The 55565-nt window shown below is 70.9% G+C and carries 48 protein-coding genes and 7 pseudogenes (1 of these 55 running past the window's edge); 18 read left to right on the top strand and 37 right to left on the bottom strand.

Translation table 11 applies throughout. From position 1 onward, the window contains the following. Window positions 1-704, top strand: partial view of a TetR/AcrR family transcriptional regulator gene (locus ACZ4SW_RS34065; protein ID WP_468252945.1) — the 3' portion only. It extends 25 nt beyond the left edge of the window; 704 of the gene's 729 nt are visible here — the last part of the coding sequence; the start codon falls outside the window, past its left edge; its stop codon occupies window positions 702-704. 516 nt (window positions 705-1220) lie between these two features. Further along, window positions 1221-1658 carry a cupin domain-containing protein gene (locus ACZ4SW_RS34060; RefSeq protein ID WP_468252944.1) on the top strand — a complete coding sequence of 146 codons (438 nt, stop codon included), beginning with the start codon at window positions 1221-1223 and terminating at the stop codon, window positions 1656-1658. A gap of 123 nt (window positions 1659-1781) precedes the next feature. On the opposite strand, the gene ACZ4SW_RS34055 is transcribed toward ACZ4SW_RS34060, so the two are convergent. Next, window positions 1782-2021 (bottom strand): hypothetical protein, encoded by a 240-nt coding sequence (locus ACZ4SW_RS34055; RefSeq protein ID WP_468252943.1) that lies wholly within the window; start codon window positions 2019-2021, stop codon window positions 1782-1784. 142 nt (window positions 2022-2163) lie between these two features. On the opposite strand from ACZ4SW_RS34055, the gene ACZ4SW_RS34050 reads away from it, so the two are divergent. Next, complete coding sequence (locus ACZ4SW_RS34050; protein ID WP_468252942.1) at window positions 2164-2811, top strand: HPP family protein; 648 nt, start codon at window positions 2164-2166, stop codon at window positions 2809-2811. A 295-nt stretch (window positions 2812-3106) separates the two neighbouring features. After that, entirely contained in the window at window positions 3107-3844 is a 738-nt protein-coding gene (locus ACZ4SW_RS34045) for a hypothetical protein (RefSeq protein WP_468252940.1), read from the top strand. A gap of 303 nt (window positions 3845-4147) precedes the next feature. Here the strand turns inward: ACZ4SW_RS34045 and ACZ4SW_RS34040 are convergent. The 3 genes and pseudogenes from ACZ4SW_RS34040 to ACZ4SW_RS34030 form a co-directional block, all read right to left on the bottom strand. Beyond that, a pseudogene (locus ACZ4SW_RS34040) lies at window positions 4148-4345 on the bottom strand (allene oxide cyclase barrel-like domain-containing protein); the annotation flags it as partial. Between the two features lie 58 nt (window positions 4346-4403). After that, window positions 4404-4568, bottom strand: a pseudogene (locus ACZ4SW_RS34035) (nitronate monooxygenase); the annotation flags it as partial. 28 nt (window positions 4569-4596) lie between these two features. Beyond that, on the bottom strand, window positions 4597-5784 hold the full coding sequence (locus ACZ4SW_RS34030; protein ID WP_468252939.1) for a YbfB/YjiJ family MFS transporter: 1188 nt from the start codon (window positions 5782-5784) through the stop codon (window positions 4597-4599). A 132-nt stretch (window positions 5785-5916) separates the two neighbouring features. Here ACZ4SW_RS34030 and ACZ4SW_RS34025 point away from each other — a divergent pair, with 132 nt between their 5' ends. From ACZ4SW_RS34025 to ACZ4SW_RS34010, 4 genes are all read left to right on the top strand, one after another. Next, the gene (locus tag ACZ4SW_RS34025; RefSeq protein WP_468252938.1) at window positions 5917-6771 is read left to right on the top strand and encodes a LysR family transcriptional regulator; all 855 of its coding nucleotides are present in this window, start codon (window positions 5917-5919) and stop codon (window positions 6769-6771) included. Window positions 6772-6869: 98 nt separating this feature from the next. Beyond that, window positions 6870-7685 carry an MBL fold metallo-hydrolase gene (locus ACZ4SW_RS34020; protein WP_468252937.1) on the top strand — a complete coding sequence of 272 codons (816 nt, stop codon included), beginning with the start codon at window positions 6870-6872 and terminating at the stop codon, window positions 7683-7685. Window positions 7686-7738: 53 nt separating this feature from the next. Further along, window positions 7739-8143 (top strand): tautomerase family protein, encoded by a 405-nt coding sequence (locus ACZ4SW_RS34015; RefSeq protein WP_468252935.1) that lies wholly within the window; start codon window positions 7739-7741, stop codon window positions 8141-8143. A gap of 29 nt (window positions 8144-8172) precedes the next feature. After that, window positions 8173-8568, top strand: coding sequence for a LysR substrate-binding domain-containing protein (locus ACZ4SW_RS34010; protein ID WP_468252934.1), 396 nt, complete (start codon window positions 8173-8175; stop codon window positions 8566-8568). On the opposite strand, the gene ACZ4SW_RS34005 is transcribed toward ACZ4SW_RS34010, so the two are convergent. After that, the gene (locus ACZ4SW_RS34005; protein ID WP_468252933.1) at window positions 8497-8808 is read right to left on the bottom strand and encodes a cold-shock protein; all 312 of its coding nucleotides are present in this window, start codon (window positions 8806-8808) and stop codon (window positions 8497-8499) included. The genes ACZ4SW_RS34010 and ACZ4SW_RS34005 overlap by 72 nt on opposite strands. Before the next feature lie 223 nt (window positions 8809-9031). Then, complete coding sequence (locus ACZ4SW_RS34000) at window positions 9032-9724, bottom strand: TetR/AcrR family transcriptional regulator (RefSeq protein ID WP_468252932.1); 693 nt, start codon at window positions 9722-9724, stop codon at window positions 9032-9034. A 53-nt stretch (window positions 9725-9777) separates the two neighbouring features. Between ACZ4SW_RS34000 and ACZ4SW_RS33995 the strand changes: the two genes are divergently transcribed. Together ACZ4SW_RS33995 and ACZ4SW_RS33990 are read left to right on the top strand one after the other, a co-directional pair. After that, entirely contained in the window at window positions 9778-10896 is a 1119-nt protein-coding gene (locus ACZ4SW_RS33995) for an FAD-dependent oxidoreductase (RefSeq protein WP_468252931.1), read from the top strand. 69 nt (window positions 10897-10965) lie between these two features. Continuing rightward, a pseudogene (locus ACZ4SW_RS33990) lies at window positions 10966-11133 on the top strand (GNAT family N-acetyltransferase); the annotation flags it as partial. Window positions 11134-11379: 246 nt separating this feature from the next. Here the strand turns inward: ACZ4SW_RS33990 and ACZ4SW_RS33985 are convergent. The 10 genes and pseudogenes from ACZ4SW_RS33985 to ACZ4SW_RS33940 form a co-directional block, all read right to left on the bottom strand. Continuing rightward, window positions 11380-12126: a class I SAM-dependent DNA methyltransferase gene (locus ACZ4SW_RS33985; RefSeq protein WP_468252929.1), complete on the bottom strand. Its 747-nt coding sequence runs from the start codon at window positions 12124-12126 to the stop codon at window positions 11380-11382. Window positions 12127-12212: 86 nt separating this feature from the next. Next, a pseudogene (locus tag ACZ4SW_RS33980) lies at window positions 12213-12563 on the bottom strand (ATP-binding protein); the annotation flags it as partial. Between the two features lie 45 nt (window positions 12564-12608). Beyond that, window positions 12609-13160 (bottom strand): YciI family protein, encoded by a 552-nt coding sequence (locus ACZ4SW_RS33975; protein ID WP_468252928.1) that lies wholly within the window; start codon window positions 13158-13160, stop codon window positions 12609-12611. 223 nt (window positions 13161-13383) lie between these two features. Next, window positions 13384-14151, bottom strand: a complete 768-nt coding sequence (locus ACZ4SW_RS33970; RefSeq protein ID WP_468252926.1) for a class I SAM-dependent methyltransferase — start codon at window positions 14149-14151, stop codon at window positions 13384-13386. Between the two features lie 231 nt (window positions 14152-14382). Continuing rightward, on the bottom strand, window positions 14383-15120 hold the full coding sequence (locus tag ACZ4SW_RS33965) for a YoaK family protein (protein WP_468252925.1): 738 nt from the start codon (window positions 15118-15120) through the stop codon (window positions 14383-14385). Then, on the bottom strand, window positions 15101-15625 hold the full coding sequence (locus ACZ4SW_RS33960; RefSeq protein ID WP_468252924.1) for a DoxX family protein: 525 nt from the start codon (window positions 15623-15625) through the stop codon (window positions 15101-15103). The genes ACZ4SW_RS33965 and ACZ4SW_RS33960 overlap by 20 nt, the downstream gene beginning before the upstream one ends. Before the next feature lie 70 nt (window positions 15626-15695). After that, the gene (locus ACZ4SW_RS33955) at window positions 15696-16358 is read right to left on the bottom strand and encodes a hydrolase (RefSeq protein WP_468252922.1); all 663 of its coding nucleotides are present in this window, start codon (window positions 16356-16358) and stop codon (window positions 15696-15698) included. Between the two features lie 131 nt (window positions 16359-16489). After that, the gene (locus ACZ4SW_RS33950) at window positions 16490-18367 is read right to left on the bottom strand and encodes an amidohydrolase (protein WP_468252921.1); all 1878 of its coding nucleotides are present in this window, start codon (window positions 18365-18367) and stop codon (window positions 16490-16492) included. A gap of 396 nt (window positions 18368-18763) precedes the next feature. Then, window positions 18764-19891 (bottom strand): low temperature requirement protein A, encoded by a 1128-nt coding sequence (locus ACZ4SW_RS33945; protein WP_468252919.1) that lies wholly within the window; start codon window positions 19889-19891, stop codon window positions 18764-18766. A 50-nt stretch (window positions 19892-19941) separates the two neighbouring features. Then, window positions 19942-21309 (bottom strand): dihydrolipoyl dehydrogenase family protein, encoded by a 1368-nt coding sequence (locus tag ACZ4SW_RS33940; RefSeq protein ID WP_468252917.1) that lies wholly within the window; start codon window positions 21307-21309, stop codon window positions 19942-19944. Window positions 21310-21545: 236 nt separating this feature from the next. Between ACZ4SW_RS33940 and ACZ4SW_RS33935 the strand changes: the two genes are divergently transcribed. After that, window positions 21546-22124 carry a Dps family protein gene (locus tag ACZ4SW_RS33935; protein WP_468252915.1) on the top strand — a complete coding sequence of 193 codons (579 nt, stop codon included), beginning with the start codon at window positions 21546-21548 and terminating at the stop codon, window positions 22122-22124. Between the two features lie 326 nt (window positions 22125-22450). Here the strand turns inward: ACZ4SW_RS33935 and ACZ4SW_RS33930 are convergent, their stop codons facing one another. Then, window positions 22451-23050, bottom strand: a complete 600-nt coding sequence (locus ACZ4SW_RS33930) for a TetR/AcrR family transcriptional regulator (RefSeq protein WP_468252914.1) — start codon at window positions 23048-23050, stop codon at window positions 22451-22453. Between the two features lie 286 nt (window positions 23051-23336). Here ACZ4SW_RS33930 and ACZ4SW_RS33925 point away from each other — a divergent pair, with 286 nt between their 5' ends. Next, on the top strand, window positions 23337-23987 hold the full coding sequence (locus tag ACZ4SW_RS33925) for a peroxiredoxin-like family protein (RefSeq protein WP_468252913.1): 651 nt from the start codon (window positions 23337-23339) through the stop codon (window positions 23985-23987). Between the two features lie 103 nt (window positions 23988-24090). On the opposite strand, the gene ACZ4SW_RS33920 is transcribed toward ACZ4SW_RS33925, so the two are convergent. After that, window positions 24091-24480 (bottom strand): hypothetical protein, encoded by a 390-nt coding sequence (locus ACZ4SW_RS33920; RefSeq protein ID WP_468252911.1) that lies wholly within the window; start codon window positions 24478-24480, stop codon window positions 24091-24093. Window positions 24481-24647: 167 nt separating this feature from the next. Between ACZ4SW_RS33920 and ACZ4SW_RS33915 the strand changes: the two genes are divergently transcribed. Further along, window positions 24648-24917, top strand: a complete 270-nt coding sequence (locus ACZ4SW_RS33915; RefSeq protein ID WP_468252910.1) for an RICIN domain-containing protein — start codon at window positions 24648-24650, stop codon at window positions 24915-24917. Between the two features lie 6 nt (window positions 24918-24923). Here the strand turns inward: ACZ4SW_RS33915 and ACZ4SW_RS33910 are convergent, their stop codons facing one another. The 4 genes from ACZ4SW_RS33910 to ACZ4SW_RS33895 all read right to left on the bottom strand — a co-directional run bounded on the left by ACZ4SW_RS33910 (window position 24924) and on the right by ACZ4SW_RS33895 (window position 30516). Next, complete coding sequence (locus ACZ4SW_RS33910) at window positions 24924-28655, bottom strand: CHAT domain-containing protein (protein ID WP_468252909.1); 3732 nt, start codon at window positions 28653-28655, stop codon at window positions 24924-24926. Window positions 28656-28667: 12 nt separating this feature from the next. Further along, entirely contained in the window at window positions 28668-29588 is a 921-nt protein-coding gene (locus tag ACZ4SW_RS33905; RefSeq protein WP_468252907.1) for a hypothetical protein, read from the bottom strand. After that, window positions 29585-29998 (bottom strand): hypothetical protein, encoded by a 414-nt coding sequence (locus tag ACZ4SW_RS33900; RefSeq protein WP_468252906.1) that lies wholly within the window; start codon window positions 29996-29998, stop codon window positions 29585-29587. The genes ACZ4SW_RS33905 and ACZ4SW_RS33900 overlap by 4 nt, the downstream gene beginning before the upstream one ends. 218 nt (window positions 29999-30216) lie before the next feature. Then, window positions 30217-30516, bottom strand: a complete 300-nt coding sequence (locus ACZ4SW_RS33895; RefSeq protein WP_468252904.1) for an SHOCT domain-containing protein — start codon at window positions 30514-30516, stop codon at window positions 30217-30219. A gap of 531 nt (window positions 30517-31047) precedes the next feature. Here ACZ4SW_RS33895 and ACZ4SW_RS33890 point away from each other — a divergent pair. After that, entirely contained in the window at window positions 31048-32742 is a 1695-nt protein-coding gene (locus tag ACZ4SW_RS33890; protein ID WP_468252902.1) for a sensor histidine kinase, read from the top strand. A gap of 100 nt (window positions 32743-32842) precedes the next feature. On the opposite strand, the gene ACZ4SW_RS33885 is transcribed toward ACZ4SW_RS33890, so the two are convergent. From ACZ4SW_RS33885 to ACZ4SW_RS33845, 9 genes and pseudogenes are all read right to left on the bottom strand, one after another. Further along, on the bottom strand, window positions 32843-35227 hold the full coding sequence (locus ACZ4SW_RS33885) for a phosphoketolase family protein (RefSeq protein WP_468252901.1): 2385 nt from the start codon (window positions 35225-35227) through the stop codon (window positions 32843-32845). A 380-nt stretch (window positions 35228-35607) separates the two neighbouring features. Continuing rightward, window positions 35608-35742: pseudogene (locus ACZ4SW_RS33880) on the bottom strand (hemin transporter); the annotation flags it as partial. Between the two features lie 432 nt (window positions 35743-36174). Continuing rightward, the gene (locus tag ACZ4SW_RS33875) at window positions 36175-37077 is read right to left on the bottom strand and encodes a universal stress protein (protein WP_468252900.1); all 903 of its coding nucleotides are present in this window, start codon (window positions 37075-37077) and stop codon (window positions 36175-36177) included. 266 nt (window positions 37078-37343) lie between these two features. Then, complete coding sequence (locus tag ACZ4SW_RS33870; protein WP_468252898.1) at window positions 37344-40037, bottom strand: bifunctional acetate--CoA ligase family protein/GNAT family N-acetyltransferase; 2694 nt, start codon at window positions 40035-40037, stop codon at window positions 37344-37346. 537 nt (window positions 40038-40574) lie between these two features. Next, window positions 40575-41447, bottom strand: a complete 873-nt coding sequence (locus ACZ4SW_RS33865) for a universal stress protein (RefSeq protein WP_468252897.1) — start codon at window positions 41445-41447, stop codon at window positions 40575-40577. 5 nt (window positions 41448-41452) lie between these two features. Beyond that, window positions 41453-42475 carry a zinc-dependent alcohol dehydrogenase gene (locus ACZ4SW_RS33860; RefSeq protein WP_468252895.1) on the bottom strand — a complete coding sequence of 341 codons (1023 nt, stop codon included), beginning with the start codon at window positions 42473-42475 and terminating at the stop codon, window positions 41453-41455. Window positions 42476-42504: 29 nt separating this feature from the next. Beyond that, entirely contained in the window at window positions 42505-43434 is a 930-nt protein-coding gene (locus tag ACZ4SW_RS33855) for a universal stress protein (RefSeq protein ID WP_468252894.1), read from the bottom strand. A gap of 162 nt (window positions 43435-43596) precedes the next feature. Continuing rightward, the gene (locus ACZ4SW_RS33850) at window positions 43597-44229 is read right to left on the bottom strand and encodes a hypothetical protein (protein WP_468252955.1); all 633 of its coding nucleotides are present in this window, start codon (window positions 44227-44229) and stop codon (window positions 43597-43599) included. Between the two features lie 225 nt (window positions 44230-44454). Next, window positions 44455-44667: pseudogene (locus tag ACZ4SW_RS33845) on the bottom strand (hypothetical protein); the annotation flags it as partial. A 342-nt stretch (window positions 44668-45009) separates the two neighbouring features. Between ACZ4SW_RS33845 and ACZ4SW_RS33840 the strand changes: the two are divergent. Beyond that, on the top strand, window positions 45010-45465 hold the full coding sequence (locus ACZ4SW_RS33840; RefSeq protein WP_468252893.1) for a cyclic nucleotide-binding domain-containing protein: 456 nt from the start codon (window positions 45010-45012) through the stop codon (window positions 45463-45465). Between the two features lie 47 nt (window positions 45466-45512). On the opposite strand, the pseudogene ACZ4SW_RS33835 reads toward ACZ4SW_RS33840, so the two are convergent. Continuing rightward, window positions 45513-45763: pseudogene (locus ACZ4SW_RS33835) on the bottom strand (GAF domain-containing protein); the annotation flags it as partial. A gap of 24 nt (window positions 45764-45787) precedes the next feature. Then, window positions 45788-46480: a response regulator gene (locus ACZ4SW_RS33830; protein WP_468252891.1), complete on the bottom strand. Its 693-nt coding sequence runs from the start codon at window positions 46478-46480 to the stop codon at window positions 45788-45790. Window positions 46481-47037: 557 nt separating this feature from the next. Between ACZ4SW_RS33830 and ACZ4SW_RS33825 the strand changes: the two genes are divergently transcribed. Next, window positions 47038-47502: a pyridoxamine 5'-phosphate oxidase family protein gene (locus ACZ4SW_RS33825; RefSeq protein ID WP_468252890.1), complete on the top strand. Its 465-nt coding sequence runs from the start codon at window positions 47038-47040 to the stop codon at window positions 47500-47502. A 187-nt stretch (window positions 47503-47689) separates the two neighbouring features. Here the strand turns inward: ACZ4SW_RS33825 and ACZ4SW_RS33820 are convergent, their stop codons facing one another. The 4 genes from ACZ4SW_RS33820 to ACZ4SW_RS33805 form a co-directional block, all read right to left on the bottom strand. Continuing rightward, window positions 47690-48262: a dihydrofolate reductase family protein gene (locus ACZ4SW_RS33820; RefSeq protein ID WP_468252889.1), complete on the bottom strand. Its 573-nt coding sequence runs from the start codon at window positions 48260-48262 to the stop codon at window positions 47690-47692. 142 nt (window positions 48263-48404) lie between these two features. After that, the gene (locus tag ACZ4SW_RS33815; protein WP_468252887.1) at window positions 48405-49367 is read right to left on the bottom strand and encodes an alpha/beta hydrolase; all 963 of its coding nucleotides are present in this window, start codon (window positions 49365-49367) and stop codon (window positions 48405-48407) included. Between the two features lie 194 nt (window positions 49368-49561). Next, window positions 49562-50893, bottom strand: a complete 1332-nt coding sequence (locus ACZ4SW_RS33810) for a chymotrypsin family serine protease (protein WP_468252886.1) — start codon at window positions 50891-50893, stop codon at window positions 49562-49564. Between the two features lie 340 nt (window positions 50894-51233). After that, window positions 51234-52319 carry a DUF5937 family protein gene (locus tag ACZ4SW_RS33805; protein ID WP_468252885.1) on the bottom strand — a complete coding sequence of 362 codons (1086 nt, stop codon included), beginning with the start codon at window positions 52317-52319 and terminating at the stop codon, window positions 51234-51236. 101 nt (window positions 52320-52420) lie between these two features. On the opposite strand from ACZ4SW_RS33805, the gene ACZ4SW_RS33800 reads away from it, so the two are divergent. Both ACZ4SW_RS33800 and ACZ4SW_RS33795 read left to right on the top strand, forming a co-directional pair. Continuing rightward, window positions 52421-53662 (top strand): MFS transporter, encoded by a 1242-nt coding sequence (locus ACZ4SW_RS33800; protein ID WP_468252883.1) that lies wholly within the window; start codon window positions 52421-52423, stop codon window positions 53660-53662. 181 nt (window positions 53663-53843) lie between these two features. Further along, on the top strand, window positions 53844-54665 hold the full coding sequence (locus tag ACZ4SW_RS33795) for a hypothetical protein (RefSeq protein ID WP_468252881.1): 822 nt from the start codon (window positions 53844-53846) through the stop codon (window positions 54663-54665). The last annotated feature ends 900 nt before the right edge of the window (window positions 54666-55565 follow it).

Here is a 55565-nt window from a genome sequence, read left to right as displayed (position 1 = left end):
GCTCTCGCCGTCGCATCGTCGAGGCGGCCGTCGAGCTTCTGGAGAGCGGCGGGCCGGACGCGCTGAGCACCCGCGCGGTCGCCGCTGCGGCCGGGATGCAGCCGCCGGCGATCTACCGCCACTTCGGCGACAAGGAGGGGCTGCTGGAGGCGGTCGCAGAGCACGGCTATGCGCAGTTCATGGAGAGCAAGCGCGCGCAGCTCGACCCGGCGCCGGAGGACCCGGTGGAGGAACTGCGCCGCGGCTGGGACATGGTGGTGGAATTCGGCGTCTCGCGTCCCGAGCTGTTCGCGCTCATGAACAGGGCCACCGGCCGGGCGTCGGACGTGGCACACCGCGCGGGCCTGGAGATCCTCCGCGGTCGGGTGCGCCGACTGGCAGCCGGGGGATGGCTGCGGGTCGACGAGGAGCTGGCCGCCCAGATCATCCAGGCCACCGGCCAAGGAGCGGTCACCACCTGGCACTCCACCCCCGCAGAACGCCGCAACCCGGCACTGCTGACCATCCTCCGCGAGTCCATGATCGCCGCCGTCACCCGTGCCGAACCCATGGTCTCCGCCACGGACTCCGGCCCCGCCCCGGCCGCCCGCGCACTGCGCGCCGCCCTCCCCGACCACGCCGATGTCCTGAGCGACGCCGAGCAGCGCCTGCTGCGCGAATGGCTCACCCGCCTGGCAGCGGACGACGGCGCGCCGCACACCTGACCCCGCGCCGGTCACCCCCCCCTGCCGTCCAGGATGGCCGACTGCGCCGACCCGAGCGCCTGTACCAAGCCCGTACCCCCGTGGTCGGCCGCATCACCGTGCCGTCGGCCTCGTTGCTCCCACGGGGAATTTCCGCCCGGCCTTGGGCGGTCGACAGCCGGGGCCGGGCCCGTCCACGCCCCGATCAGCCTCGGACACGCTGCCCACGATGCGGTAGGCGATGCCGAACAGCCGTGGACGCAGCATGGTGCGATGCCGTCTCGATGCCGCCGGCTCCCGGATTGTGGCGGCCGCTGACGGGAGGCAGGGTGGTGTCGAGACCGCTTGGGCGAGGCAGAAGGCACACGGCCTGTCACGGATGCGAGCCGTGGCTTGTCGTCATCGCGAAGCGAGTTGTGTGAGCCGGGAACCGGCGAACATGGTCACCGCCGAACGAGTGGGTCGGTGCACCGGTCCGAAAATGCGGAGGCCGACGCAAGATCGTCCATTCCGGGCAGGCTTACGGAGGTGTGGCACATGTCCGCGAAGAACCCAGAGCACGGAAGCGTCCAAGAGGTCTCCCTGCCGCCCGAAGTCAAGTTGCTGCAGGAAGTCACTCCGCCCTTCTTTCCCGAAGGCGGTTCCGGAATGACCATCCTCGTCGAGTGGCCTCCCGGTCACCCCGGGCTCCCTCCGCATCGCCACTCGGGCCCGTCGTTCGGCTACGTGATGGAGGGCGCGATCCGGTTCGAGCTCGAGGGTGAGCCGGAGCGTGTGGTCGAGGCCGGTGGGACGTTCTGGGAGCCGGGCGGTGACGTGATCCACTACCAGGACGGCAACGCCCTGTCGGACGCACCCACCAAGTTCGTGGTGACCATGGTGTGCGCGCCGGGGCAGCCGATGCTCACGCTGGTCAACGAGGAGGAGCTGAAGAAACGGGCGCACCTTCGCGCCCCACGTCCCTCCGATTCCTGATGCTGCGTGTCAAGCCGCGAGGGCGGCGTCGTCTCCCGCCCCGGCCTTGTAAACGGTGGCGGCTCACCGTTCGCTGGAGTGGATGCCGGGCATCGTCGGTGCGCACCCGCGGCATCGATGCGCTCAGTGGCCGGCCTCCCGGCCTCGGTGCGGTCCGGGCTCCTGCGGGTGGTGCGCCCGCTGGTCGTCCTGGCGCACCGGATGCACTGGGTCGGCATCGTCCGGTTCGGCGTAGCGGTCAGCGCGGGCGCGGGAGTCGGCGGCCGCCTTGGTGAACGCGTCCTGGAGGTGGCGCAGCCGCTCGACCGTCAGATCGAGGACTTCCACGTCCGTGCGGGACTCCCTCGAAACCCGCAGCGCCATGGGCCCCGACCACCTCGCCGAAACCCACCACCGTCCCCCGCACCCGAGGCCGCGTGTCTCGGCGACCGCCCATCCGTTTCCAGGACTGCCCATGACCACACCGGCTGACAACAACGGTCATGCTTGCCCACGCCACCCGAACGTGAGTGCACCATCCTGCACGAACGCCCAGCAGAAGCGGGCCCCCGCTCCGCGCCCGCCGTTGTTCACGACACGGCTGCACGCGGGCAGTCGGCTGCTGTTCCTTTCCGCGGCACTGCTCGCGGCCACCGGCTTCATCGGTCACGCGATCGGCTGGATCCTGCTGACGACAACCCTGGGGCCGACTGCGTACCTCCTGCTGGCGCACCCGGAGAGAGCAAGCGCCCGGGTGAGGGACGCCGTACTGGGGCACGCGTCAGCGACTGCCTGCGGGCTTGCCTGTCTCGCCGCCTTCGGGCTGTGGAACCAGCCCTCGGGGCTGGAACAGCACCACGACACCCTGCGGCAGGTCGGGGCACAGGCACTCGCGGTCGGGATGACGCTGTTCATCCTCACGCTGCTCTGTGCCCACCACCCCCCGGCCGCTGCCACGGGCCTCCTCATCACCTCCGGGATCACCCGCCCAGGGCCTCTTCTGTACGGCATGCTCACCGGACTCGCCATCGTGATCTGCGGCTCGGCGCTCCTGGCAAAGACCCGATGGCACCGCCGGCGCATCCGCCCCGGCCTTTCCGCCTCGCCAACCGACACTGCCGACGGTGCCGACAGCCAGCCGAGCACGGAGGCCACCGGCAGGAGCAGTAGCTGACACAGGTTCCCAAAGGAGCGCACCCGATCCCAGCAGCGCCGGCATAAGCCAGAATCCGGAACGCGGGTGCTCTCCGTAAATCCGCCGCGGCCTGCGTCACGTTCAGCTCCACCCCACCGGCGTGCCGACGTCTCCCCGAATGCCCTGCCCCACCGCCCGGCCGGAGGTAGGGTCCGGATGTGCGTTGATCTCCCGCGCGGCGGCCCTGTGCAGCCGCAGACGGTGCAGGGCGCTTCTCGAACAAGGGGCCGCCCCAGCAGGCATACCCGTCATCACCCCAGCGGAGATCCACACCATGACTGCTCAGCAGCCTCTCACCTACGACGCACTCGTCGAACTCGCCGCCGCCGACCCAGCCGTCGTCGGCCTCGTCCTCAAAGGCTCCCAAGCCCACGACGGCATGATCACCCGACACTCCGACCACGATCTGTACGTGGTCCTCGCCGACGACGCCACGACCGATCTCACCCGGTTCGCCGGCCACCGCACCGCCGATCTGGACCTCGTCGTCATCTCCCTCACCGAGTTCCGGGCAGCCGGAATGCCCGGCTTTGAACGCTACGCCCTTGCCCGAGCCCACGTCGTGCTCGACCGGCTCGATGGAGGTATCGCCCGGAACCTCGCCGACAAGGCGCGCCTGGATGCAGATGAGGCATTCCAAAGTGCCAGTGGCTGGCTCGACGCCTACGCCAACTCGCTCTACCGCTCCATCAAGAACCACCGGGACGGCCAGGCCCTGGCCGCTCGCCTAGACGCCGCCGACAGCATCCGGTTCCTGCTCGAGCTGCTCTTCGCCATCGACCGCCGCCCCCGCCCCTACAACAAGTACCTGGAATGGGAGCTTGCCCGACATCCGCTACCGGGCTGGGATGCCGACGTGTTGCTCCATGCCGTGGACCACATCTCGGCAACAGGCGACCCATCCCTGCAGCGGCACCTGTTCGCCCTTGTCGAGGCGGCAGCCCGAGAGGCCGGACACAGCGAGGTACTGGATGCATGGGGCGAGGACCTGGACCTCATGAGACCGCAATAAGAGACGGAGAGATTCCCTGCGGCCGTGGCCTACAGCCGCAGGCGATGCCGGGACTTTCGCAACGGGCCCCAGGCCTGGATCCACATCGGCACCGGCAGCCACCGGCACCTGCTCATCGACGCAACCGGTCCACCGGCGAACCCGCCTTCTGTCTGTGCTGGTCGCCCACCGAAGTGCCCGTGTCGGAACCGGTCCGCTTCGCCGGTGTCCGCTGGACGGTCAGTGACAGTCGGGTCTTCCTCTCATCCTGCTTTCGGCCAGGTGATTGAGAACGCGGCAGCTTCGGATCAGGACGTCCTCAGCTCAGCCGATGAGGTGAACGGTGAGCTGTTTTTCGGTGTTACTGGTGTTGACGGCGTGGATGTAGCCGTGGGCTGTGCGGTAGCGCCCAGTGCCTCCGGTAATGGCCAGGGTGATGTCACCGGGGCCGACACTGGTAATGGCGAACACCCCCTGCACGGTGATCTGGCCCTCGGGCAGCGAAAGAGTGACCTGACACTGGCCGGGGAGCGTCGCCTCCCGCAGCCGCGGGGCGCGGGCGCTTCCAGGTGTGGGCAGCCAGGTGCCCGGCCAGTGCCTGCGCGGTCTTGTACCCGCCGGCCAGGAAGCCCAGGCCGCCCGCACGGGCTGCGGCGGTGACCAGTTCGGGCGTGCTCGGCCCCCGGGCCATCGGCGCCGCGATGAGGGGAAGGTCTGCTCCGAGGTCGGACAGCAGTGTGCTCACGGCAACTCCTTCTGAAAGGTGTTGGGCGTCAGGCCGCCGAGGTCACGGGGCCGAGGTGGTGCGGGAAGCGGACGCAGACGGCGGCGGCCGCGACCGCGGCGGCGACGACCAACGCGCTGCCCAGCAGGAGCGCCTGGTGGTAGCCGTGGCTCAGCAGCGGGGCGGCCAGGAGCGGGCCGAGGATCTGGCCGGCGCTGTATCCGGCCGTCAACAGCGCCACGGCGCGGGGTACTTGGAGGTGGGCGCCGATGGACAGGGCGATCGTGCTGACGCCCATGAAGGTGGCGCCGAACAGGACGGCGGATACGAGCGCGGGCGTGGCACCGTCCAGCAGCGCCGGCAGGGCGATGCCGACGGCCTGGATGGTCAGGGAGGTGAGCAGCAGGGTCGGCCGGGACCAGCGGCGGGCCAGCCGGGTCCACAGGACGCAGGAGGGCAGGGCGGCGAGGCCGACCACGATCCAGGCTCCGGAGCCGAGCCAGCCCGTGACGCCTTGCTGGATCGCGGCGACCAGGAAGGTGCCGGCGATGATGTAGCCGATGCCTTCGAAGGTGTAGCTGGCGAGCAGCGCGAGGAACCAGCGGTGGGTGCGGGGCAGTTCGGTCTTCGCGGCAGCCTCGGAACCTCCGGGTTCAGGCTGTGGGGCCAGGGGCCAGGCGACCGCGGCGAGCAGGGCGGCCAGGGCGGCGCAGGTCCACCAGGCCGCCCGCCAGGTGGACGTGGCCTGCACGGCGACGACCAGCAGGCCGGACAGGGCTATTCCGGCCCCGACTCCGCCGAAGGCCCAGCCGACCAGGTGGTGGGCGTGCTCCCGGAGGCCGGAGAGCATGGCGCTGACGGCGATGACGAAGATCAGAGCGCTGGTGGCGCCGGCCAGGAGGCGCAGCAGGAACCAGGCGGTGCCGTCGTGGGTGACCGGCATGAGCGCCAGCGTCGCCACCAGCACGACGAAGGAGCAGCGCAGAGCCACGGGCGACCGTACGACGGCGGGTACGGCGATGCCGGCCAGGGCGCCTGCGAGGTAGCCGATGAAGTTCGCCGTCGCCAGGTTGGCTCCTTGTGCCGAGGAGAGTCCGGCCTGGGTGTGCATGAGGGGAAGGATGGGGGTGTAGACGAACCTGCCGATCCCCTGTCCCGCGGCGAGGGCTGCCGCCGCCTGGGTGACGATCGTCCAAGGGGATCGCGTTCGGGGGCGTGGCGGGGCTGATGACTGCACGGTCCTGGGCACCTTCCTGGTGGCTGTCTGTGGCCGTCTTTCACGCTAGGCAGCACGTGTGGGGCTGTGAAATGCCGGTTAAGCTGCCGCTATGCATCGCAGGCATGGATGCCGGGAAGGGGCGCCAGGGGTATGGATGTCGAACTGCGGCACCTGCGGGCTTTCGCGTCCGTGGCCCGCCATCGCTCGTTCTCCCGTGCTGCCGAGGAACTGCTGATCACGCAGCCGGCGCTGAGCCGTACGATCGCGCAACTGGAGGGCAAGCTGAGCGTCCGCCTGCTCGACCGGTCCTCACGGCATGTCGAACTCACCGACACCGGCGCGGAGTTCCTCGTACACGTCGAGCGGGTTCTCGCGACACTCGACCAGGCGCTCGCCGTCGTGAGCCACCGTGTCACCCTGCGGCTCGGCTTCAGTTGGCTGCTGCCCGACCCCTGGGCCCAGCAGACCGTCAGCCGCTTCGAGGAGAGCACCGGGGCGACGGTCGCCCTGACCCGGACGGACGATCCCCTCCAGGCGCTGCGCCAGCGCACGCTCGACATCGCAGTGATACGTGGCGACTTCGACGCGCCACGAGGAGCGCACACGGTGCACCTGTTCGACGAGGAGCGCATCGCAGTATGCTCCGAGCACTCCGATCTGACCCGTTTCGACCATTTGGACTGGGCGGACGTCCAGCACTGGACCCTGGTCGTCAACACGGTCAGCGGGACGACCGGCCCCTGGTCGTGGCCGGTGGACGAGCGCCCGACCCAGATCATCGAAACGGCCAACTACGACGAATGGCTGGAGACGGTGGCCGCCAACCGCGGCATCGGCATCGTCCCCGAGGTCGCTCTGCGCCGTACACAGCATCCCGCCGTGCGCTTCGTTCCTCTCACCAGCGCACCGCCGAGCCCGGTCAGCCTCGTCCACTTCCCCGACGCTCAGCGGACGCTGATCCGCCGGTTCGTGGACGCCGCCGTACCGGCCGCCGTACCGGAGTGATCGCAGCGGCCCCGGCGAGCGGAATCCATGCCTGCCGAGCATAGGTCGGTCACCACAGGCATTTCTGCCAAGAGCCGGGGGTCATTAGCGTCGAGGGCATGAGCGAAGCACCGAGCACAGGTTTGTCCCGGCAGGAATCCGCGATCACCGTCCTGGGTGGCCCGACGGCTGTGATCGACCTCGGCGGACTGCGCATCGTCAGTGATCCGACCTTCGACGACGCCGGCCCCCACGGGTACCTCACCAAGACGGCCGATCCTGCCGTCGACGAGAACGGTGTGGGGCGGGTCGACCTCGTTCTGGTCAGCCACGACACGCATCCGGACAACCTCGACGAGCGTGGCCGCGCGTTCGCGAAGGCCGCCCCGTTGGTGCTCACCGGCCCGCTGGCCGCCGGACGGCTCGGATCTCCGGCCGTCGGCCTGGCACCGTGGACCAGTCACTTGGTGCCCCGCGCGGACGGCGGCGGCGACCTGACCGTGCTGGCGGTCCCCGCTGTCCACGGCCCCGAGGACGGCGAGCGCGACGCCGACGGGAACGTCAACTGTGAGGTCACCGGTTTCGTGCTGTCCGGGCAAGGGCTTCCCACCGTGTACGTGAGCGGCGACAACGCCTCGATCCGCACGGTCGCGGAGATCTCCCGCCGGGTGCCGGACATCGACGCGGCCGTCCTGCACGCGGGAGCGGCACGCGTCCCGGCGAAGTTCGACGGCCGTCCCCTCTCCCTGGACAGCCGCGCCGCCGCTGCCGCAGCAGCCGTCCTGGGCGCGGGCACCGTCGTCCCGGCCCACTACGACGCCTGGGCCCACTTCTCCGAGGGACTGCCGGAGATCGAGCTCGCCTTCCACGAGGCCGGCCTGTCCTCCGTGCTGCGGGCCGTGCCCCACGGAACGTGGGTGCAGCTGACCCGCTGATCCGCCCTCACCGACACAAACATCGGCAACCGGACGCGTAAGGAACAACACACATGCCATTCGTACGGATCGATCTCATTCGCGGACGTCGTCCCGAGGAGGTGCGGGCGATCGCCGATGCGACGCACCGGGCGCTCGTGGACGTGCTGGGCATCCCCGAGCGGGACAGGTTCCAGGTCGTCACCGAGCACGACGCGGATCACGTCATCGCCCTCGACGCCGGCCTCGGCTTCGAGCGAGGCGACCGGTTGGTGATGATCCAGATCTTCACCCAGTCGGGGCGCAGCACGGAGGTCAAGCAACGCGTCTATCGGACGGTGGCCGAGCGTCTGGAACCCCTGGGAATCAGCGGTGAGGACGTCTTCATCGGCATCGTCGAGAACGGTCCGCAGGACTGGTCGTTCGGCTTCGGGCGTGCCCAGTACGTCGAAGGCGCCCTGCCCGTTCCCGGCCGCTGACACCGTTCGCCTGGTCACCGGCCGCAGGCATGCTCCGGCCAACGGGCCCATGTGGAGGTCGACGTGGAACTCTCCGACCTGCGGATCTTCCTGGCTGTCGCGCGCACGCGCGGATCGGGTCCATGGAGACCACGGCGGGCCTGCGGCTTCCCACCGTGCTGGCGGCCTTCGCCGATGGCTGTCCCCGCGTCGACTTCTCGCTGATCACCGGGCCCACCGAACAGCTGGTCCGGAACGTCCTGGACTATCGGCTGGACGGCGCGCCGGTCAACGGCCCGGTACGGCAGCCCTCGCTGTGGGGTTCCGCTGAACTGCACGCGCTCACTGAGGAGTTGGCCAAGCATCTACTGCGATCAGGAATCAAAGGTGATGTTCAGGTGGGAGTTGTAGCCCGGACCGTCTTCCCTTTGCGGCCGGTGGCGTGATATACCGTCCGGCCAGATGTGCACCGCGCGCCGGGAATACTCGTCCTGTTGAGCCTCTTCGGCCGTAAAGGTGATGTGCTGGCCAGCCGTCAGCTCACGGTAGCCATCGGCTTCGATGGCTGAGAAGTGTGCCCACACCGGAGCCGAGAGGGCATCAGTTACGAGGACTCCCCAGCCCTCCTCGCTGTGCCACTCACGGACACGGCCGGCCAGAACTTCTCCGGGCGCGGTACCCGACATCTCTTCGTTCCCCCTGTCATCGTCACCAGGCTTGCACTGTGGTCAGCAGCGCTCGACCAGATGATCGTGACATTACCAAGTCCCTGAAGCCGGGCATGCGGTATTGCTTTTGCCTCCTGCGCGGGCCCGGTCAAGCAGGTGGTCCCCCTCGATCGCGGGCACGCAGTTCGAGAACGGCCACCGGCACCATGCCCGCGACTGGCGCACGGGCAAGAGCAAAGCGTCACGTCGGCGGCCGGGTGAGTTTGGCGGCCACGGCGTCGAGGACCCAGTCCAGGCCGGTGGCGAAGGATGCCTCGGCGTCGACGTCCGTGCCGTCGTACACCGCCTTGGCCAGAGCCGGGAAGCGGCCCGTGGCCAACATCCTCGTGACATGCGGGCCGTGGGCGCGCTGCCAGTCGCGCTTGGACAGGCCGGTGGCGCGCTCGGCCCGCAGGTTCGCGATCTCGCGCCTGATCGCGCCGGTGAAGTAGGCGCTGACAGTCTCCACAGCGCGCATGACGGTGTCGACGTCGGCGAGGCCGTCGAGGGCGGCCAGCGTGGCCTCGGTCACGGCGAGGCCGTTCGGGCCCAGAGTCGGGCGGCCGCCGAGCAGGTCGGCCAGCCATTCATGGCGGAGAGCGGCCTGCCTGGTGCGGTGGGCGAGGACACGCAGCGCCTCCCGCCAGTCACCGGGCTGCTCCTCGGGGAGGATCTCGGCCTGGACCTCGTCCACCATGAGGTCGAACAACTCCTCCTTGGTGGAGATGTATCCGTACAGCCGCATCGGGCCGGCGTTCAGCCGGGCGGCGACCTTGCGCAACGACACCGCCTCCAGCCCGCCCTCGTCGGCCAGCGCGATGGCGGCGGCGACGATCCGCTCCCGGTCGAGCGGCACGGGGCGAGCCGGCGGCTCCGGCCGGTCCCACACAGTCATGGTCACACTGTACCGTTGCGATACAGCGTCATGAATCAATACAGTGTATCAACATGAGACAACGCATCGCAGTGGTCGGCGGCGGTCCGGCCGGCCTTACCTTCGCCCGTGTCCTGCACCGCCATGGCTACCCCGTCGCCGTCCTCGAACGCGATCCCGCCCCCGACGCCCGCCCCCCGGGCGGCACGTTGGACCTTCACGAAGGGCTGGGCCAGCGCGCGCTGGACAAGGCGGGGCTGCTGGCGGAGTTCCAGGCGCTGTCTCGTCCCGAGGGGCAGGCCATGCGCATCCTGGACGCGGACGGGACCGTCCTGCGCGACTGGCGCCCCCGTCCCGATGACCGGGCCAACCCCGAGATCGACCGCGGGCAGCTTCGTGACCTGCTGCTGGGCCCTCTCGACGTCCAGTGGGGCCGGAGCGTGACACAGGTGGTGCCGGGGACCCGGGATGGCGTACTGGTCCATTTCGCGGACGGGAGACACGAGACGTTCGACCTCGTGATCGGCGCGGACGGCGCCTGGTCCCGGGTCCGGCCGGCAGTGTCGTCGGTGACGCCGCGCTACACCGGTGTCACCTCGGTCGAGACCTCCCTCGACGACGTCGACACCCGCCACCCTGACCTCGCCCGGTTGATCGGCGACGGCTCCTTGGCCGTGTACGGCGTGAACCGCTCCCTCGTCGCCCAGCGCAACAGCGGCGGCCACGTCAAGGTGTTCGCCAAGTTCCGCGCGCCGCTGGACTGGCATACGAACCTGGATCTGACCGACCTGGGGGCCGTGCGATCGAGCCTGCTGGCTCTGTTCGACGGCTGGGCCGCTCCCGTCCTCGACCTCCTCCGGCACGGCACCGCCTTCGTCCCCCGCCCCTTCTACACCCTGCCCGTGTCCCACACCTGGCCCCACGTCCCCGGGGTGACGCTACTGGGCGACGCCGCCCATCTGATGCCCCCATTGGGAGCGGGCGCGAACCTCGCGATGCTGGAAGGCGCCGAACTCGCCGAGTCCATCGCCATCGGCTCCGGAGATCCGGACGAAGCCGTCCGGGCCTTCGAAGAACAGATGTGGGCACGGGCCGGCAAGTGGGCGAAGATCACGACGGCCGGTCTGGAACGCCTCGTGAGCCCGGACCCCGCCGAAGCCCTCGCCCACTTCGACCAGGTCCAGCCCTCCTGACTGCCAAGCGCGAGAGTACCGGCACCAACAGCTCGCCACGGCTCGTAGGAGAGTTCACTCGCGGGGTATGCCACGGCCAGGGTGCTGGAGCGCGAGGGAAGTCCACAGGTCAAAAGGCATTCGGTCGTGGTGCTGCAGCAGTTGGCCGTGGATCCCGACGCCTCACGTGGTGGGGTCGGGACCGCACTCCTTGAGGCAGTGCGCGAGATCGGCCGTGAAGCCGCTGCCGACGACTGATCACAAACGTGTGGTGCTTCAACACACCAGCCCGGTCGTTCTACGAGGCATCCGGGCTGGTGCCGATGACGCAGCAGCTTGAGCAGAAGCTGTGAGTGCCGCCCTGTCCGCTGAGCTCGGGCAGAGACCGGCCTGTAGTCGTCAACCTGTGATGGCCGGCGCTGCGGTCCGAGCACTGGTGCTGGCGAGCCGTTAGGAATCGGTGCGCCATGTGCGCAGCTGGGGTTGGTTGGGTGTGCGATCCCATCATCTGCGCCCTGGCTTGCGCCACACGGAGATGTGCTTCACGGAGTCCTGGGTGAACGGCGTCCCGTCCCAGTCCGCGACCCGCCGTTCCAGCTCGAGCCCCGCGATCCGTGCCATCAGGTCGAGCTCCGCCGGCCACGCGTACCGGTGCCGGGAGTCGCTGCGGCGGTAGCGGCCGTCTTCGCCGTCGCGGGTGAGATGGTGTGAGACGAGAATCTGCTCGACGAGGTCGAAGGTGTCGAAGCCGAGATGCCGCTCGGAGACGTCGAACGGCACCGCGACCTGACCGGGCGGCAGGAACCGCAGTGGCGGCACGCCCAGCTCGATGACGAATCGGCCGCCAGGCGTCAGATGACGTGCGGCGTTGCGGAAGCACTCGACCTGCTCGTCCTGCGTGAGCAGGTTCGTGATCGTGTTGTAGACGAGATAAACCAGGGTGAACTCGCCGGGGACGACGGTCGTTGCCATGTCTCCGATGACGACCGGGAGCATGTCCTCGTCGATCTTGCGCCGCAGGACCGCTGCCATGTGCTCGGACAGTTCGATGCCCACAACGGGTACGCCGCTTTCCCGCAGCGGGACGCCCACTCGTCCGGTTCCGACGGCGAACTCCAGTGCCCGGCCGTCTCCGGCGAGTTCAGCGAGGAAGGCCACAGTCGGTCCGAGAACAGCGGACGAGGACATCTCGCTCGCCTCGGCGTCGTAGCGGTCGGCGGTCTCACGCGTCCATAGCTCACTGCTCGTCACGGCGGCCACTTTGCCGGGGGCTGCCGGGAGCTGTCCACGTATTTAAGGTGCCGGCCGAGCTCGCGGCCCACAGTCAGGGTGCGAGATCAGGCGCCCTTGCGCAGCAGTTCGGTGATCTGCTGCCCGAGCAAGGGATGCATCTGGCCGACCGACGGGAACCCCAGGTCGCCGGCCAGTTTCACCGCGTGCAGGTCCACCGTCGCCTCGACCAGATCGGCCAGGTCACCGGCCGAGGCGCGGGCGCGGCGCCAGGCGACGAACCCGACCGTCACGGCGACGCACGCCACCGGCGCGCGATGCACCTCAAAGCTCCGGCAGACCGCCATGACGATCTCCAGCCCGTGCTGACCCACCCGGTCAGGGTCGGCGGCTCGGGCGATCGGCAGGCGCGGCTCGCTGTCCCACACAGTTACCTCGACGGCGCCGTCCCTGACCTCGGTCCGACGGATTTCCGCGGTGACGTCGGCCTGGACGTCCTACCGTTATGAGGGCCGCCCGCCGAACTGCCAGTTGTGCACCTCGATGTCGGCGTACCGGTCCGGGGTCAGGATGGCGCGTGCCGCCTCCGGGTTCGGCGCCCGGAGCAACGCCGCCGTGCCCAGCCAGGTGGTGCCGTCGTCGGACAGCAGCGGCCCGTAGGCGATCAGCTCGTCGCGGTCGGACGGCACCGCGAGGTCGGCGGCCTGCCCTGTGCCGAGGCCGAGCACCAGATACCGGTTGCCGCCGGTCCGGCCGCCGGGGAAGTCCCACATGGTGCGCCCCAGCGTGTTGCGCCACCGTCGCAGCAGCACGTCCCGGTAGGCGCCGGCCTGGTAGTTCGGCTCGTCGAAGGCGAAGGCGCGGGCAGCGGCGGGATCGGGCAGGTCGACGATGTGCACGCTTCCGGTGGGTGTGTCGCCGTCGTCGGCGAGGGTCGGGCCCCGGGCGATTATCTCTTTCGCGTACCGGTCCATGTAGGACCAATGATCTTCCAGCAGCTCGTCGCGCAGCGGCAGGGAGCCGGGTCGGTCGCGGTGGTAGCAGAGGAACTCCATGCCCATAGGGTCTCTTCAAGGAGGTGACCAGGGCGAGCGGGTTTCACCGCGATGACTGCTCTGCAACCTCACCCGGAAGCACGCGTGCCGACTTCGCCTAGCGGATGGCCGTCTTCTCGTCGATGCCGAAGACGAGGGACAGGACGAAGTCGACGCCGCCGCAACGGTCGTCGCGGCCCTGCTCGCGGAGAACACGGCGGGCTGGCATGGCGAGGTGTCGTGATCAATCCTCGTGGCGTCGGCGGGCGAGATGGACGGTGATGTCGGCGGCCATCTCGACTCTGTCCGGCAGTACCTGCATGATCTGGCCGAATGCCTGCTCTCGCTCCGCCGCCGGCAAGACGAGATAAGCCGAGATGGTGGAGAGATGACCGACGTAGTCGCGAGCGCTCATCGTCAGGCGCCGTTCGATCACGGACTGCTGAACGCCGGTGAACCACTCGGACCGTTGCAGCTCCGTACCCGGCCACTGCATCTCATGATCCGGAGGCGTCCCGTCAGGCGACGGAATCTCGTCACTCTCCAAGAATGGTGCTCGCGCCGCGCGGACGGCTTCCGCGACAGCCGGGTCGGCCAGTTGAAATGGCCCGCCCCATGAGGCGAATACGCCACCCGGTTCCAGCAGCGCGGCCATGCGCGACCACCGACCCTCCGGGTTCGTCCAATGCAGCGCTGCTGCCGCATAGACCAGCCCGTACCGTTCGCCCGGTCGCAAGTCCTCGAACGCGGCTTGCACCGTCCTGACGTTCGTCGGCACATGCTTGCGCAGCTCGGCGAGCATGGAGCCGTCAGGCTCGGTAGCGGTCACCATGACGCCCCGCTGAGCGAACAGGCGGGTTGCCTTGCCTGTGCCGGCGCCGATCTCGAGGGCGGTCCGAACCGGACGGCCCGCGTATGCCGTCACCATGTCGAACAGCTCCACGGGATACCCGGGCCGGAACCGTTCGTATGCTTCCGCCACCACTCCGAAACTCAGCGCGCGACCAGACATGCCCAGCATCCTCACATGAGTCGCGCCTACGGTGCTCGATCTTCGGCGGCATGCGGCGGCGAAGGTCGGCGCAGCAAGCCCGGCACCGGGCGCCACCACGAGCTGCCCGCACACCGGCTAAGGCCCCACAGCCACCGCGGCAAGCGGAAACACGGACACGTCTGAGCCCCCTGTGACCAGGGGGCTCAGACGTATCCGGTCGGCATCCCGCGGGGCAGGCGGTCCCTGCTCTCAGGACGGTGGCCTCGTCCAGGCCGGGTCGCGGGACGAGAGGCGGTGAGTGGTCACCGAGGCGACCGCTACGAGCAGCACGGCCAGGCTCAGGGTCAGCACGAGGTGGCCGTGCAGGACCAGCCGGGCTCCGACGAAGGCGCCGAGGAACATCGCCAGCACGGACAGAATCCGGCGGCCGGACCGCGGCGCCGTGCCGCCGGCCGGAGTGGAGTCCGCGGCCAGCCCCGTCAGGGTCAAGGTCAGTACGGTCGTGGTCAGATCCGGGACTCCAAGGCGCCGGGCCGCCGCGTTCTGCAGGCCCATGCCGAGCCCGAGGAGCACGATCAGCGTGTACTGGACCCCGGTGGTGATCCGGCCGTCGGTGACCGCGGCGGCAGCCACGGTGGCGGCGACCAGGACCGTCTGCACCGCGGTGGCCGTCTTCAGCAGGTTTCCGCGGTGCGTGGCGAACCGGGTGGCGAGCCTGCCCCCGGCGAGCGCGCCGATGAGGAACGCCGCCAGTGCGACCACCGAGGCGAGCGCCGACAGGTTCGCGGCGCCCGCCAGAGCGAACCCCAGGAACACCACGTTGCCCGTCATGTTGGCGACGAAGACGTGCCCGAGCGCGAGATAGCTCACCGCGTCGACCAGACCGGTGACCACCGTCAGCGTCAGCATCAGGGGAGGCAGCGGTCCGTGGCGGTCCTCGCCGCGAGGTGCGAGCGTGCGTACCGCGTCATTCAGCAGCCTGCGCATACCGCTTCCTTTCCGTTACGGCGGGCGGGCGGTGCAGTACGAGGCGGGTGAGCAGCCCGCTCACCGGGCCGGCCACGATCGCGGGGAGGACGACCCACAGCGGCCAGGGCGTGACGCCCAGCGCCTGGTCCAGTGACCACCGGCCGGGTCCGGTGAGGGCCAGCGCCGCGGAGACGACGACGAGGACCATCGGGTATTCGTAGCCGTCGTTCTGCACCCACAGGCCCTTGGGCCGTTTGACGGTGCCCGCGACCGTCATCACGCCCATGGCCGCCATCGCGGCCAGGGGCGTGAGCAGTCCGGCGGTCAGGAACAGGCCGGCACCGATCTGACTGGCTCCCGCGACGATCGCGGTCAGCCGACCACCGCGGAACCCGTCGTGACGGAACTCCTCGGTCCCGCCCGCCAAGCCGTGGCCTCCGAGCCGGAAGCTCACCTTCTGAACCCCGTGGCCGGTGATGAGAAGTCCCGCCACCAGCCGGAGGACCAGCAGTCCAGTGTTCATGTTCTCCTGCCTGTTCCTGACGTTCTGTTCCTGACGGGCTGTCCTTGACTGCGCCGCGAGGGAGCGGGGATCAGCCGGCGGCGTGGGCTCCGATGACGGCCTGTGCGTAGACCACGCCGAGTCCGTAGGTGCCGGCGTGCTCCTTCACCACGTCCATGACCGACATGTAGGTCTCACTGCGGGCCCAGTCGCGCTGGAGCTCCAGCAGCACCTGGACCCAGGTGACCGGGACCGCGCCGCCCTGGACCATGCGCTGGATGGCGTGTTCGTGGGCCTGCGGGGTGACGCCACCAGACGCGTCGGTGACCACGTAGACCTCGTAGCCCTGGGCGAGCGCGGACAGGACGGGCAGGACGATGCACACCTCGGTCCACAGACCGGCGAAGACGAGCTTCTTGCGGCCGGTCGCCTTGACGGCCTCGACGAAGTTGACGTCCTCCCAGACGTTCATCGTGGTCCGGTCGATGATCTTCTGGTCGGGGAAGACGCCGGGCAGCTGCGGCATGATCGGGCCGGAGAAGGACTCGGCGGCCACGGTGGACAGCAGGACCGGCACGTCGAACGCCTTGGCGGCCTTCGCCAGGCCGACGGTCGAGTTGATGATCGCGGTGCGGTCACCGCTGCCGGTGCCGAAGAACATCTGCGGCTGGTGGTCGATGAACAGCACCGCGCAGTTGTCCGGGGTGAGCAGGTCGGGGCTGGGGGCCGCGGTGACCTCGGAGATGTTGACCATGACAGTGGCCTTTCCCTGTGTTCGATCGCGGACGGGTGTCCGCCGTTGAGAGCAACCGCGCGGTGGGCGGCGCGAGTAGGGGTTGGTGTCCCGGGAGGGACGGCTCGTGACCGGGCCCCTCCCCCGGGAGATCAGAGGGAGAAGCAGGGATCGAAGAACGTGCCCGCTGTCTCCGAGGCCAGGCCGCGGCGGACGCGCCACTGACGGTGCTGCTCCGACTCGGCGACGGCCTGGCCGAGCAACTCGGCCTGACGGGCGCCCGTCAGGCCGGTGCCGGGCGTGGCCTGGTAGCCGCCGAAGTGCGCCACCGGGCTCCACTCGGGGATGATGGGCGGCAGTTCCTCGTCCAGGCCTTCGTACTCGGCGGCGGCGTAGACGATCCGGCCGCCGACGACCGTCAGCAGGGACTCGATGTGCGCGATGTCCGGCTCGGGCACGGTGAAGTAGTCCTCGGACAGGACGGCCAGGTCACCGAGGAAGCCCGGACGCAGGACCCCCTTGACGCCCTCCTCGCCGGTGAGTGCGGCCCCCGCCTCGGTGAACATCGCCAGCGCCGTGCGCCGGTCGACCCGGTTGTGCGGCGGGCGGATGACGAGGTCACCCACGGTGCGGCCGGTGATGAGCCAGTTCAGGGCGACCCACGGGTTGTAGGTGGAGACCCGGGTCGCGTCAGTGCCGGCACCGACCGTCAGGCCACGCTCCAGCATGGCGCGGATCGGAGGGGCGTCCGCGGCGGCGCCAGGACCGTAGCGGCGTACGAACGCCTCGCCCTGGAAGGAGAGCCGGTTCTGCACGGACATGGCGCCGCCGAGGGCGGCGATGCGGTCGAGGCTGTCCGCGGAGACGGTCTCCGCATGGTCGAACAGCCACCGGTTGCCGGCCGGGAAGAGCCCTTCCGCGGCGAGCTTCTCGAAGACCGCCAGGTTCCGGCGGATGGTCTCGTCATAGGTGGCGTGCAGCCGAAAACCCCAGCCGTGCTCCATGAGCAGGCGTACGGCCTTCTCGAACTCGGCCTCATAGTCGGCCAGTTCCGGGCGCGGCTGCGCGAAGTTCTCGAAATCCGCGGCCGCCCAGGTGAGGTTCTCGCCGGCGCCGTTGAGGCGCAGCCATTCGTCCCCGTCCTCAGGGCGGGCCATCTCTATCCAGCGGGTGAGGTCGTCGATCTCCTGACCGGCGGTCTGCGGGAAGAGATGGTAGGCGATGCGCAGCGAAAGCTGACCGGCCTTCGCCAGTTCGACGACCGTGCTGTAGTTGTCGGGAAAGTTCTGGAAGCCTCCGGCTGCGTCGATCGCCGACGTGAGACCGAACCTGTTCAGTTCCCGCAGGAAGTGACGCGTAGAGGTCTTCTTGTCCTCCCCCTGAAGCACCGGGGCCTTGGCCAGGGTCGAGTAGAGGATCAGGGCGCTGGGGGCGGCCAGCAGCATGCCCGTGGGCTCACCGTCCCGCCCCCGCACGATCTGCCCGGCTCTGGGGTCGGGGGTGTCCCGGGTGAGTCCTGCGGCCTTGAGTGCCGCCCGGTTGAGCACCGCCGACTGGTACAGGTGCAGGACGAACACCGGGGTATCGGGCGCGGCGGCGTTGAGTTCGGCGACGGTCGGCAACCGCCGCTCGGCGAACTGCTCGGCCGACCATCCGCCCACCACCCGTACCCACTGGCCCTTGGGGGTGCGGGCGGCCTGCTCGCGGAGCATGGCAAGGGCCTGGCGCAGGGTGGGGACACCGTCCCAGCGCAGCTCCAGTACGTAGTTGAGCCCGCCCCGGATGACATGCAGATGCGCGTCGTTGAGGCCGGGGACCATCCGGCGGCCGAGGGCGTCGACCACCTTCGTGGCCGGGCCGACATGGGGTGCGATGTCGTTGTCGTCGCCGACGACCGTGATGACACCGTCGCGGATGGCGATCGCCTCGGCGTGCGGGCGGACCGGGTCCGCGGTGTGGATCTTCGCGTTGCGGACGACCAGGTCCGCGGCGTTGTCGGTGGCGCGGGCGACCAGCCCTCCGACCGGCATCGTGGACACCTTGCGACAACCTCCTGCGGATTGAACGGCGTCGAATGCATCTGCACCGACTTCCATGTGCGTCGACAGCCGTGGGTGGGAAGCAACCAGGGATGCGCGATTACTGCGCCCAAGCTGAACCGATCCGCATTCCATACGAGCTTTCCGCGCGATGCGCAGGCCCTGAGCCGGTGCCCCTCGACTGCTGCGCCGCCAGGCTATTTCGAACCAAAGCGCCCGTGTGTCCTCGCAGTGCACTCGATGCGTTCCGACAGCGCACCGCCTGTCCGTGTACCGCGGCGCCCACTCCCGTGCCTCCAGAGGGCCGCACGGACGGACGCCGTACGGAGTTCGCCCGCGCGGCCATTCGCCTCGGCCCGGGACGGGATCCCTTCGTGGGGGTTTCGGTCACCGACGCGGCACCGTAACCACCGCTACCAGGCCGGCCATCAGCACACCGGCGAGAAGCGCGGGCGCCGGGGACCAGGCGGCCGCCAGGACGCCGACCGCTGCGACGGGGAACGGCATCCGCTCGGCCAGGCTCCTTTGGTGTGGCCGCAGGTGCACCACCCAGACCGTGATCAGGAAGACGGCCGCCGGAACAGTGACCGCGGCGCCGGCTGCGGTCGGCGAGGTGTGGGTGTGGCGCGTGACGTGATCGGCATACGCGGCCAGGCCGGCACCCTCGGCGGTCGCCGAGGCGAAGATCAGGTAGTGGCCGTAGGCCCAGGGGAATCTCCTGCGGTGGGCCTGGTGCGTCGTGGCGAGCAGGGTGTGCGCAGGCCGGGCGAAGTACAGCCACCACATGGCGTAGGCCATGAGCAGGCCGCCGGCCGCCAGCGCGGACAGCGAACCGGTGCCGTGGTGCCGGTCGAAGGCGCTGCGGACGGCGACGGTGGCGGCCGCGACGGACTCGCCGAGGACGATGAGGGTGAACAGTTCGTAGCGCTCGGCGATGTGGTGCGGATGCCAGGGCGTCATCCCGGCGGCCTGCGCCCACACGGGAACGCACATCTCGGCCACGATCATCACCGCGATGCCCGGAAGCCGCACCGGCACGGGAACGAAGAGCAGCCCCACCCAGCCGAGCTGGCATATCGTCACTCCTGCGGCGAAGCGCAGTGTGGTCCTTCGCCGGGCGGGATCGGACAGCGCGGCGCGCAGCCACAGTGCGGCCAACGCCGTCCGCAGCACGACGTACCCGAGCGTGATGACGTACAGATCCCCGTCCTCGAACGCGCGGCGCACTCCTGCGGCGAGGACGAGCGAGCCCGTGATCTGCACCAGCACCGTCAGCCGGTACGGGACATCGTCCGGGTCGTAGGCGGAGGCGAACCAGGTGAAGTTCATCCACGCCCACCAGATGGTGAAGAAGACCAGCGCGAAGCGCAGCGCACCACCCGCGAAGTTCCCTGCCGTCAGCGCCCCGTGCAGGCTCGTGGACGCCTGCGCCACCGCGACGACGAAACACAGGTCGAAGAAGAGTTCCAGCGAGGTGGCGGACCGGTGCGGCTCGCCGGGGTTGCGGCCCACCATGGTGCGCCACCGCCTGGCGCCCGGGTCTGTCTGCAGAGTCGGGGTGCGGTTCAGCGGAGGGCTCCCAGGGCCGCCTCGATGGTCCGGTGGAAGGTGGGATAGGTGTAGATCATGTGCTGGAGCCGCTCGACGGGTACCTCGGCGTGGACGGCCACGTTCAGCCCGTACAGCACCTCCCCGCCCGCCGGCCCCGCCGAGGTCGCGCCGATCAGCACGCCCCGGTCGGCGTCCTCGACGAGCTTGATGAACCCCTCGTTGCCCGGCCCGTGGATCCAGCCGCGTGTGGAGGAGGCGACGGTCACCACGCTGGTGCGCACGCGCAGTCCCCGTTCCCGCGCCTGGCGCTCCGTGAGCCCTACGGCCCCGATCTCCGGATCGGTGAACGTGACGCGGGACAGCGCCCGGTAGTCGGCGTCGGGTCCGGGCTGCCCGAGGATGTCTCGGACGGCGATCTCCGCCTGGTACAGCGACACATGCGTGAAGGCGCCCCGGCCGGTGACGTCGCCGACGGCCCACAGCCCCTCCGCCGCCCGCATCCGCCCGTCCGTGGGCACGGCTCCCGCTGACGGATCGAGCCCCACCGTGTCGATGGCCAGCGGGGTCAGGTCGGCGCGGCGTCCGGTGGCGACCAGGAGCCGTTCCGCAGTCAGCGGCTGCTCATCGCCTTCGAGGCGGACGGTGAACTCGACGCCGTCATGGCTGACCTGTCGCGCTCGGGTGCCTGTGCGAACGGTGACACCGTCCGCGCGCAGCGCCTGCGCGGCCAACTCCCCTGCTTCCGGCTCCTCCTGCGACAGCAGCCGCTCCTGCCCCTCGACCACGGTGACCGCACACCTGAAGCGGGCGAAGACCTGGGCGAGTTCGACGCCGATGGCGCCCCCGCCGAGCACCACCATGGTCGCCGGCAGTTCCTTGGCGGTCATGGCGTCCCGGTTGGTCCAGTAGGGCGTTCCTGCCAGACCCGGCACCGGAGGGATACGGGGCCGGGTACCGGTGGCCAGCACGACAGCGCGCCGGGCCTCGAACGTGCGGTCGCCGACCGTCACACGGCGCGGTCCGGCGAGGCGGCCTGCCCCTCGCACGAGCCGCCCGCCCTTGGCCGCGAAGCGGTCCGCGGCCACCCGGTCGTTCCAGTCATCCGTGGCCTCGTCGCGGATCCGTCCGGCGACCCTGGCCCAGTCCGGCGTCACCACCGCCTCACCGGCAAGGGCGGAAACACGGCCCGCCTCGGCGAGCAGGTTCCCGGCCCGGATCATCATCTTGCTGGGCACACAGGCCCAGTACGGACACTCGCCTCCGACGAGTTCTGCTTCGATGCCCACCACGTCCAGTCCCGCTTCGGCCAGCGTGCCGGCGACGTACTCGCCGCCCGGACCCAGCCCGACCACCACCACATCCGCCTGCTCGTTCGCACTCATGCCTCTCCTCGTTCCCCCGGCTCCGCGGGCATGGACTGTCCCGCTGACGCTAGAGCGGCGGCAGGACGACCCGAGTCCGCCAGTGCACGGAGGCTTGCCCGAGAGCGAACGGCCGGCACGAGCAGCGGGCTCAGTGCACTGGCGGACTCCACCACATGCACTGCCGGTCAAGCCGCCTCCCGGCCGAGCACCTAGCGTCACCGGGGTACGCACAACAGCACCGCAGGAGGCGGACCATGACCACCCACCCCACATCCGCCCACGGCAGTCAGCCCTGGCTGCACCAGAAGGGCGAGGTGATCCAGGAGTTCGGGACCGTCAAGCAGTTCCCGGTCGCCCTGTCCTACGAGGCGCGGATGTACTCCTGCCAGCGCCTGAACAAGGTCCTCGCGGACACGCAGATCCTCTACGGCCTCTACAAGAAGCACCACTGGCTGATGCGCGGCGCGACCTTCTACCAACTGCACCTGGTCCTGGACAAGCACGCCGGGGAACAGCTCGAAATCATCGACACCATCGCCGAGCGCGTCCAGTCGCTGGGCGGTGTCGCGGTGGGAGATCCCCGGCACGTCGCCGAGATCACGTCGATCCAGCGGCCCCCGGACGGGGTGGAGGAGGTGCCGGCCATGCTGTCCCGGCTGCTGGAAGCCCACGAGACCATCCTCATCGAGGCCCACGACGCCGCCGCCCGGACCGCCGAGTGCGGTGACGACGGCACCATCGACCTGCTGGTCTCCCAGGTGATCCGGACCGGCGAACGGCAGGCCTGGTTCCTGGCCGAGCACCTGGTCGACACACCCCTGGTGCGCGCCTGAGGAATCCCGCGGTCACGGTCCGCCGACCCGACGCATGTGACCGAGCACCTGGAGGGGCACGAGCCGGCGCACCCGCATGACGCACCGCCGTCCGCATCCGATGCAGCGCAGGTCGAAGACCGTCGCCTTCGCGCCAGACGGAGCCACGTCAAGGGCTGCTTGACCGGAAGCGGATGACGGATCTGCGGCAGGTGGAGGCCGTCGATGTCGTACGGGGGCAACTGCGCGGGCGGGTCACGGTCGGCACGATGCAGGGGCCATCGTCGCGGCAGCCGATTCGGCCCGAGGCGACCTGGGCGTCCGCTGGGAGACCGGTCCGCGCGCGGCTATGCCGCCGCCCTGCCGGCGATCGAGTCCAGGGCGGCGGTCACCGTCTTTCGCAACGACGCGGCGTCGGCACCGGCACGCGAGCGCAGGTTGACGCCATAGGCGAGCAGCGCCAGCACATCCGCGCAACCGCCGGGATCGGCGCCGGGCATGAGCTGCCCCTGGCGTTCGGCGGTCACAAGGGCCGCGTACAGCGCCTCGCGCAGCTCTTGGTGGTGCTGGTCCAGGAGGGCTCGCACGTCCGGATCACTGTTCTCGGCCCCGGCGTAGGCGTTGGAGACCATGCAGCCCCATTGGGCGTACTCGCCCGAGCAGCGCGCGTCGATCAGGCCGGCGAAGAACTCGGAGACGGCCGGCAGACCGCGCGCGTCCTCGGCCAGGCGCCGGAACATCGGCTGGGACCGCTGCTCGAGGTAGCGGCGCAGCGCGGCGAGGTAGAGCTCCTGCTTGCCGCCGAACGTGGCATACAGGCTGGAGCGGTTCAGCCCGGTCGCGGTCACCACGTCCTGGATCCCGGTCGAGGCCACGCCCTGCCGCCAGAACAGCCGCACCACGGTCTCCAGGGCGGCGTCCGGGTCGAAGTGCTTGATGTCCGGCATGCTTCACCCCGCCATCCTGAAATGAGAATTCCAAGATACTCCCCGTTCACCACGCCGGAAAGGCGCTGCCGGGTGCAGCGCGGGACAGGCCGTCCACCTGCGCGAAGGCATCCGGATGCGTCCACGATCCACCCTTGGCGGCGCCGATCGACACAGTCACGCCCCCACCAGTCTCTGACCCTCGACACCTCCGCACGGCTGGCGCGGGGCCACGCGAGCCCTTATCTTGGAACGACCATTTCAGGTTCTGCCCCGCTCCAGCCGTCAGCCAGGAGGACCGAGCGTCATGACCACCCTGAACGCGGAACTGCGCACCTTCTACGAAGCACGTCAGCAGCAGATCCCGGCCGAAATCCGGGACATCATGCGCCGGGCCGCCCAGGAACTAGCCGACTCCGGCCAGGCCGACCGCGCCCTGACCGTCGGCGCGCAGGCCCCACGCTTCAACCTCCCCACCGCGACCGGGCAGACCCTGGCCCTGGACGACCTGCTCACCGACGGCCCGGTCGTGTTGACCTTCTATCGCGGTGCCTGGTGCCCGTACTGCAACATCGCCCTGCGCTCCCTCCAGCAGCATCACGAGGCCATCACCGCGCGTGGCGCCCGCCTGGTGGCCGTCTCCCCGCAGATCCCCGACGAGTCCCTCACCCTCAAGGAGAAGCACGACCTCGCGTTCGACGTCCTCAGCGACATCGGCTCCGACACCGCCAAGCAGTACGGCCTCGCCTTCGACCTCCCCGACGACCTCGCCGCCGTCTACGACAAGCTCGGCTTCGACCTCCAGCGCGTCAACGACGGCCACCCGCGCACCCTCCCGCTGCCCGCCACCTACGTCATCGACCGCGACGGCGTCATCCGCTGGGCCTACGTCACCACCGACTACACCACCCGCGCCGAACCGGCCGACATCCTGGCCGCTCTCGACCGGCTGACCTGAGCGGCAGCAGCCGGCCGATGCGGTGCGCACTCGGAGGCACGCCGCCGCATCGGCCCGGCCGACCTGAGGAGCAGCAGGCGGCTGGTGGATCCGCCCGGTCAGCTCACCACCAGCCGCCGCAGCCACTGGAGTCGCAGGCACGCATGTAGACGCCGTAGGCCCCCTTGTATGTGTACTGCTTCCCGAACTTCATCTTCTTCTGCTCGCGCCGGCCGGACTCCCACTTGATGAGCATCTGGGCCCACACGCCGTCGTCGCTCTTCCACCAGCGGAACTTGCCGTTGTAGCCGCCGTGCCCGTCGCACTTCCAGTTCTTCTCCACGCCGATGTTCCGGCCCTTGGGCGACCACAGTTCCCCCACGCCGTGGCCGGACTTGCACGCCGCCGCCGTGGTGTCGACGGTCGCCGCGTGGGCCACCGGGCCGGCGAGCACACCGAGAGTGAGGGTGGCGATGCCGGTGAGGACGCCGAAGCGCGTGCCGATCGTCCGCATGTCAGTACTCCGATCCTGAGTGAGGCGGTTCACGTCCGCCGACGGCCGTGCCACCGAACGGACACCACGAGGGTGCGCGGTGGGCGCGGCCACCGGCGAGGGTGCGCCCCGCAGTTGACGACACGACGGGACGGGACATCCTCCGACCAGCGGAGACGGCGCTCGGGATGACGCGTTCGAGGGAAGCTTCGCCGCTCCCGGCGAGGTACCTCGCGCGTCCGGTTCCCAACGGCTTCGCCTCACATCACTGCCTCGGCGGTCTTCCGGGGCTTACGGCACGGCCACCAGGCCCCCGGTCCAGCGGATCAAACCGCTCCCCGGTCGATCCGCAGTCCGGCAAGTGCCTCGACGCGAGGCCCAGTTCGGCCAACGGCACCCGCCTGCAGCTCTGGTCGTGCACCGGAGCGGCCAACCAGAGCTGGACCCTGCCCTCCTGAACGCTTTCAGGCACCGGTGTGCATGTAGGCCGCCCACAGGGACGGAGCGGCGCGGTAGGCGTCGCGGGCGGCGCGGAGCGAACGGTGCAGCGCGAGCGCCGCGTGGGAGGGATACGCCGCACCGTCGCCCGCCGGTTCGGCCGAGCCGTAGAAGCCGGCCGCGAGATGCGCCGCGAAGGCGTCGTTGACCGGCCACAGGGTCCCGATCACCTCCGGGAAGCCGGCCAGCTGGAAGGCGCTGGTGATGTGGATCGCCTCGTCGGCCAGCCGTACGGCGTTCCGTGCGGTGTCGCACGCCGACAGGAAGGCCAGACGTGAGCCGCTCAGGTCCATCCGGGAGATGTCCTGAACGGTCAGCGGATTGTCCGCGTGGTCGTGGAGCAGCAGCCTGCTGAGCGACGGGTCGGCCGCTTCGCTGACGGCGTGGCAGGCGAAGTGCACGCTGCGGTGCCGGGCCATCGCCGCCCGCACGGCCGCCGAGGTCGCCTCCGCTCCGCTGAGCACGGTCGGCCGCTGGGCGCGCAGGCACTCGACTTCGCGGTGCGCACCCGGCAACGGGCGCGCACCGGGCGTACGGGGCATGGCGACGACGAGAAGCCCGTCCTCGGCAGGCGGGGCCCCGGTCCGGCCGCGGGCATGGATCAGCGCACGGATGGTGGGCGTGTAGGAGGACGCCACCCGGTCGAGGGCGGTACGGGGACGGCCGCCGTCGTCGCCGGCGGCGTCGTGGTGCCCGGCAGCGTGCAGCGGGAGGAACGTGAGCTGTCCGGTCGGCGACCACCAGACCCTGGGCGGCGCGCCGCCGTCCGGGCCGCCCGTTCCCGGGTCGAGGAGCCCGAGGTCTTCGAGCCGGTCCAGCACCGGTTCGGTGACGGTTTCCCAGAGCCAGCCCAGGACGTTGTGGACGGTCCGCTGGGCGGCTCGCTCGTCCGTTCCCGGGGCGGTCCCGTCGGCTACTGCCTGATCGAGCCGTTTCACCTGCTCGTCGACCGCCCGCGGGGTGAGGCGGGGCAGGGGGAGCGTATCGACGCCGTTCGGGGTGACGAGCAACGCGTCGGAGCGGTACGCGCTGACGTTGACGACCACGATCGGTCCCTCGGTGGCGGCCTGGAGCAGCGCCCCGGCGTCCGGTGAGCCGAGGAAGTTCCCGAAGCCGGGCAGCGTGCGGATGCGGCCGAGCAGGTCTTCCCAGGCACCCGTCGCCTCCCGGGACGCCGACGCGGCTGCGGTCGCTCCGCCCGGACGCGCGGTGGTGTCCTCGGAGGCGTCGCTGTCCTGCAGTTCCGCGGTCAGCCGGGCGAACTGCGCGGCGAGGTCCGGGTGCTGCTCGCGCAGTGCCGCCAGATCGCCGCTGCCGTCGATCGTCTGGGCGAACAGCACCCCGCGTCCCTGTTCGAGGATGCGCAACGCCCCCAGCGGATCGCCCGTCGTCAGAGCGCACGCCGCCGCGTCGGCGGCCAGGCCCATGTGCCGGGACAGCCCGTACTCCTGGTCCTGCCGGGCCAGAGAACGCGGGGCGACCATCGGAAGCAGACCCACGGCGAGCGCGAAGGCGTTGTGGGCCTCGGCCCACCGGCCGTCGGCGGCCAGCAACGCCCCCCAGTGCCGGGCGTCCTCGACCCGCTCCAGGGGCGGCGAGGCAACGGTCAGCGCGGCCTCCCGGTACGCCTCCCGGGCTTCCTCCCGAGCCGCGTCGTCTCCGTGGGCATCGGCCTTCCTGCGCAGCGCGAACGCCAGGTTGCTCAGCCGTGAGGCCCGCGCCCGCCGGCCCTCCGGTACCTCGGCCGCCGCCTGCCGCAGGAGGGCCACCGCCTCGTCGAAGTCCGCCGGGTTCCCCGTCAGTTCCGAGCGCAGCCGCAGGGCCACGGCCAGGTTGTTGCGGTAACTGCCCAGGTAGGCGTCATGAGTGTGACCGGTGTCCCGGACCAGGGCGACGGCCTGCCGGTAGAGGCCGATCGACTCGTCGAGGACGGCGGCGTCGCCCGTGCGCTGGAAGAGCATGCGCAGCGCGCCCGCCAGGCTCTCGAGTGTGCTGGCCCGTTCCGCGTGCCGTTCGGGGGTGATGTCGACGGCCTGGCGGTACAGGCCGACCGCCTCGACGAGTGGCTCCGTCGTGTCGGCGCGCTGGGCGATGTCCGCGAGGATCCCGGCGAGCATCGTCATGCGGTGTGCCCGGTCGTCGTGGCCGGGCGGGGTGAGGTCCAGTGCCTCGCGGGTGACGTTCATGGCCTCGATCAGCGCCCCCGAGTCGCCCGTGCTCTCGTAGCGGGCCGCGAGCGCGTAGCCGAACTGCATCAACGCGCTGGTGCGTTTGGGGCTGTCCGGCGGGAGCGCGGCGAGGACCTCCCGGTGCAGCGCCAGTGACTCCTGGAGGACTTCCGGCCGGCGGGTGTAGCGGAACCAGGCGCGCAGGATGTGCGCGAGGGCACCCTGGGTGGCCACCCAGGCCGGGGTTCCCCGCTCCAGGAGACCGGCGGCCTCGCGGGCCAGGCCGACGGCTTCCTCCACCAGCTCCGGTGCGGGGCCCCGGTAGTGGTCCTGGGCCAGCAGGTCGACGGCGAGATTGGTCCGCACGAGCGCATGGATCTCCTGACCGGGCGGCGCGCTCGCCACCGCCTGCCGGCGCAGGGTGATCACCTCCTCGAGGAGCGCCGGGTCGGCGTGGCGCTCGAATTGGGTCTTGAGCGCTGCCGCGAGGTTGGTGAGCAGCCCGATCCGCTCGGCGGAGTTTCCGGGTGCTTCGCGCAGCGCCCGGCGCAGCACCGCGACGGCCTCGTCCAGGTCTGCCTGGCGTCCGGTGTTCTCGGCGAGGTGGAACAGGGCCAGGCTCAGCGTGCCGAGCGCGGCACAGCGGCGCGCGCCGTCGTCGGGTGCGGCCTCTACAGCGGCGCGCCCGGCCTCCACCGCCCGCCGCAGGGCCGCAACCTCTCCATTGATCTCGTACCGCAGGTGGCAGGCTTTGCTCAGACCCGACAGCGCGGCCCAGCGGTTGGGGTCCGAGGCGGAGACGGTGGCGACGGCCTCGTCGAAGAGTTCGACGGCCTCGTCGAGGACGGCGAGGTCATGGGTCCGTTCGGCGGTGTCCGTCAGCGCGTCGGCCGTGATGGCCAGTACGGTCGCGCGCAGCGGTTCGTCGCGGGGGGTGAGGGCCACCGCCTTGCGGCCCGTCACGACCAGCAGACGCAGGTCTTCCGGACCGGGCGAGAGCCGGTAACGGGTGTGGAGCGCCATCAGAAGATTGCGCCGGTACTCTTCCTCGTCGGGCATCCCGCTCCGCTCGACGGCGGTGAAGAGCAGGTTGTCGATGGCGCAGTCCAGGTAGACGGGATCGCCGGTCTCGAAGTACTTCTCCAGCAGTTCGACGGCGAAGGCGTTCCACTCGGCCGCGCTCGCGCCGACTTGTTCGACGTGTTCGCGTACGACGTCGGGCACGACGCCCGGGTGGGTCACCGTGAGCGGCAGCAGATGCAGGGCGGCGATGCGCAGCTCCCGCATGGCGTCGACGCCGAACGGCAGATGGGCGAAGCGCCAGAAACTCAGCATGCCGATCCAGTACGCGGCCTCCGGATCCTGACGCCCGTGCAGGAGCCAGACCAGGCGGTCCACTTCCTCGGATGCCTCCGGATCCAGGACCGCGGCCGGGTCACGGTCGGCCTGGCACCGCCGCACCCGCTCACGGACCTGGGCGACGAGGCGATCGCGCCGCCCAGTCCAGTCGGTCTGGTCACCGTCCGTCATGGTTGCTCCCCCTCAGGTGTCCTTCCGCAGCGACTTCGTGACCTGTTCGCCGACCGCGCGGGTCAGCCGCTGCGGGCACTCGAAGCCCAGGGCCCGCGCCAGTTCGGCTCCGTGGACGTCCACCACGGACTCGACCAGCAGGGCGAGCACCTCCGCGGCCGCCCTGCCGCGCCACCATCCCGCCACGCCGACCGCACCCGCGAGCAGCGACGCGGGCCACCACCACACGGCCAGTACGGCGTAACCGGCAGCCCACGCGATCAGCTGGGCCGCGGCGGAGAAGGCGACCCGCGCCCGGTGGAGGTCCAAGCGGACACCGTCCGGCAGGACCAGCCACAGGCGGGGCCAGGCCGACACGAGGTCGAGGTCGTACGTCTCATGGACGCGGGCTTCGGCGGCAGCCAGCCGGTCGCCGATCCAGGTCGGATGGCACGGCTCGCGCAGAGAGATCCGGTTGCGCGCGGCATACGCACGTTCCGCCTGGCGGATCAGCGTCCGCCGCCCGTCCGTTTCCGATCGTGCGGCTCGCGCCGCCGCCAGATGTGCGTCGTCGGCCGCTCGCGCCGCCGATCGGTACTTCGCCCGCCGGTGTCGGGTGAGCCGGGCGACCGGCCCGGTCGCGTCGGGGTCGCCCTCCATCAGCCACAGGCGTTCCACCAGGCCCCCGAGCCCGCGCGCCGTGACCGCCGCGCCCGCGGCGCAGGCCAGCACCATGAAGACCGTCAGCGTAACCACCGCGGGGCCGTGTCCGCCGATGCCCGCCGCCGTCGCCGCGAGCCGTCGGCGCGCCTCCGGGAGGTGGTACCAGGGGCGCTGTCCCAGTGCGGAGGCGAGAACGGCGACCGCCACGTACAGCAGACCCGGCAGCGCCAGTGTCGCGGCCCAGCGCTCGGCGAGTTTCCCGCCGAGCGACCCGAGCACGCCGGTGATCACGCGATCCGGTCGCGTCGCAGGGCCCGCCCCCACACCGCGCACACGGGAGGATCCTCCCGCTCGCCGCGGGGCAGTTCCACGCGCGGGCACCGGTCGGCGGGGCACACCAGGGCCTCCAGCACCGGATGCCCGCCCGCGGAGGCTCCCGGCAGCACGGAGAACACCGGGCCCCCGTCGGTGCGGTAGGCTCCCAGCCCGCCGACGTAACCGGCGCGCAGCAGCAGATCGTCGAGTAGGTCCAGCTCAGCCGCCGCGTCCCGGCCGCAGCGCACCATGTCGAGCACTCGCCCGGACACGGCGGCGAGCTGCGGATCGGTGGCCAGTGGTCCCGCGCCGTGCGCCAGCCGCGCGCACAGCTGCGCCAGACGCGCGTCGGACCCCTCGTCCCCGGACCGACCGTCACCGGTCACCGGCATACCCCCTGTCAGCCGTACCGGCGGGCGCCGGACGCGACCGCCAACACACGCCAATCTATCGCGATGGGCAACCCGGCGATCTCGCCGTCGCGCCGGGTGGTGCCCTTCGTCGGAACTTTCGACGACGAGTGTCCCGCCCTCGGTGGCCGAGCGGGCCGGTCCCGGGACCGCGTCCGCAAGGACGGGGGTTCCGGCCACGGCGGGTGGATCGGCTACGGGGTCGAGCGCTTGGTCGCGTCCGTAGGCGATCCGCGGAGGGTGGCCAGACGGCGGTGGTACTCCTCGTCGTCGATCTCGCCACGCGCGTACCGCTCGGCGAGGATCTGCTCGGGGCCGCTTCCCGGAGGCGTCTTCTGCCAGGAGCCGTGGCCTCCGCCGGGAGGGGTGGGGCGGGCCAGGGCCCGGAAGAGCAGGACACCGACTGTGATGATCAGCGCCCAGAACAGGAGCGTGCCGAGCGACATCACGAACCAGCCCCAGCCGTTCATGCCGTGGCCATACCAGAACATCATTTTCCGCCTCACCTTCCCAGGTAGTCCGGGTACGAGGCCCGTGGCGGCACATCTCTCCGCATCCATCGTCGCTCGCCGCCGGGCGTCGGCGCGACGGGCCGGACGGCCCTTCTCCAAGGGCCACCGAGCCCTGCTCGGCACGAGTCGGGCCGGCGGGCAAGACCCCTCCGGCGAAGGGCGATGACCACGACCGGCGCACCCCGCCCCTCCAGCGCCGTCCGTGGGCGGGCAGCCGACGAGATGCGCCCGCCGGTCGGACGCCTCCCGGATGTTGCCCGACTCCCCCTGTACGGCGGCGCCCGAGAGGGCCGGAATCGGAGCTCCCACCCATGTCACGCCCGATGTCACCGGGCTGTCCGTGGGACGGCCCGCCGACGGCAGACCGTTCGTGAGCCGCGCCCACGCCACCCGCCGGATGCGGTCCAACGGATTCGGCTCGTCGGGCATTCTTGGGGAGTATGCCGCGAGACGGTGAGGGGAACTGTGGTGGACGAAAGCGCGCGGGGTCCGCGTGAGGTGGGGACGTCCGGGATGTCTCCCCAGCTGCGGCTGGACGCACTGCTGGACGACCTGCAGCAGCAGGTCGCGCAGGTCCGGGCGGCCCGGGACCGGGTCCACACGCTGCTCGACGCGGTGCTGGCGGTCGGCTCCGACCTGGACCTGGAGGTGGTGCTGCACCGCATCGTGGAATCGGCGGTCACCCTGGTCGACGCCCGGTACGGGGCGCTCGGCGTGCTGGGCGAGGAAGGCACGATCAAGCAGTTCGTCACGGTCGGCATGGACGAGGAGGCCATCGCCCGGATCGGCCACTACCCGCGCGGCGAGGGCATCCTCGGGCTGCTCATCCGGCACCCGGAGCCGCTGCGCCTGGCGAACCTGGCGGAGCACCCGGCGTCCGCCGGCTTCCCGGCCGGGCACCCGCCGATGAGCAGTTTCCTCGGCGCCCCCGTCCGCGTGCGCGACCAGGTCTTCGGCAACCTGTACCTGACCAACAAGAAGAGCGGCGCACAGTTCGACGGCGACGACGAGGCGGTGCTGCGCACCCTCGCCGCGGCGGCAGGCGTGGCGATCGACAACGCCCGGCTGTACGACGACGCCCACCGCCGTCAGCGGTGGCTGGCGGCCAGCAACGAGCTGACCCGCAGCCTGCTGTCCGGCGCGGAGCCCGCCACCGTCCTGGAGTCCTTCACCGCCACCGTGCGGGAGATGGCCGGCGCGGACCTGGTCACCCTGGCGGTGCCGGTCGGCGACAAGGGCGAGTTGGTCATCGAGGCCGCCTCCGGCGCGCCGGCCGAAGAGGTGCGCGGGCTGTTGCTGCCCGCCACGGCACTGGCCGCGAAGGTCTACACGTCCGGGGAGACGATCACCAGCGAGGCCGTGAGCGCCGACCCGCGCGCCGAGGGCGGCAGCGCCTCGGTCGTGGAGCTCGGGCCGGCGTTCTTCGTACCGCTGGGCACCCGGGAGCACGTCCGCGGAGTGCTGCAGGTCGCGAACCTACCCGGCGGCGCCCCCTTCACGGACGCCGTCGTCGACATGGTCACCGGGTTCGGCAACCAGGCCGCCCTGGCACTCGACGTGGCTGAGCACCGACGGGACACCGAGCGCATGGTCGTCCTCAACGACCGCGACAGGATCGCCCGGGACCTGCACGACCTGGTCATCCAGCGGTTGTTCGCGGGCGCACTGTCCCTGCAGTCCACGCTGGGCCGGGTCTCCGACCGGCCGCAGGTGAGCGAACGGATCCAGCGGGTCGTGGACGACCTGGACGACACCATCAAGATCATCCGCTCCACCGTCTACGCCCTGCGCGAGCACGATCAGTCGCGTCGTGGCAGCGGGCTGCGCGCTCAGCTTGTCGCGGCCACCGAACGGGCCGCCGAGGCGCTCGGCTTCGCCCCCGCGCTGCGTATGACCGGGCTGCTGGACACGGCCGTGTCCGCCGGCCAGGCCGAGCAACTGCTGGCCGTGCTCGGCGAGGCCCTGTCGAACGCCGCCCGGCACGCGCACGCCGGCACCGTCGACGTCACCGTGGAGGTCACCGACACCGAGCTGAAGCTGCGGGTGGCCGACGACGGCCGCGGAATCGACCCGGCGGCCGGCCGCCGCAGCGGCTTGGCCAACCTGCGCAAGCGCGCGGAGGAGTTGGGCGGCAGCTTCAGCGTCTCCGCGAACCGACCGAGCGGCACCGTCGTCGCGTGGGTCGTCCCGCTGTCCTCAACAGACTGACGCCTGTCCGGGCGTGCCTCTCGCGCAGGAATCGTGCGCACCGCATGCCCCGGCCTCCCTGTCGGGGGGCGGCCGGCGCGTCTGAGACGGAAGACGGCTGTCAGCCGTCCCACGTCCAGTCGGCGACCTCGGGCAGGTCCATGCCGTGCTCCCGGATCCAGACGTGGTGGCGCTGCCGGGCGTCCTCCATGCGCTGACGTACGGCCGCCGCGCGGACCGCCAGGCCGGGGACACGGTCGATGACGTCCATGACCAGGCGGTAACGGTCGAGGTCGTTGCGGACCACCATGTCGAACGGCGTGGTCGTGGTACCGATCTCCTTGTAGCCGCGCACGTGCAGGTTGCGATGTCCGGTACGGCGGTAGGCCAGGCGGTGGATCAGCCACGGGTAGCCGTGATAGGCGAAGATCACCGGCTTGTCGGCGGTGAACAGGCCGTCGTACTCGAAGTCGTTCATCCCGTGCGGGTGTTCCTCGCCCGGCAGCAGCCGGGCGATGTCGACGACGTTGACCACCCGCACGGCCAGATCGGGCAGGTGCCGGCGCAGCAACTGCGCGGCGGCCAGCACCTCCTGGGTCGGCACGTCGCCCGCGCAGGCCAGCACCACGTCCGGTGCGCGGGAACCGTCCTCCGTGCCCGCCCACTCCCAGATGCCGGCGCCTCGCGCGCAGTGGACCCTGGCGTCCTCCATCGACAGCCAGTCGAAGCAGGGCTGCTTGCCCGCCACGATCACGTTGACGTAGTCCTTGCTGCGCAGAGCATGATCGGCCACGGACAGCAGCGTGTTGGCGTCCGGCGGCAGGTAGACCCGTACCGCTTCGGGGCTCTTGTTGAGGATGTGGTCGACGAAGCCGGGGTCCTGGTGGGAGAAGCCGTTGTGGTCCTGGCGCCACACGTGCGAGGTCAGCAGGTAGTTGAGGGAGGCGATCGGGGCGCGCCAGGGCAGGCGGCGGGTGGTGCGCAGCCATTTGACGTGCTGGTTGACCATCGAGTCGACGATGTGGACGAACGCCTCGTAGCAGGAGAACAGGCCGTGCCGGCCGGTGAGGAGATAACCCTCCAGCCAGCCCTGGCAGGTGTGTTCGGACAGGATCTCCATCACCCGGCCGTGCCGGTCGAGGTGCTCGTCCACCTCGAGCATCTGTGCCTGCCAGGCCTTGCCGCTGGCCGCGTAGACCGCCTGGAGCCGGTTGGACGCGGTCTCGTCGGGGCCGACGAGGCGGAAGTCGCGCCGCTCGCTCGTGGCGTGCATGACGTCCTGGAGCATGTCGCCGAGGACGCGGGTGGGTTCGTGCATCGTCGCACCGGGCTTGTCGACCTCGACGGCGTACCTCTCCAAGGGCGGCAGGGGCAGCTCGCGCAGCAGCAGACCGCCGTTGGCATGGGGGGTGGCGCCCAGTCGGCGCGTGCCCTCGGGGATGCAGGCGAGCACGTCGGGGCGCGGGGCGCCGTGCTCGTCGAACAGCTCCTCCGGCCGGTAGGAGCGCATCCACTGCTCCAGTTGCCGCAGGTGCTCGGGGTTGTCTCGTACGGCGGCCAGCGGGACCTGGTGGGAGCGCCAGGTGCCCTCCACGGGCAGGCCGTCGACCTCGGCCGGGCCGGTCCAGCCCTTGGGGGTGCGCAGCACGATCATCGGCCAGTGCGGCCGGTCCGCGACGCGATCCTCACGGGCACTGCTCTGGATGAACGCGATGCGCTCCAGTGCGTCGTCCATCGCGGCGGCCATCGCCCGGTGAACGGCCATCGGGTCGTCGCCGGTGACGTGAAGGGGGGCGTGTCCGTAGCCGCGCAGCAGTTCGTCGAGTTCCTGCTCGGGCAGGCGGGACAGCACGGTCGGGTTGGCGATCTTGTAGCCGTTGAGGTGCAGGATCGGCAGGACCGCGCCGTCGTGCACCGGGTCGAGGAACTTGTTGGAGTGCCAGGAGGCGGCCAGCGGCCCGGTCTCCGCCTCGCCGTCACCGATCACGCAGGCGACCAGCAGGTCCGGGTTGTCGAGGGCGGCACCGTAGGCGTGGGAGAGCGAGTAGCCGAGTTCGCCGCCCTCGTGGAGCGAGCCCGGCGTCTCCGGCGCGACGTGGCTCGGCACCCCGCCGGGGAAGGAGAACTGCCTGAACAGCCGGGCCATGCCGGCCGCGTCCCGCGTGATGTCCGGGTAGGTCTCGGTGTACGAGCCCTCCAGCCAGGAGTTGGCCAGCACCGCCGGACCGCCGTGACCGGGCCCCCAGATGCACAGGGCGTCCAGGCCGCGCGCCTTGATGACGCGGTTGAGGTGGGTGTGCACCAGGTTCAGGCCGGGCGACGTACCCCAGTGGCCCAGCAGGCGCGGTTTGACGTGCTCGGGGCGCAGCGGCTCGGTCAGCAGAGGGTTGGCCATCAGGTAGATCTGGCCGACGGACAGATAGTTCGCGGCGCGCCAGTGGGCGTCCAGTGACCTCAGCTCGTCCTGCTCCAGGTGAGCGGGCGTCTGCTGCGTGTCGACGGGCATCGGGGATCCTTTCCGAGTCGGGGCAGGGGTCCGGGTGCCATACGTGCCGGTATGTACGCCCCACCCTCTGCCGCCGCGCCGGGTACCCGACAGGGCCGTTCGGGCCACACCTGCCGCAGAGAACCGAATGGAGCACCTTCGGCAGGGGCCGGAGCCTTCGTCCGAGCAGGTCGGGCTCGCCGGGATCGGGCAGCAGCAGGAGCCGCAGTGGTGGGTGGTCCCCGTATGCCCTCCACCTTCGGTCGTCGCAGGACGCATGACGAGGGCCGTCCGTCCCCCACCGCGGACCGGACGACCCGGGCCCGGGGCCGCGCCTCGGATGCCGGTCGGCCCGCCCTCCCACGCGGGCGGCGAGTCGCGGCGTACGGCCGCGCGCAGAAGTTGAACAGGCCGTCCAGCAGTTCGGGTTGCTCGGCGAACATGGTGCCGTAGAAACGTGTGGTGATTTCGTCCAGGGCGCCGCCGACGGCGGGCAGGGTGGCGCGAACGACAGCGGCCGACTCGGGCGAAAGCATGGGACTCCCTTGAGATGCGGATGGGCAGAGAGACGGCGTCCACCGTCACGGCCGGGATCCGTCGTGCCGGTCCGACCGGCACATCGATCATCCGGTGCAGCCGTCACCCGTGATAGGGCCGAACCGCCCTGTGCGACCGGGCCCGTCGGTCCGGTCCCTGTGCGAGGCGTGAGCCAGTCACAGGCGAACGGGCCCGGTGTGCCCCTTGGAGGGCGGCCGGGCCCGGCGTTTCGAAGCTTTCGAACGGGTCACCCCCGACGGGAGGAGCAGACCCGGACCGCCGACGCGTTCTCGACTGCGGTCGGGCCGAGTGGCCCCGAAGCTGCCGCCGGCCGCAGCTCGCGGATCCGGGCGAGCCGGGCGGGTTCGGCAGGCTTCCGGCGCAGGAGCTCGCGGTGGACGTTCAGGTCGGTGTCGGTTCCGCCGGCTCTCTCACTCATGGGGCACGACGGCCAGCGGGCAGCCGACGTGGTGGACGGCGGCATGGGTGACGGGGCCGATGCGGGCAACCGTCGGCCGCTCGGCCAGGCGGCGGCCGACGACGAGAAGGCTCGCCGCGGAGGCGGCCCGGACCAGAGCGGTGGAAGCCTTGCCCTCCACAACGGTCTCCAGGACCTCGGTCCCGGGGTACTTGTCACGCCACACCGTCAGCACGGCGGACAGGAACCCCTGCCACTCCTCGGCCCGCGCGGGATCGTTGACCAGACCGATGTCTCCGGGGCCGAGGCCGATCGCGGAGGGCGGCTGCCAGGCGTACACGACGCGCAGCCGGGCCTGCCGCGACCGGGCTTCCGCGAACGCGAACTCGATCACCTCGTCGCAGGCATCGGTGAGGTCGATGCCGAGCACCACGTCGCGGTATCCGGTGCGGGTGGACGGGCTGCCGTCGTCCGCCGGGAAGTGCTCGTCCCCGGCCTCCTCCCCTGTCCGTACGAGGATCACGGGACGGGTGGCCCCCGCGACCACTCCTCGGGCGACGGAGCCGACGAGCAGTCCGGTGAAGCCGCTCAGGCCGCGCGAACCCAGGACCAGCAGTTCGGCCCGTTCGGCGGCCTTCAGCAAGGCCGCGGTCGCCGGGCCTTCGACCTGCTCGTCTGTGACGTGCACGCCGGGTACGGCGCTGCGGACGCGCTGCTTGGCCTGTTCTAGAACGCGGCGCGCCAGATGCCGCTGTGCGGGGTTCGCGGGCTCGCCGTCCGTCTGGCCGGGATGCCAGTTCCAGGCGTGCACCAGCAGCAGCGGTCGGTCATGACGCACGGCCTCGCGGGCGGCCCACTCGGCGGCGGCGAGGCTCTCGGCCGATCCGTCCACTCCGGCGATGACGGGCGACACCATGATGCGCACCTCCTGCGTTCGGTCTGCTCGGTACTGCCAGCGTCTTCCTGCGAGGACCCGGCCGCATATGGGCCGCAAGGGCTCGCGCAGGCCCTTTGGGCCCCTGCGCCGGTCCCGTCCGCGCGGTCGCGACGATGGTGTCGTCGGCGCGGGTTTCGGCCTGGTGGGCCATCGAGTCGGTCTCGGAGGTGACGCCGGTGTCCTTCTCGTCCTCGTCGGCCACCGTCAGTCCGCTGCTCCTGTGGTGAGCGAGCAGCCGTGCCATCTCAGCGGAGTCGGCGCAGGTAGGGGTCCTGGGGCCGACGCGGCACCAGCCGCACCCGCGCGTCGAGCACGGAGACGTCGGCCGTGGTCGCGAGCACGGGGTTGAAGTCGACCTCGGCGAGTTGCGGCAGGTCGGCCGCCATGCGGGACAGGCGCGACAGCAGCTCTTCCAGGCCCTCGAGGTCGGCCGGTCCGCTGCCGCGGGCTCCGAACAGCAGCGGGGCGCAGCGCGGTGCTGTGATCAGGTCGTGCACGTCGTGGTCGGTGAGCGGGGCCAGTCGGGCGGCGTGGTCGCCGAGGACCTCGGTGGCGGTGCCGCCGAGCCCGAACAGCACGAGCGGGCCGAAGACCTCGTCCTGGACGACACCCGCGAACAGTTCGGTGCCGCGCGCGGCGAGCGGCTGCACGACGACACCGGTGAGCAGCCCCGCGAACCGGGTGTCGAAGTCCCGGAAGGCGGCCCGGACCTGGGCGTCGCCCTGAAGGTCGAGGTGCACGGCACGCTGCTCGCTCTTGTGCACCAGTCCGGGCCAGTGGGCCTTCATGACCACCCGGCCGTCCGGGCCGCGCAGCCGCCGGGCCGCGAGGACCGCCTCGTCCTCGGTCTCCGCCCACGCCCACGGGAGCTGTGGGATGCCGTAGCAGCCCAGCAGGTCGGCGCAGGTGCGCGGGTCGAGCCAGCCGCCGTCCGGGTGCGCCGCCAGGTAGGTCTCGGCGATCTGCTGGGCGCGGGCGGTGTCGATGCCGTCGAGCTCCGGCACTGTGCCTACCGGCCGGGCGAGCCAGGCCGCGCGGCGTGCGGTGTGGGCCAGCGCCCGTGCCGCCGCCTCGGGTTCGGCGTAGGAGGGGATCGTGCCGCCGTCGGTGGCGGGCAGCAGCTTGACCGGCAGGTCCTGTTCGAGGCGTACCGCGGCGATCGGCTTGGCCCGGTGCGCGGGGGCGTCGGTGAGTGCCCGGACGAGGTCGTCGCCGGTCGCGGCGGCGACCGCCGTGGGCACGAGAGCCACCAGCACGGCGTCGACGCCGGGGTGGCGCATCAGCCGGCCCAGGCATTCCGCGAGCTGGTTCTCGGTGACGGCGGCGGTGGCGTCGACGGGGTTGCCGACCGCGGCGCCCCGCGGGAGCACGGAGAGCAGGTCGTCGACCACGTCCGGGGGGAGCTGCGGCAGGGCGAGTCCCGCCTCTGTGCAGGCGTCCGCGGCAAGTACGCCGGCACCGCCCGCGTTGGTGACGATCGCGACACGCGTTCCTGCGGGGAGCGGCTGGGAGTGCATCAGGGCGGCGGTTTCGAGGAGTTCGCCGACCGAGCGGGTGGCGGTGATGCCGGCCTGGGTGAACAGCGCCTGCCGGGTCATGGTGCGGGTGGCGGCCGCCGCCGTGTGCGAGGCGGCGGCACGCCGGCCCGCCTCGGTACGGCCCGCGTCCACGGTCAGGACCGGCATACGGCGGGTGACGCGACGCGCGGTGCGGGAGAACGCGCGCGGACTGCCGAAGGACTCCAGGTGCAGCAGCGCCAGTTCGGTGCGGCCGTCGCTCTCCCACCACTGGAGCATGTCGTTGCCGCTGACGTCGTACTTGTCGCCGAGGGAGGCGAACGACGACACCCCGATGCCGAGCCGGGACAGCCCGTCGAGCAGCGCGATGCCGACCCCGCCGGACTGCACGGCGACGCCTGCGGTCCCGGGGAGCGGGTGGTCGGCGGCGAAGGTGGCGTCCAGACGCAGGTCGGGGTCGGTGTTGGAGATGCCGAGGCAGTTGGGTCCCACCAGGCGCATGCCGTGGGTGCGGCACGTGGCCAGCAGCGTGTGCGCCTGGTCGGCGTCGAGGCCGGCGGTGACGACGAGCAGCGCCCGGACGCCGGCCTTGCCGCATTCCTCGGCGGTGGCCGGGACGGCGGCTGCGGGGACGGCCACGACCACCAGGTCGGGGGTCTTGGGCAGCGCGCTCACGGACGGGTACGACGGCACGCCGAGGATGTGGTGCACGCTGGGGTTCACTGCGAACAGGCGGTGGGTGTAGCCGCCCGCCTTCAGGTGGTGCAGGATCGCCCGTCCGACCGAGCCGGGTTTGCGTCCGGCGCCGAGGACGGCGACCGCGTTCGGGCGCAGCAGCGGCTCGAGGCTGGCCACGTCGGCGGCCCGGCCCCGGGCCTCCACGGCCGACAGATAGGTGTCGTCAGCGTCGAGCCGTATGGTGCAGCGCACCTCGGGCCCGTCGAATCGGCGGGCCGTGCGCAGGCCGAGGTCGGCGAAGAGCCGGAGTATCCGGCGGTTCTCGCTGAGCGCGTCGGCGGTGAAGGTGGTGATGCCCTCCGCCCGGGCTGTGGAGACCAGGTGCTCGACGAGCAGGGTGCCCACTCCGCGGTGGTGCAGACCGTCGCAGACGGCGATGGAGATCTCGGCGTCGTCCTCCTCCCCCGCCGTGTCGTACTCGGCGATCCCGATCACCTGACCGTGCGTCTCGGCCAGCAGGGCCCGGTAGCCGGGGTGTGCGGGGGCGCAGGCCCGGTCGGCGGCCAGGGCGGCGGACCGGGGGCTCAGCGAGAAGAACCGCAGACGGAGATTCTCGGGGGACATCTCCTCGTAGAGCGCCTGCACCCGGTCGTGGTCGGCCGGGGTCACGGGGCGGATGCACACGGTGGTGCCGTCCGCGAGCAGGGCGTGAACGGGCGGTCGGTTGAGCACGGCGTCCGACATCAGGGATCTCCTCCAGGCCTCTCGATGGTTCGAGCATCCAGCGGATCGAAGGGCGTCCCCATGGGCTGTCCGGGGACCGGCTTGGGGCCGGTCGGCCCTGACCTGCGGTGTCCAAGCGGAGTTCGGCCGGCAAGAGGAGCAACCGCTTTCCGATCTGCTGCTTCTGCTGATGGCGCAGGCACTCGGCGTCCTGACCGAGACGGCCTGCACGTGCCATGGCCTATGCCCGGAACGGCCGGGCGTGGTCGTCCTCCGCTCCGGCCATTGTTGATCAGGTGACTACTCGGACCGCGACGGCCGGCGGTCAGTCGGCGCACTCGACGTACTGGAGTACGGCACCATCAAGCGGGTCGCCGAGCGCCTGAACCCGCGGACGGTGCGGATCGCGGGGCTGTCCGAGCCGACCGGTCGTGACGACAAGCGCAGGGCCCGGCTGAACGTGATCGCCGCCGTCGACCGGCTACCAGCGCCCGCCGCGTGATCTGCAGGCCCGCGTCCCGGATCACGCGGCGATCCTGTGAGCCGGTCCCACGGACTTCAGGTCTTCCGCGGTACGACGGCGACGGGGCAGACGGCGTGGTGAAGCACCGTGTGGGCGACGCGGCCGAGTTGGAGGCCGTAGTGGCCCTCGCGGCGCCGAGCCCCTACGACGAGCAGGTCGGCGCCGGCCGAGGAGTCGAGCAGGACCTGGCGGGCGTGTCCCTCGACGGTGCGCGGGCGCACCTCGAGGTCGGCCGGGATGCGCCGCAGGGCCGCTTCCAGCACCTCCGCCGCCTGTTCCTCGCGCAGCCGGGCCGGTTCTCCCGCCGGCAGGGGGCGGTCGGTCGCCTCGTGCGCGGGGCGGCGCCAGGCCCGGACGGCCTCCAGCGGCACGCCGCGGCGACGTGCCTCCTCGACGGCGAAGCGCACCGCCTCCGCGTCCCCCTGCTTCTCGCCGACGCCCACGACGATGCGGCCGTGCCTGCCGGGTACGCCCCGGTTGTCGTGGCTGCCGCGCAGCACGATCACCGGGCAGTGCGCGTGGCCGGCCACCGTCACGCTGACGGATCCGAGCAGCGCATCGGCCAGGCTGCTTCGGCCCCGTGAGCCCAGGGCCACGGCAGCGGCGCTGCGGCTTTCCCGTACCAATGCGTACTCGGGTTCCTCCGGCAGCACGTCGGTGGTGACCTTCACGTCAGGTCGGCGGGTGCGGACCCGGCGTGCGGCGGTCTCGACGATGTCCTCGGCCATCACCTGGTCCGAGGGCGTGCCGAGATCCCGCGCAAGCGCGGTTCCTTCGTACCGTTCCCACAGCGAGGCGTACACCAGCCTGAGCGGCAGTCCCCGCAGGGCGGCTTCGTCGGCCGCCCAGTCGACCGCGCGCAGGCTCGGCTCGGACCCGTCGACGCCGACGACCAGGGGCAGTTCCATCGTCCTCACCATCCGGCGTCCAGGTCGAAGACGATCCGGGCCTTGATCTCGCCGCGCAGCACAGCATCGATGGACTCGTTCACGGAGGCGAGCGGCCGGGTCTCGTGGATGACCTTCGTGCGGCCGGCCGCGTGGAGCTGGAAGACCTCGGCGAGGTCCTGCCGTGTGCCCACGATGGAGCCGATCACGGACGTGCCGTTGAGGACGGTGTCGAAGATGGGGACCTGGATCGTGCCGTGCGCGGGCAGCGCCACCATGACGAGCTTTCCGCCGCGCCGCAGACCGGAGTTGACCGCCTCGAACGCGGCAGGGCTCACCGCGAGCGCGATCGCCGCGTGGGCGCCACCGTGCTTCCTCAGTTCCCTTCCGACGTCCTGCTTGCGGGCGTCGATGACGAGGTCGGCGCCGAGTTCCGCGGCGAGTTCGAGCTTGTCGTCGGTGACGTCGACGGCCGCGACGGTCGCCCCGGCGATCTTGGCGTACTGCAGGGCGAGGTGGCCGAGGCCGCCGACGCCGGAGATCGCGAGGAGTTGGGTGGGCCGGACGTCGGCGACTTTGAGGGCCTTGTAGGTGGTCACGCCCGCACAGGTCAGCGGGGCCGCCTCGAACGGGGTGACGCCCTCGGGCACGGGCTGGGCGAAGTCGGCCCAGGCCGCCATCTTCTCGGCGTAACCGCCGTCGCAGCCGTATCCGGTGTTGACCTGCCGCTCGCACAGCGTCTCCCAGCCGGACAGGCAGTGCTCGCACCGCCCGCACGCCCTGCCGAGCCACGGCACCGCGACGCGCTGCCCGAGGGACAGGTGGGTGACGCCCTCGCCGAGCTTCTCGACGACGCCGACTCCTTCGTGCCCGGGGACGAAGGGTGGGGTGGGCTTGACGGGCCAGTCGCCGTGGGCGGCGTGGATGTCGGTGTGGCACAGCCCGGAGGCCTCGACACGGATGCGGACCTGGCCGGGGCCGGGCTCGGGGTCGGGGCGTTCCTCGACGACCAGGGGCTCGCCGAAGGCTCGTACGACCGCTGCCTTCATGGTCTGTCCTCTCCTCTGGCGGGAGTGCGTCAGTCGTGGGCGACGACGGCGACAGGTGCGGTGGAGTGGTGCAGGACGGCGTGGGTGACGGTGCCGATGTGGGCGCCGACGGAGGAGCGGCGGATGCGGCGGCCGACGACGACCAGGGAAGCCTCCCGGGAGGCGTCGATCAGGAGGAGCGAGGGGCTGCCGTAGTGCGACTGCTCGACGACCTCGATGTCGGGGTACTTCTGCCGCCAGGGGCGCAGCACCTCGCTGAGGACTACGGCGTCCGCCTTCGCCATCTCCCGCTCGACCGCGGGTTCCACAGCCATGCCGTAGGCGTAGTAGGGAGGCGGGTTCCAGCCGTGCACGACGTGCAGCGGCACGTTCCGGCGGGCGGCGGCTTCGAAGGCGAAGCCGACCAGCGTCTCGTCGGGGCCGGCGACGTCTAGCCCGAGGACGACGGGACGGGAGGCCGTGGCCGCGGCGGGAACACCTGCCTCGTCCATCTCCTGCTCGTCGCCGCGGATCAGGACGACGGGACGCTCGGTGTGCGCCACGACCGCGAGGCCGACCGAGCCGACCAGGAAGCCGCCCAGGCCGCCCAGGCCGCGCGAACCGAGGACGAGCATGTCGGCGTCCTCGGCCACGTCGACCAGGACTTCGGCGGGACGTCCGGTGATCTGCTCGGTGGTCACCTCGACGCCCGGATGGCGCAGCCGCAGGCCCTCGGCGGCCTCGCGGGGGATCCTCCCCCAGCCTTCGGCCGGGGGTACCCCCATCTCGCTTCGCCCGGTCCGGTGCTGATGCGTCTCGGCGCCCGGAAGCGGGGCTTGGGCCATGGGCTCCGGGGCCGGCTCCCAGACCTGGACGAGCTTCACCGGCAGTCCGCGCAGTGTCGCCTCGCGGGCCGCCCATTCCGCCGCGGCGCGGCTCTCGGGCGAGCCGTCGAGACCCACGGTGATGGTGCGGGGCATTGTTCTCCACCTCCTGAATCGGGTCCCCGTGGGTCCCGATTCGAGCGTCGTGTTCATGGGGTTTTCAGGGCAGGGTGCGCTGTTCCTCAGGGGGCACGATGGGCCTCGTGCGCGGGTCGGCCGGGACGGGCCCGGGCGAGGGCCGTCACCGCCGCGCGCGGGTCAGTGCAGCCAGGTGTGGTCGCGAACGACCGGCAGCCGCGCCCACAGCCGGCCCAGGCCCCAGGTGGCGCCCGCGCCCGCTGCCGCCACGGCGATCAGCGCGGCAGCGTAGATGAGGTGGTAGTCGGCGAACGGATTCGTCGACATGCTCGGTGATCCGTCCGACAGGTGCCGGGCCGGCGGCCACTCGGCGATCCACATCAGCGCCATCATCGCCGTGCCCGCCACCGCGGCGGGCCGCAGCGCCACGCCGGAGATGACGGCCAGACCGATGCCGAGCAGGCCCAACATGAACAGCCAGTCCGCCCAGGTGTCGCCGGCCCAGGAGTGGAACGTCGACTCCATCGGCCCGGCGGCGACGGAACTGAGGAAGCCCTTCGTCGGCGATCCACCGTCGATCCAGCCCTTGCCGGACGCGGTCGCGTAACCGAGCCCGAAGGTCTTGTCCAGGAACGCCCACAGGAAGACGAACCCGGTCAGGATGCGCAGGGACGCCAGGGCGCAAGCCTGCGCGAAGTGCGCGTCGAGACGTGCCGAAACGGCGGATTGGGAGCCGGAGCCGGTCGGGTGCCGGCGGAAGGCGCCCGACAGCTGGAACCCCGTATTCCGGTGAGGGTGCTCGTGCACGGCCATGGTGGTGATCCCTTCGGAATGATGAATCCTCGTCTCCTGGACGTGTCTCACTTTCGTCCGATGCCTGACGTCACGCCGGATGCCGAAGGTCTCCATCCGTTGGGCTGAACGTCCCTGCGTCCAAGGTCCGTTCGGCTGACGGGTGGCGAGACGGGCAGGTGGAACAGCGGGCGGCTGTCGCGGTTCGCCACGGCGCCAGGGATGCCGAGCCTCGATGCGGCAGCTCATGCAGCCGGGGCCGTCCCGGCCACGGCCGAGTTCGGCACCGGCGATCGTGACGATCTCGGTGCCCTGCTTGCGCGGGCAGGTCACGACCCACGCGCCGCCCCGATGGTTCCGCTGCCGTAGGTCTGACAGCCCCGGCACGTCCCGTTTCCCGGTGCTTCTGGTCACAGGACAAGGCTCATTCGGTCCACGGCACGGTCCGCAATGCCCCATCGTCGGCACGGTGTCGAGCTCGACAATCGAGAGGGTGGGAGCTGCGGCCGGGCTCGCGACGCGGTGCGGACCGGTCGGCGGTGTCATGTCCTTGCGGCTCGTTCGAGACGGGGTGGTACTGCCGCACGCCCCGACAGCCGCGAGGACTTCCGCGTGAAGATCGTGTCGGGGAGGCACGATCTCGCGCCTCGGCCGCCGCCCTCACGGGGGCGGCGGCCGTCTTCGCTGCCTCTGCCTCGGGGCCGGACGGCCCTGCTCCGGACCCAATGGCCCCTCGTCCGGCCCGAGTCGGCGCCGCACGCTGGAGGTATCCGTTCGTACGCCCCGACCCGGAGGCCGGCCATGAACACCCCGAGCATGCCGCGCGCGCTGCCCACCCAGCACCGGCAACGGCTCATGCGTCTCGCCCGGGAGGTGTCCTTCCCGCAGGGGACGCGCATCTTCGACGAAGGCGCACGCGCGGACCGGTTCTGGATCATCCGCACCGGCTCCATCGAGCTCGACACACACGTACCCGGCCGGCGCCGCGCCGTCATCGAGATCCTCGGCCACAACGAACTCGTCGGACTGTCCTGGCTGTTCACGCCGCACGTGTGGCATCTGGGCGCCACAGCGGCGACACCGGTACGAGCCTACGAGTTCGACGCCTCGACCGTCCGCTCCCTCTGCCAGGACGACCCATCACTCGGCCAGGCCGTCACCCGGTGGGCCGGCGACGTACTGGCCCACCGCCTCCGCACCACCAGGACCCGGCTGCTGGACCTCTACGCGCCCTACGGCGCCGGAAGCGCCGTGTGAGCGGGCCGAACCGACGAAGGAGTCATCGTGTACAGGACCCCCTGGCCGCGCACCCGGATCGGGACGCCGAGGAAGGTGTTCATCGGCGGGTGGTTAGGGGGAAGCCGTACGATGCGGAGTGCTCGGAGAGCTTGGCCAGGCGCAGGGGCTCCGGGTGCCGGATCAGCTCTCCGAGGATGCCGTGGCCCTCCGGGTAGGGGCCGATCTGCGCGAGCTGCTCCTCGCCGACGCCGACCGTGGGGAACTCCGACAGTCTCTTGCCGTCGGGGCCGATCACGCCCAGCGCCGCGTACCCGGCCTGGAGGCTTCGGGCCCCGCCGTCTCAGTGCCCTTCCTGCCGCTGCCGGTCCTGGACCTGAGTGGCGATCACCGCGGCCTGGATACGGCGCTCGACGCCGAGCTTGGCCAGCAGGCGGGAGATGTGGTTCTTCACCGTCTTCTCGGCCAGGTACAGCCGCTGGCCGATCTGGCGGTTGGTCAGTCCCTCGCCGATCAGAGCCAGGATGTCCCGCTCCCGCTCGGTCAGGCCCTGCAGTTCGTCCGGCTGCTGTTCCTCCTGCCCGCCGCCGCGAAGCCGGGCCATCAGCTTGGTGGTGGCACTGGCATCGAGCAGGGACTGCCCGCCGGCCACGGTGCGCACGGCGGACACCAGGTCCGAGCCCTGGATCTGCTTCAGGACGTATCCGGACGCGCCCGCCATGATCGAGTCGAGCAGTGCCTCCTCGTCGTCGAAGGAGGTCAGCATGAGGCAGGCCAGCTCGGGCATGCGGGACCGGAGTTCCCGGCACACGGTCACGCCGTCGCCGTCGGGGAGACGGACATCCAGCACCGCCACCTGCGGGCGAAGCGCGGGCACCCGCACCAGTGCCTGCTCCACCGTGCCGGCCTCGCCGATCACCTCGATGTCCGGCTCGTCGTTCAGCAGGTCGCGCACTCCGCGCCGTACCACCTCGTGGTCGTCCAGCAGGAAGACCCGGATCGGGTTGCCGGTGCCGGGCTGCTCGCTGTCCGCCATCGAACTGCTCCTTGGTTCCGCGTTCCGCACCGATGTCCGCTCGTGGGCGGAATCGGCCCTCCGTACCGGGATCCTTTCTCGTATCCGGGCCGAAGGGCCAGGGCCGATCGGCCCTGTTGTCCACCCATAGTGGCCCGCGGCCATGAGACACCGCTGCCGCCACGGCGCGAAACGGCCCGTCGGCCCCCTGAGTAGCCACGTGTCACGGCCCCGACCTCCGGTAGGCCGAACGGGGCGCCGCACCGTCCAACCCGCATCCCGCCACTCCACCGGGTGAAGGTCCGACGACCACCCAGGTGCGCAGGGCCGACGGGACGGGGACAAGGGCCGAACGGCCCTGGCGTGAGGAGGTTCTGTCCGGTTCCAATGACCTGATCCCGCCTGTCCGTGGCTCCCGGCCGGTTGCCGCGGGCGGGAAACCGGTCACGTCTTGAAGGGATGACGCAGATGCCGTACCGGCGCACCGGCCGCGACCACAGGGACAGGCCGGGCAGCCGCCTCGCCGCCCCAGTCGAAGAAACGCAGCAGTGAGCAACGAAACCGTACGGAAGCCTTCCATGACCATCGACACCGCTCAGGCCCTCCCTGCCGGGCCGCGCCGGAGCATCGAGCTGGACAGCGCCGAAGCCCTGCGGCTGCTGGGTGGCGTGTCGTTCGGACGGATCGTCTTCACCCGCCACGCACTGCCGACCATCCGGCCCGTCAACCACGTCCTGGACAAGGGCGACATCGTCATCCGCACCCACGAGGGCGCGGCCCTGACCGCGCGCGCCGGGCAGGCCGACCGCCGGGGCGTCGTGGTGGCCTACGAGGCCGACGCCATCGACCCCGAGACACACCTCGGCTGGAGCGTGGTGGTCACCGGCTACGCGCACCTGGTGACCGACTCGGAGGAACTGGCCCGCTACCGGGCACTGCTCAGCCCCTGGGTGCACCGGGCCATGGACTACGCGGTACGCATCCGCCCGGATCTGATCACCGGCATCCGACTCACCATCGACGACGAGTCCGACGGCGCCTGATCGCGGTCCGGCCGCACCGTCATGCGGCGCGAGAACCCTCACAGGACTTCCCTCGCCGCCCGGTCGGCGGCCGTCAGACTCTCCGGATACCCGTCCGGGCCCGCCGTGGTGGTGCCGGGCGAGTCATGAATTCGTTCAGCGGGTGCCACGTCCGGGAACGTGGCGGCAGCGCGCGGGTGGAGCCTGGTCAGCGGACGACATCGAACACGTTCTTCTGCAGGCCGTTGGCGTACGCCTCGTGCTCGACCAGCTTCAGCTTCTGGGTGTCCTTGTCCGTGGTGCTGAACAGGCGCTTGCCCGCTCCGAGCAGGAGCGGGAAGACGAGCAGGTGGTAGCGGTCGATCAGGCCGGCGTCCGAAAGGCTCTGGTGCAGGGCACTGCTGCCGTGGATGATGATCGGGCCGCCGTCGGTCTCCTTCAGCGTGGCGACCTCGTCGAGCGAGCGCAGGATCGTGGTCTCGCCCCAGTTCGACACCAGGTCGTCCTCGGTGAGCGTGGTGGAGACGACGTACTTCGGCATCACCTTGTAGCCGGCGAAATCCTCCATGTCCGGCCATACCGGGCTGAACGCCTCATAGCTGGTCCGGCCCATCAACATCGCGGTGGCTTCCTTCTGCTCCCGGCCCTTGATGTCGAACGCCTCGGGGAGGAAGTCGACGTCCTTGAAGGTCCACCCGGAGTTCCGGTAGCCGGGTTCGCCGCCCGGAGCCTCCACGACGCCATCGAGCGAGATGAAGGCTGTGCTGATCAGGGTACGCATCTGAGGTTCCTCCGTGCCTTGCGGTTGCTTCACCGGATCAGACGGCGCACCGCGCCGGAACTCATCGCCGTCGGACGTGGATTTCCAAAAAGGTTTCGGTCGCGCCTTGGGATCGCGGTCGGAGTCGCGGTGCGGTCCGACATCACCGGCCGCTCATGTCAGCCGCGTCACCGCTCGCGCCCGCGGCGTCGAGCAGGTGATCGGCCACCGTACGTGCGCCGTCGTCGCCGATGAGGACGGTGTAGTGGTTGACGTCGGCCACCCGGTGCGTCGTCAGCCGGGTGGGGTCGAGGCCCGCAGCGGCCAGCCGCTGCTCGTCGTACAGTCCCGGCGGCTCGTTCATCATGCCGCGGTCAGCCCACAAGAGCCGTGTGGGAAGCTTCAGTCGACGTACCGCACCCAGTACCGCGGGGTCGCGCAGCACCTGCGTGCCGTCGAGCCGCACGGCTTCGCGGACGCAGGACGAGTGCAGTCGGGGCTCCGTGCCGACGAGGTCCCGTTGGATGTAAGCGTCCACCCACGGCGACCACGCGCCGGCAAAGGCCGGATGATCCCGCCAGTAGTCGCGGTAGGCCTGCCGGTCGGGGAACGTCATGGTCAGCCGGCGCATCGCCGGGCCGATGACGGCGTCGAGCAGCGCGTCCGGGTCCGGGTGGGGCGGTACGGGGAATCCGAGCCCGCCGTCGACGAGGACGAGCGAGGCGAATCTCGTGGGACGGTGCACGCCGGTGAACGCGCTGACGAAGGCGCCCATCGAGTGGCCGGTGAGCACCGCGCCCTGCAGCCCGAACGCGTCGGCGATCGCGGCCATGTCCGCGGCGTGCGCGGCGATGCCATACGGGCCGGGCAGCGACCGGCTGCCGCCCCGGCCGCGCAGGTCGGGCGCCATCAAGGTGGCCCGGCCCGCGAGGTGGTGGGCGACCCTGGCCCAGGAGAGTGCGTTGGCGGTGATGCCGTGCGCGGCGAGCACGACGGGGGCGCCCGGATCGGCCGCGGGCCAGCGCAGCACGGCGAGTTCGCCGCCGCTGACGGGCACGCGCAGTTCTTCGTACGGATCGGTCTCCGGCGTGGCCGCGGGGCGGGGGGTCTCGGCGTGACGCGTCATTTTCGAACGACTCCTCGTCTTGTGCCGTACCGATGTGCGATCGTCCGGTCGCGTGTCGCGCACGATATCGTCCGGCGAGCAGCTCCGACATATGGTCGGTACACGCAGGTGGCCTCGGGGTCGTGTGGTCAGTCAACGGGGTGTTCCACGTGGGCCGCGCCGATCGCGGGGCGGCGCGGCCGGCCCGTGGGTGGTCAGCCTGTGACCAGCGTCCAGTGCATGTCGTGCAGGGTCTGCCCGATCGGCACGTAGTACACGCCGGCCAAGCACCACGGCGTCCTGCGGTGACCGTCGAGCACGGTGTCCCGGTTGTAGGCGGGCGGGCAGGTGACCGTCCGGTCGAGGGCTGTGATCATTCCGCGCGCCTCGTCGGCCGTGTGGTTGCGCACGCTGGCGAAGACCGGTCCGCCGCTGTCGCCGTTGATCGCCGCCACACCGCCCGGAGTCGCAGAGGTGGCGTAGGCGAGGTCGACATCGGGGCGGTAGACGTGGTTCGGTCCGGTGACGCCGATGTCGGTCTGGGCGATGCGCACACCGCAGTGGACGCCGCCGTTGGCGCCGTCGGTGCACACGTAGTCGCCGACGTTGTTGTGGCCCCAGCCGACGACGGGTTTGGCGTAACCGTCGGTGCGGCTTGCAGGACCGTCGTAGAGCCGGCCGCGGACCCGCTGCGAGGCAGGCTTGATACCCACCACATCGTCCTGTGCGGACCGCTGGGAGGCGTCGGTGGTGCCGACGAGGTCGCCGCCCCACCAGGTGGTCCACCGGCCGCCGGCGGCCGAGCCGCAGTGGTAGGCGGACATCAGCATGTACTGCCCCTTGGCGTTCTTGACGCCGAAGGAGCCGGAGCAGATGCCGCCGGTGGGGTTGCTCAGCGCCGAGGCTCCGGTCCAGGGCGAGCGGTCGTGCTGCCGGGAGGCCAGGTCCACGCTCTGCAATCGGTGTATCGCGACGGTGTGCACCCCCGCCAGCCGGTCGGCGGCCGCCGCGACCCGTCGAGAAACGTTTCCCTCCGTGACCGCCATGGGGCTGTTCGCCCGGCCGGCGGTGCTGTCGTAGCCGACCTCCAGACCGCTGCCGTCCACCGCAGGCGCGATGCTGGTGATGTGGACGGGGTGCTCGACCCCTGCGACCCGCAGGTTCATGGAGGTGCGGCCGCGCAGCAACTTCGTGCGGGCGGCGTGGAGTTCGGCCTTGGAGTAGCGGGCGGCTGTGACCTCGGCGGTCACTCCGGAGGGCAGATGGGCGAGGATGCGCCGGACCCGCTGGGGCGGGGTGCCCTTCCAGTACAGGCGCAGGTGGTTGTGGTCGGGGTCGACCTCGATGTCGGCGAAGCCGGGTATGCGCGCCCGGTCGGACTCGGAGAGCCCTTGAGTGATCCGGCCGGCGACGGCGTCGAGTACCTGCTGGCGGTCGTCGATCCGCGCGGCTGCCCGTGCGGCCGGAGCAGGGGAGGCGCCTGCCGGGGCCGGAACGACGAACGGCGCGGCGGCTGCGAGGGCCGCGGCGGGCACGAGGATGGTCATCCATCTGTGGCGTGCAGCGTGTTTCATGTACCGGTGTCCCTCTGCTCAAATCCGGCGTGACGCGAGCATGCTCTTACGCTGAAGGTGCGGCAGGCAAAGCGGAAGTGCCCGCTCCTGCGCCGTTCGCCCAAGGATCGCCGGCAGGTCAGGTGCCGCCTGCCTTCCACCAGTTCGGGGCGGCGTTCATGACCTGCTGTGGTGAAGAACAACGAGTCCCTGCTCGCAAGCCGGTTGGGGAAGCCGCCGTGGGCGGATGCGTACGGCACGGTGCTGCCGTTGTCGGCGAGCGAGGCGAGCACCGAAGGCTGTGGTCGCCCGTGCTCTGACGGACGGAGGCCGCTCAGCGCAGTACGGCCGCCAGCAGGTCGGCGCCCAGCGCCGTCACATCGGGCAGCCTGAGGGTGTAACGGACGTAACGACCGTGCCGCCGAGCGGTGAGCAGGCCCGCGCGGCGCAGGACGGCGAGGTGGCGGGAGACCTCCGGGGGTGAGAGGTCCCAGAAGTGGGCCAGCTCGCCGGTGGTGTGCGGGCCGCGGGCCAGGGTGCGCAGCAGCCGCAACCGTACCGGATGCGCGAGCGCCTCCAGCCGGAGCGTGACCGTCTCCAGAGAGACCGGCTCCGACGGACTCGGCTCGGCGACGGGGTACTGCACCACCGGATGCCACCCGGGCGCGTGGACCGCCACCAGGTGCGGGCGGCCGAAGACGCTGGGGATGAAGGTGACCCCGGCGCCACGGGCGGCGGTCGCCTTGTCCTGCACCTTGTCCACGACGATGCAGTCGCCGTCCGGTGCCAGGGTGACCGCGCCGGAGACCGAAGCGAGTGCCGCCCCGATGCCGTGGCGCCTGAGCAGTTCGTTCTTCAGGCGCAGATCGGTGGCGAGCTGCACCGCTATGTCCGTCCAGGCGGCGTCGAAGAAGGCCTCGGCGCACTCCTCGAGGGTGTGACGCACCCGCGCCCGCACCGCGGCCGGGTCCGCGAGCAGCCGTTCCGCGAACGCCTCCTGCAGCGCGCCGCGGGCCTGGGCGACGTCCAGGGCCCGCTCGCGCGCGGCCCCATCGGTGAGAGGCGACCTCCCGCGGAAATGGACCCGATTGCTGCCGCACGTGGTGACGAGCGCGGCGGTCACATACGTCTCGTCGTCGATCCGGTCCACGTCGTCCAGTTCCTCGGCGAGGGTCGGCCGGGGCCGCGCGGGGATCAGGAAGTCGGCCTGTGAGGAACGCCAGAGGAACTCCGCCTCCCTGAGCCGCTCGGCCAGCTCCGGCCGCAGCCCGGCCCAGACGTCCGCGGCCCAGCTCGCGAACTGCGGGTGGTGACCGGGTTCGGCCAGCACGTGCAGCATCGCGGTCAGCTCGGCCAGCGGGGAGGCGGCGAACCGCACTCGCTCGGACGGCAGACTGCCGATGTCGATCCTCAGCGTCATCCCCACATCATCACCGACCGTACGGCCGGCGACGGCGTCGATTGACGATGTGCGTCAACCGACATGCCCTGTCCCAGCGGCCGAACGCACCGTCTGACGCCATGGCAACCATCACCGGCATCCAGCCCCGCGCCCTCGTCCGCGCCTCCGGAGGCCCCCGTTATGCCGTCGCGCTGGCCGTGGACGCCCTCGGCACCGGCCTGCTACGGCCCTTTCTGCTGCTCTACGGCGTGACGGTACTGAGGCTGTCGGGGCCGGCCACGGGCATCGCCATGACGGCCGGTGTCGTCGCGGGTCTGGTGTGCATGCCTGCGGTGGGCCGATGGCTGGACCGGGGCGCCCGCAGTACGGTCGTGGCGGCGTCGATGCTGGTGCGGGTGCTGGGCGTGGCGCTGCTGCTGGCCACCCCGGCGGGGCACGCCGGGCTGTTCGCGACGGCGGCGCTCTTCCTCGGCATCGGCAACCAGGCATGGCCGGCCGCCCACGCGGCTGTCGTGGCCACGCTCGCCCACGGTCGGGAACGCGACGCCGCGCTTGCGGGAGGCCGCGCCCTGCGCAACGCCGCACTGGGCGCGGGCGCGCTCCTCGCCACCGCGTGTCTGGCGGGCGGCACCACCGCGCTGCGGGCGCTGGCAGCCGTCACCGGGCTCGCCTATCTCACCGCAGCGGTCCTGGCGTGGTCGGTCCGCCTGCACGCCCATCCGGCCGCCGCTCCGGTCGAGGACGGGGAGGAGGCGCCCGCACCCCGGATGCTCGCGCTGCTTGCCGCCAACGTGGTCTACGTCTTCTGCCTCAACGTTCCCGAGATCGCGCTCTCGCTGGTCCTGGTGACGCAGTTGCACGCGTCCCCGGTGTGGTCGGCAGTCGTCTTCGTGGCGAACACGGTGCTGGTCGTCACCCTGCAGGTGCCGGTCACCGTCCTCATGTCCCGCTTCTCCCGGCGGACGGTGCTGGCCCTTTCCGGCGTGGTGCTGGCCGCGTCCTACCTCGGCTTCCTCGCGGCCACCTCACTGGGACACGGCTGGGGTACACCGGCCGTCGCCGTGGTCTCCGTGGTCTGCACGATCGGCGAGATCATCTACGCCGGCAGCGCCACCGCGCTCGTCACCGCGCTCGCCCCGGCCCGTGTCCTGGGGCGCGCCCTCGCCCGCTTCCAGCTCTCCACCGGCTTCGGCCTCGCCGTCTCCCCGGCGGTCATCACCGCTCTCGCACCGCTCGGCCCGGCCGCCCTCTGGGGCAGCCTCGCGGCTGCGACGCTCCTGTCCGCCTCCGCCGTGGCAAGCGAGAAGGATCAAGGAACGCGGGTCAGCGGTTGCGGGTGCCGGGCGCGAGCAGGCTCTTGAGCGGACGACCGCGCGGTCGAAACGCGCAGGCGGCCCAGGAGACTGCTGCGGTTGAGTGACAGGAGCAGGGCTCCACAAGGATGTTCACGATGTGCCGAGTCGATTCTCTTAACTTCTTCTGAGATTCGATGTATCGCGCAGCGGGCGGTCGCCTGCGTCCGCCACCCATGGAGGTCATCGAATGAATCTTCGTCCCTGGGTTGCAGCGCCGCTGGCGGGTGCGGCTATCGCCCTCTCGTCTCCGTCGGCCGGCGTGGCTGCGCAGGCGTCCGCACGGCACGTGTCCGGCTCCCTGAGGCTTTATGAAGGGGACGGTCACCACGGTCACCACAATCCCTGGCGTCACTGCTACAGCCGGCGCCGTGTCGTGCTCATCGACAAGAGCCTGAGGGCGATTCTGACCAACGGCCGGCGTGGGCCTGAGGCTCTCGTCCTCCAAGGCTCCTCGTCCTCGTCCTCGTCGCCGAGGGCACCGTGGGACAGCTTTACCGTCTCGACGTATCTGGACGTCAATTATCCCACCCAGACCACCGCCCAGTACGAGTTCGCGATTCGTGACTTCTTCAGGGTGCACCCGCTCTTCGTCGTGAAGGCCTTCGACCGCCACACGCGAGCCTTTCCCTTCCCGGCCGCCCACTGCGACGAGGACTACGGGGACTGGGGGGAGCATGGGCACCGCGGGGACGGGGACCGGGGCGAGCGGGGGCACCACGGGGACCATGGGGACCGTGCTCGTTCGCATGGCGGTACAACTGCTGGTGGGGGTGGCTCGTCCGGCCACCCGTTGCCTCGGAAGGAGGACCACCATCCCAACAGCCAGGGTGAGCAGAAGACTTTCGCCCCCGGGGGAGCCGTTCCCGCTGCTCCGCGCGATACCGTGGCTGCCGGCTGGAACGCCTGCCTTCTGAGCGCCGACCACATCCTGATCGCGACTGGCGCTTTGCTGATGGTCATGGGAATGCTGGCCGTGGCCTGGCTTCGCCGACGCCGTTCTGCCGAGTGACACCCGGCCGGAAGCCGTTACTCGTCGCCGGAGATCTCCCAGTCGGACTGGTCGGGAGGAACTGCTGCTTCCGGCGGTGATGCCGTGTCCGAAGGACTGGGGGTGCCCGAGGGGCTGGGGGTGCCCGACGGGCTTGGTGTGTCGGAGGGGCTCGGCGTGTCCGAGGGACTGGCTGTGTCCGAGGGCGCGTCGGAGGGGCTCGGGCGGGGGTCGTGGGGGCAGATCCAAAACGGGCTTTTGATTCCGTAGCTCAGGCCCCACTCCCTGTCGCAGCCGCCCCGGTAGATCCCCACCCAGCCGCAGTAGGGGCCGCCGTAACTGTGACAGCGGTGCACTGACAGCCGCGGGCTCGGATCCGTGAAGGACGGCTGGGGAGATTCCGTTTCGCTCCACGACATACGGGGGGTGCTGCTGACCGTGCGGACCTGCGTGGCAACGGGACTCCGGTGAATCCAGTCGGTGAAGAAGAGGGGCAGGCCGATGGCTGAGGCGGTGGCCGCCACCGTCGATGCAGCGAGAGCGCAGCGGATCAGACGCATGACTGTTCCTCTCGGCTTGTGGTCTGTGGCAGGGGTGGACGAACTCTGTGCACGGGCGCGGCCGCTGTGAGCACTGGAGCTGAAATTATGGTTTGGAGATCGCCTCGACAACCAGCGAACTGCCAGTCAGGTGGCCTTGCTCCGGTTTATTCACTCGAAGAGTCTCGCCTCGGCCTGCTTTCACCGGCTTGGCGCCGTCCGTCTCGAAGACCGTGTCGGACGGCGGGGCGACCGGACGGTCCGGACGACCCGCGCCCTCCGCAACATGCCGCGGCACTAGGGTCCGTCTTCAAAGATCACCTCGTGGTAGATCATGGTGGGTGTGATACGCCGCCATGAACTCACCGATCACGAGTGGGAG

It is taken from the genome of Streptomyces sp. NPDC028331 (assembly GCF_055565775.1).
This window is presented reverse-complemented; position numbering and strand designations above follow the sequence as displayed.

Coding starts and splice junctions, on each gene's coding strand:
- ACZ4SW_RS34060 (WP_468252944.1), top strand. CDS start 1,221: ATGTCCGCGAAGAACCCAGAGCACGGAAGCGTCCAAGAGGTCTCCCTG.
- ACZ4SW_RS34055 (WP_468252943.1), bottom strand. CDS start 2,021: ATGGCGCTGCGGGTTTCGAGGGAGTCCCGCACGGACGTGGAAGTCCTC.
- ACZ4SW_RS34045 (WP_468252940.1), top strand. CDS start 3,107: ATGACTGCTCAGCAGCCTCTCACCTACGACGCACTCGTCGAACTCGCC.
- ACZ4SW_RS34025 (WP_468252938.1), top strand. CDS start 5,917: ATGGATGTCGAACTGCGGCACCTGCGGGCTTTCGCGTCCGTGGCCCGC.
- ACZ4SW_RS34020 (WP_468252937.1), top strand. CDS start 6,870: ATGAGCGAAGCACCGAGCACAGGTTTGTCCCGGCAGGAATCCGCGATC.
- ACZ4SW_RS34015 (WP_468252935.1), top strand. CDS start 7,739: ATGCCATTCGTACGGATCGATCTCATTCGCGGACGTCGTCCCGAGGAG.
- ACZ4SW_RS34010 (WP_468252934.1), top strand. CDS start 8,173: ATGCTCCGGCCAACGGGCCCATGTGGAGGTCGACGTGGAACTCTCCGA.
- ACZ4SW_RS34005 (WP_468252933.1), bottom strand. CDS start 8,808: ATGTCGGGTACCGCGCCCGGAGAAGTTCTGGCCGGCCGTGTCCGTGAG.
- ACZ4SW_RS34000 (WP_468252932.1), bottom strand. CDS start 9,724: ATGACTGTGTGGGACCGGCCGGAGCCGCCGGCTCGCCCCGTGCCGCTC.
- ACZ4SW_RS33995 (WP_468252931.1), top strand. CDS start 9,778: ATGAGACAACGCATCGCAGTGGTCGGCGGCGGTCCGGCCGGCCTTACC.
- ACZ4SW_RS33975 (WP_468252928.1), bottom strand. CDS start 13,160: ATGGAGTTCCTCTGCTACCACCGCGACCGACCCGGCTCCCTGCCGCTG.
- ACZ4SW_RS33970 (WP_468252926.1), bottom strand. CDS start 14,151: ATGTCTGGTCGCGCGCTGAGTTTCGGAGTGGTGGCGGAAGCATACGAA.
- ACZ4SW_RS33965 (WP_468252925.1), bottom strand. CDS start 15,120: ATGCGCAGGCTGCTGAATGACGCGGTACGCACGCTCGCACCTCGCGGC.
- ACZ4SW_RS33960 (WP_468252924.1), bottom strand. CDS start 15,625: ATGAACACTGGACTGCTGGTCCTCCGGCTGGTGGCGGGACTTCTCATC.
- ACZ4SW_RS33955 (WP_468252922.1), bottom strand. CDS start 16,358: ATGGTCAACATCTCCGAGGTCACCGCGGCCCCCAGCCCCGACCTGCTC.
- ACZ4SW_RS33950 (WP_468252921.1), bottom strand. CDS start 18,367: ATGCCGGTCGGAGGGCTGGTCGCCCGCGCCACCGACAACGCCGCGGAC.
- ACZ4SW_RS33945 (WP_468252919.1), bottom strand. CDS start 19,891: ATGGTGGGCCGCAACCCCGGCGAGCCGCACCGGTCCGCCACCTCGCTG.
- ACZ4SW_RS33940 (WP_468252917.1), bottom strand. CDS start 21,309: ATGAGTGCGAACGAGCAGGCGGATGTGGTGGTGGTCGGGCTGGGTCCG.
- ACZ4SW_RS33935 (WP_468252915.1), top strand. CDS start 21,546: ATGACCACCCACCCCACATCCGCCCACGGCAGTCAGCCCTGGCTGCAC.
- ACZ4SW_RS33930 (WP_468252914.1), bottom strand. CDS start 23,050: ATGCCGGACATCAAGCACTTCGACCCGGACGCCGCCCTGGAGACCGTG.
- ACZ4SW_RS33925 (WP_468252913.1), top strand. CDS start 23,337: ATGACCACCCTGAACGCGGAACTGCGCACCTTCTACGAAGCACGTCAG.
- ACZ4SW_RS33920 (WP_468252911.1), bottom strand. CDS start 24,480: ATGCGGACGATCGGCACGCGCTTCGGCGTCCTCACCGGCATCGCCACC.
- ACZ4SW_RS33915 (WP_468252910.1), top strand. CDS start 24,648: ATGACGCGTTCGAGGGAAGCTTCGCCGCTCCCGGCGAGGTACCTCGCG.
- ACZ4SW_RS33910 (WP_468252909.1), bottom strand. CDS start 28,655: ATGACGGACGGTGACCAGACCGACTGGACTGGGCGGCGCGATCGCCTC.
- ACZ4SW_RS33895 (WP_468252904.1), bottom strand. CDS start 30,516: ATGATGTTCTGGTATGGCCACGGCATGAACGGCTGGGGCTGGTTCGTG.
- ACZ4SW_RS33890 (WP_468252902.1), top strand. CDS start 31,048: ATGTCTCCCCAGCTGCGGCTGGACGCACTGCTGGACGACCTGCAGCAG.
- ACZ4SW_RS33885 (WP_468252901.1), bottom strand. CDS start 35,227: ATGCCCGTCGACACGCAGCAGACGCCCGCTCACCTGGAGCAGGACGAG.
- ACZ4SW_RS33875 (WP_468252900.1), bottom strand. CDS start 37,077: ATGGTGTCGCCCGTCATCGCCGGAGTGGACGGATCGGCCGAGAGCCTC.
- ACZ4SW_RS33870 (WP_468252898.1), bottom strand. CDS start 40,037: ATGTCGGACGCCGTGCTCAACCGACCGCCCGTTCACGCCCTGCTCGCG.
- ACZ4SW_RS33865 (WP_468252897.1), bottom strand. CDS start 41,447: ATGGAACTGCCCCTGGTCGTCGGCGTCGACGGGTCCGAGCCGAGCCTG.
- ACZ4SW_RS33860 (WP_468252895.1), bottom strand. CDS start 42,475: ATGAAGGCAGCGGTCGTACGAGCCTTCGGCGAGCCCCTGGTCGTCGAG.
- ACZ4SW_RS33855 (WP_468252894.1), bottom strand. CDS start 43,434: ATGCCCCGCACCATCACCGTGGGTCTCGACGGCTCGCCCGAGAGCCGC.
- ACZ4SW_RS33850 (WP_468252955.1), bottom strand. CDS start 44,229: ATGGCCGTGCACGAGCACCCTCACCGGAATACGGGGTTCCAGCTGTCG.
- ACZ4SW_RS33840 (WP_468252893.1), top strand. CDS start 45,010: ATGAACACCCCGAGCATGCCGCGCGCGCTGCCCACCCAGCACCGGCAA.
- ACZ4SW_RS33830 (WP_468252891.1), bottom strand. CDS start 46,480: ATGGCGGACAGCGAGCAGCCCGGCACCGGCAACCCGATCCGGGTCTTC.
- ACZ4SW_RS33825 (WP_468252890.1), top strand. CDS start 47,038: ATGACCATCGACACCGCTCAGGCCCTCCCTGCCGGGCCGCGCCGGAGC.
- ACZ4SW_RS33820 (WP_468252889.1), bottom strand. CDS start 48,262: ATGCGTACCCTGATCAGCACAGCCTTCATCTCGCTCGATGGCGTCGTG.
- ACZ4SW_RS33815 (WP_468252887.1), bottom strand. CDS start 49,367: ATGACGCGTCACGCCGAGACCCCCCGCCCCGCGGCCACGCCGGAGACC.
- ACZ4SW_RS33810 (WP_468252886.1), bottom strand. CDS start 50,893: ATGACCATCCTCGTGCCCGCCGCGGCCCTCGCAGCCGCCGCGCCGTTC.
- ACZ4SW_RS33805 (WP_468252885.1), bottom strand. CDS start 52,319: ATGACGCTGAGGATCGACATCGGCAGTCTGCCGTCCGAGCGAGTGCGG.
- ACZ4SW_RS33800 (WP_468252883.1), top strand. CDS start 52,421: ATGGCAACCATCACCGGCATCCAGCCCCGCGCCCTCGTCCGCGCCTCC.
- ACZ4SW_RS33795 (WP_468252881.1), top strand. CDS start 53,844: ATGAATCTTCGTCCCTGGGTTGCAGCGCCGCTGGCGGGTGCGGCTATC.